General features: G+C 39.5%; 48 protein-coding genes, 2 pseudogenes and 1 riboswitch (1 of these 51 only partly in view). Of the genes and pseudogenes, 37 read left to right on the plus strand and 13 right to left on the minus strand.

What is annotated here, in order from left to right; genetic code table 11:
- Positions 1 to 389: 389 nt before the first annotated feature.
- The 4 genes and pseudogenes from HMPREF2637_RS03495 to HMPREF2637_RS11495 all read left to right on the plus strand — a co-directional run.
- Positions 390 to 977: pseudogene (locus tag HMPREF2637_RS03495) on the plus strand (pyruvate oxidase); the annotation flags it as partial.
- A 96-nt stretch (positions 978 to 1,073) separates the two neighbouring features.
- A complete protein-coding gene (locus HMPREF2637_RS03500) occupies positions 1,074 to 1,934 on the plus strand; it encodes an alpha/beta hydrolase (RefSeq protein ID WP_037599911.1) in 861 nt (286 codons plus the stop codon).
- A gap of 255 nt (positions 1,935 to 2,189) precedes the next feature.
- On the plus strand, positions 2,190 to 2,972 hold the full coding sequence (locus tag HMPREF2637_RS11490; RefSeq protein WP_141760014.1) for a hypothetical protein: 783 nt from the start codon (positions 2,190 to 2,192) through the stop codon (positions 2,970 to 2,972).
- Between the two features lie 93 nt (positions 2,973 to 3,065).
- Complete coding sequence (locus HMPREF2637_RS11495) at positions 3,066 to 3,857, plus strand: hypothetical protein (RefSeq protein ID WP_256315782.1); 792 nt, start codon at positions 3,066 to 3,068, stop codon at positions 3,855 to 3,857.
- 151 nt (positions 3,858 to 4,008) lie between these two features.
- Here the strand turns inward: HMPREF2637_RS11495 and HMPREF2637_RS03515 are convergent, their stop codons facing one another.
- Both HMPREF2637_RS03515 and HMPREF2637_RS03520 read right to left on the minus strand, forming a co-directional pair.
- A complete protein-coding gene (locus HMPREF2637_RS03515; RefSeq protein ID WP_070839086.1) occupies positions 4,009 to 4,644 on the minus strand; it encodes an HAD hydrolase-like protein in 636 nt (211 codons plus the stop codon).
- Between the two features lie 76 nt (positions 4,645 to 4,720).
- Positions 4,721 to 7,435, minus strand: a complete 2,715-nt coding sequence (locus HMPREF2637_RS03520) for a DEAD/DEAH box helicase family protein (protein ID WP_070839088.1) — start codon at positions 7,433 to 7,435, stop codon at positions 4,721 to 4,723.
- Positions 7,436 to 7,649: 214 nt separating this feature from the next.
- Here HMPREF2637_RS03520 and HMPREF2637_RS03525 point away from each other — a divergent pair, with 214 nt between their 5' ends.
- On the plus strand, positions 7,650 to 8,618 hold the full coding sequence (locus HMPREF2637_RS03525; protein WP_070839090.1) for an ABC transporter substrate-binding protein: 969 nt from the start codon (positions 7,650 to 7,652) through the stop codon (positions 8,616 to 8,618).
- A gap of 44 nt (positions 8,619 to 8,662) precedes the next feature.
- On the opposite strand, the gene HMPREF2637_RS03530 is transcribed toward HMPREF2637_RS03525, so the two are convergent.
- The 3 genes from HMPREF2637_RS03530 to HMPREF2637_RS03540 form a co-directional block, all read right to left on the minus strand.
- On the minus strand, positions 8,663 to 10,003 hold the full coding sequence (locus HMPREF2637_RS03530) for an MATE family efflux transporter (RefSeq protein ID WP_070839092.1): 1,341 nt from the start codon (positions 10,001 to 10,003) through the stop codon (positions 8,663 to 8,665).
- 50 nt (positions 10,004 to 10,053) lie between these two features.
- Positions 10,054 to 11,598, minus strand: a complete 1,545-nt coding sequence (locus HMPREF2637_RS03535; protein WP_070839094.1) for a hypothetical protein — start codon at positions 11,596 to 11,598, stop codon at positions 10,054 to 10,056.
- Positions 11,599 to 11,772: 174 nt separating this feature from the next.
- Positions 11,773 to 13,431, minus strand: a complete 1,659-nt coding sequence (locus HMPREF2637_RS03540; RefSeq protein ID WP_070839096.1) for an Rqc2 family fibronectin-binding protein — start codon at positions 13,429 to 13,431, stop codon at positions 11,773 to 11,775.
- An 854-nt stretch (positions 13,432 to 14,285) separates the two neighbouring features.
- Here HMPREF2637_RS03540 and HMPREF2637_RS03545 point away from each other — a divergent pair.
- From HMPREF2637_RS03545 to HMPREF2637_RS03555, 3 genes are all read left to right on the plus strand, one after another.
- Positions 14,286 to 15,209: a hypothetical protein gene (locus tag HMPREF2637_RS03545; protein ID WP_070839098.1), complete on the plus strand. Its 924-nt coding sequence runs from the start codon at positions 14,286 to 14,288 to the stop codon at positions 15,207 to 15,209.
- Positions 15,210 to 15,341: 132 nt separating this feature from the next.
- The gene (locus HMPREF2637_RS03550; protein WP_070839100.1) at positions 15,342 to 16,142 is read left to right on the plus strand and encodes a TraX family protein; all 801 of its coding nucleotides are present in this window, start codon (positions 15,342 to 15,344) and stop codon (positions 16,140 to 16,142) included.
- Between the two features lie 132 nt (positions 16,143 to 16,274).
- Entirely contained in the window at positions 16,275 to 16,823 is a 549-nt protein-coding gene (locus HMPREF2637_RS03555; protein WP_070839102.1) for a DJ-1 family glyoxalase III, read from the plus strand.
- A 127-nt stretch (positions 16,824 to 16,950) separates the two neighbouring features.
- On the opposite strand, the gene HMPREF2637_RS03560 is transcribed toward HMPREF2637_RS03555, so the two are convergent.
- On the minus strand, positions 16,951 to 17,166 hold the full coding sequence (locus HMPREF2637_RS03560; RefSeq protein WP_070839104.1) for a hypothetical protein: 216 nt from the start codon (positions 17,164 to 17,166) through the stop codon (positions 16,951 to 16,953).
- Here HMPREF2637_RS03560 and HMPREF2637_RS03565 point away from each other — a divergent pair.
- The 8 genes from HMPREF2637_RS03565 to nt5e all read left to right on the plus strand — a co-directional run bounded on the left by HMPREF2637_RS03565 (position 17,165) and on the right by nt5e (position 26,108).
- Positions 17,165 to 17,938, plus strand: a complete 774-nt coding sequence (locus HMPREF2637_RS03565) for a dihydroorotate dehydrogenase electron transfer subunit (protein ID WP_070839106.1) — start codon at positions 17,165 to 17,167, stop codon at positions 17,936 to 17,938. The genes HMPREF2637_RS03560 and HMPREF2637_RS03565 overlap by 2 nt on opposite strands.
- 9 nt (positions 17,939 to 17,947) lie before the next feature.
- A complete protein-coding gene (locus tag HMPREF2637_RS03570; protein WP_070839109.1) occupies positions 17,948 to 18,904 on the plus strand; it encodes a dihydroorotate dehydrogenase in 957 nt (318 codons plus the stop codon).
- Between the two features lie 235 nt (positions 18,905 to 19,139).
- A complete protein-coding gene (gene pyrF, locus HMPREF2637_RS03575) occupies positions 19,140 to 19,835 on the plus strand; it encodes an orotidine-5'-phosphate decarboxylase (protein ID WP_070839112.1) in 696 nt (231 codons plus the stop codon).
- 87 nt (positions 19,836 to 19,922) lie between these two features.
- The gene (pyrE, locus tag HMPREF2637_RS03580) at positions 19,923 to 20,552 is read left to right on the plus strand and encodes an orotate phosphoribosyltransferase (protein WP_004182503.1); all 630 of its coding nucleotides are present in this window, start codon (positions 19,923 to 19,925) and stop codon (positions 20,550 to 20,552) included.
- A gap of 83 nt (positions 20,553 to 20,635) precedes the next feature.
- Entirely contained in the window at positions 20,636 to 22,087 is a 1,452-nt protein-coding gene (locus HMPREF2637_RS03585) for an amidase (RefSeq protein ID WP_070839115.1), read from the plus strand.
- Positions 22,088 to 22,191: 104 nt separating this feature from the next.
- Positions 22,192 to 23,040, plus strand: coding sequence for a transporter substrate-binding domain-containing protein (locus tag HMPREF2637_RS03590; protein WP_002884961.1), 849 nt, complete (start codon positions 22,192 to 22,194; stop codon positions 23,038 to 23,040).
- A 58-nt stretch (positions 23,041 to 23,098) separates the two neighbouring features.
- Positions 23,099 to 23,752, plus strand: coding sequence for an amino acid ABC transporter permease (locus HMPREF2637_RS03595; protein ID WP_021144153.1), 654 nt, complete (start codon positions 23,099 to 23,101; stop codon positions 23,750 to 23,752).
- A gap of 109 nt (positions 23,753 to 23,861) precedes the next feature.
- Positions 23,862 to 26,108: a cell surface ecto-5'-nucleotidase Nt5e gene (gene nt5e / locus HMPREF2637_RS03600; RefSeq protein ID WP_059749166.1), complete on the plus strand. Its 2,247-nt coding sequence runs from the start codon at positions 23,862 to 23,864 to the stop codon at positions 26,106 to 26,108.
- A gap of 35 nt (positions 26,109 to 26,143) precedes the next feature.
- Here the strand turns inward: nt5e and HMPREF2637_RS03605 are convergent, their stop codons facing one another.
- The 3 genes from HMPREF2637_RS03605 to HMPREF2637_RS03615 all read right to left on the minus strand — a co-directional run bounded on the left by HMPREF2637_RS03605 (position 26,144) and on the right by HMPREF2637_RS03615 (position 30,065).
- Positions 26,144 to 27,085: an AraC family transcriptional regulator gene (locus HMPREF2637_RS03605; protein WP_080610524.1), complete on the minus strand. Its 942-nt coding sequence runs from the start codon at positions 27,083 to 27,085 to the stop codon at positions 26,144 to 26,146.
- Positions 27,086 to 27,224: 139 nt separating this feature from the next.
- Entirely contained in the window at positions 27,225 to 28,595 is a 1,371-nt protein-coding gene (gene mnmE / locus HMPREF2637_RS03610; RefSeq protein WP_064524418.1) for a tRNA uridine-5-carboxymethylaminomethyl(34) synthesis GTPase MnmE, read from the minus strand.
- A gap of 126 nt (positions 28,596 to 28,721) precedes the next feature.
- Positions 28,722 to 30,065: an alanine/glycine:cation symporter family protein gene (locus HMPREF2637_RS03615; RefSeq protein WP_064524419.1), complete on the minus strand. Its 1,344-nt coding sequence runs from the start codon at positions 30,063 to 30,065 to the stop codon at positions 28,722 to 28,724.
- Positions 30,066 to 30,161: 96 nt separating this feature from the next.
- A riboswitch (glycine riboswitch) is annotated at positions 30,162 to 30,268 on the minus strand.
- A 305-nt stretch (positions 30,269 to 30,573) separates the two neighbouring features.
- Between HMPREF2637_RS03615 and pcrA the strand changes: the two genes are divergently transcribed.
- The 20 genes from pcrA to HMPREF2637_RS03715 all read left to right on the plus strand — a co-directional run bounded on the left by pcrA (position 30,574) and on the right by HMPREF2637_RS03715 (position 50,624).
- Positions 30,574 to 32,883: a DNA helicase PcrA gene (gene pcrA, locus HMPREF2637_RS03620; protein ID WP_064524421.1), complete on the plus strand. Its 2,310-nt coding sequence runs from the start codon at positions 30,574 to 30,576 to the stop codon at positions 32,881 to 32,883.
- A 120-nt stretch (positions 32,884 to 33,003) separates the two neighbouring features.
- Positions 33,004 to 34,284, plus strand: coding sequence for an O-acetylhomoserine aminocarboxypropyltransferase/cysteine synthase family protein (locus HMPREF2637_RS03625; protein WP_203171159.1), 1,281 nt, complete (start codon positions 33,004 to 33,006; stop codon positions 34,282 to 34,284).
- A 60-nt stretch (positions 34,285 to 34,344) separates the two neighbouring features.
- The gene (locus tag HMPREF2637_RS03630) at positions 34,345 to 35,100 is read left to right on the plus strand and encodes an HAD hydrolase family protein (RefSeq protein WP_064524424.1); all 756 of its coding nucleotides are present in this window, start codon (positions 34,345 to 34,347) and stop codon (positions 35,098 to 35,100) included.
- Positions 35,101 to 35,164: 64 nt separating this feature from the next.
- Positions 35,165 to 35,659 (plus strand): thiol peroxidase, encoded by a 495-nt coding sequence (tpx, locus tag HMPREF2637_RS03635; RefSeq protein ID WP_064524427.1) that lies wholly within the window; start codon positions 35,165 to 35,167, stop codon positions 35,657 to 35,659.
- Positions 35,660 to 35,785: 126 nt separating this feature from the next.
- On the plus strand, positions 35,786 to 36,406 hold the full coding sequence (locus HMPREF2637_RS03640; protein ID WP_064524430.1) for a restriction endonuclease subunit S: 621 nt from the start codon (positions 35,786 to 35,788) through the stop codon (positions 36,404 to 36,406).
- Between the two features lie 89 nt (positions 36,407 to 36,495).
- Complete coding sequence (locus tag HMPREF2637_RS03645) at positions 36,496 to 36,729, plus strand: DUF1858 domain-containing protein (RefSeq protein WP_064524432.1); 234 nt, start codon at positions 36,496 to 36,498, stop codon at positions 36,727 to 36,729.
- A 1-nt stretch (position 36,730) separates the two neighbouring features.
- Positions 36,731 to 38,077 carry a DUF438 domain-containing protein gene (locus HMPREF2637_RS03650; protein ID WP_064524434.1) on the plus strand — a complete coding sequence of 449 codons (1,347 nt, stop codon included), beginning with the start codon at positions 36,731 to 36,733 and terminating at the stop codon, positions 38,075 to 38,077.
- Between the two features lie 119 nt (positions 38,078 to 38,196).
- Complete coding sequence (gene truB / locus HMPREF2637_RS03655) at positions 38,197 to 39,078, plus strand: tRNA pseudouridine(55) synthase TruB (protein ID WP_064524436.1); 882 nt, start codon at positions 38,197 to 38,199, stop codon at positions 39,076 to 39,078.
- Positions 39,075 to 39,986, plus strand: coding sequence for a bifunctional riboflavin kinase/FAD synthetase (locus HMPREF2637_RS03660; RefSeq protein ID WP_014634494.1), 912 nt, complete (start codon positions 39,075 to 39,077; stop codon positions 39,984 to 39,986). Before truB ends, HMPREF2637_RS03660 begins: the two co-directional genes overlap by 4 nt.
- A gap of 69 nt (positions 39,987 to 40,055) precedes the next feature.
- The gene (locus HMPREF2637_RS03665) at positions 40,056 to 40,469 is read left to right on the plus strand and encodes a Spx/MgsR family RNA polymerase-binding regulatory protein (protein WP_064520840.1); all 414 of its coding nucleotides are present in this window, start codon (positions 40,056 to 40,058) and stop codon (positions 40,467 to 40,469) included.
- Positions 40,462 to 40,743 carry a UPF0223 family protein gene (locus HMPREF2637_RS03670; protein ID WP_004182521.1) on the plus strand — a complete coding sequence of 94 codons (282 nt, stop codon included), beginning with the start codon at positions 40,462 to 40,464 and terminating at the stop codon, positions 40,741 to 40,743. Before HMPREF2637_RS03665 ends, HMPREF2637_RS03670 begins: the two co-directional genes overlap by 8 nt.
- Positions 40,733 to 41,500: an inositol monophosphatase family protein gene (locus HMPREF2637_RS03675; protein WP_064524438.1), complete on the plus strand. Its 768-nt coding sequence runs from the start codon at positions 40,733 to 40,735 to the stop codon at positions 41,498 to 41,500. The genes HMPREF2637_RS03670 and HMPREF2637_RS03675 overlap by 11 nt, the downstream gene beginning before the upstream one ends.
- 80 nt (positions 41,501 to 41,580) lie before the next feature.
- Positions 41,581 to 42,891, plus strand: a complete 1,311-nt coding sequence (locus HMPREF2637_RS03680; RefSeq protein WP_064524440.1) for an RsmF rRNA methyltransferase first C-terminal domain-containing protein — start codon at positions 41,581 to 41,583, stop codon at positions 42,889 to 42,891.
- Between the two features lie 125 nt (positions 42,892 to 43,016).
- Positions 43,017 to 43,892 (plus strand): phosphate ABC transporter substrate-binding protein PstS family protein, encoded by an 876-nt coding sequence (locus tag HMPREF2637_RS03685; RefSeq protein ID WP_064524442.1) that lies wholly within the window; start codon positions 43,017 to 43,019, stop codon positions 43,890 to 43,892.
- Between the two features lie 2 nt (positions 43,893 to 43,894).
- Positions 43,895 to 44,809 carry a phosphate ABC transporter permease subunit PstC gene (gene pstC, locus HMPREF2637_RS03690; protein ID WP_002890959.1) on the plus strand — a complete coding sequence of 305 codons (915 nt, stop codon included), beginning with the start codon at positions 43,895 to 43,897 and terminating at the stop codon, positions 44,807 to 44,809.
- Positions 44,799 to 45,683, plus strand: coding sequence for a phosphate ABC transporter permease PstA (gene pstA, locus HMPREF2637_RS03695; protein ID WP_013990602.1), 885 nt, complete (start codon positions 44,799 to 44,801; stop codon positions 45,681 to 45,683). The genes pstC and pstA overlap by 11 nt, the downstream gene beginning before the upstream one ends.
- 10 nt (positions 45,684 to 45,693) lie before the next feature.
- Positions 45,694 to 46,497 carry a phosphate ABC transporter ATP-binding protein PstB gene (pstB, locus tag HMPREF2637_RS03700; RefSeq protein ID WP_064524444.1) on the plus strand — a complete coding sequence of 268 codons (804 nt, stop codon included), beginning with the start codon at positions 45,694 to 45,696 and terminating at the stop codon, positions 46,495 to 46,497.
- Between the two features lie 12 nt (positions 46,498 to 46,509).
- Positions 46,510 to 47,268 (plus strand): phosphate ABC transporter ATP-binding protein PstB, encoded by a 759-nt coding sequence (gene pstB, locus HMPREF2637_RS03705; protein WP_002890956.1) that lies wholly within the window; start codon positions 46,510 to 46,512, stop codon positions 47,266 to 47,268.
- A 28-nt stretch (positions 47,269 to 47,296) separates the two neighbouring features.
- Positions 47,297 to 47,950: a phosphate signaling complex protein PhoU gene (gene phoU, locus HMPREF2637_RS03710; protein ID WP_004182526.1), complete on the plus strand. Its 654-nt coding sequence runs from the start codon at positions 47,297 to 47,299 to the stop codon at positions 47,948 to 47,950.
- 133 nt (positions 47,951 to 48,083) lie between these two features.
- Positions 48,084 to 50,624, plus strand: a complete 2,541-nt coding sequence (locus HMPREF2637_RS03715) for a M1 family metallopeptidase (protein ID WP_064524446.1) — start codon at positions 48,084 to 48,086, stop codon at positions 50,622 to 50,624.
- 163 nt (positions 50,625 to 50,787) lie between these two features.
- On the opposite strand, the gene xerS is transcribed toward HMPREF2637_RS03715, so the two are convergent.
- Positions 50,788 to 51,858 carry a tyrosine recombinase XerS gene (gene xerS, locus HMPREF2637_RS03720; RefSeq protein ID WP_064524454.1) on the minus strand — a complete coding sequence of 357 codons (1,071 nt, stop codon included), beginning with the start codon at positions 51,856 to 51,858 and terminating at the stop codon, positions 50,788 to 50,790.
- Between the two features lie 205 nt (positions 51,859 to 52,063).
- A complete protein-coding gene (locus HMPREF2637_RS03725; protein ID WP_064524456.1) occupies positions 52,064 to 53,053 on the minus strand; it encodes a lipoate--protein ligase in 990 nt (329 codons plus the stop codon).
- A 123-nt stretch (positions 53,054 to 53,176) separates the two neighbouring features.
- Between HMPREF2637_RS03725 and HMPREF2637_RS10795 the strand changes: the two genes are divergently transcribed.
- Entirely contained in the window at positions 53,177 to 54,295 is a 1,119-nt protein-coding gene (locus HMPREF2637_RS10795; RefSeq protein ID WP_253183499.1) for a hypothetical protein, read from the plus strand.
- A gap of 118 nt (positions 54,296 to 54,413) precedes the next feature.
- Here HMPREF2637_RS10795 and glgP read toward each other — a convergent pair whose 3' ends face one another.
- Positions 54,414 to 56,675 carry a glycogen/starch/alpha-glucan family phosphorylase gene (gene glgP, locus HMPREF2637_RS11500; RefSeq protein ID WP_064525638.1) on the minus strand — a complete coding sequence of 754 codons (2,262 nt, stop codon included), beginning with the start codon at positions 56,673 to 56,675 and terminating at the stop codon, positions 54,414 to 54,416.
- Positions 56,676 to 56,759: 84 nt separating this feature from the next.
- A pseudogene (gene malQ, locus HMPREF2637_RS11505) lies at positions 56,760 to 57,671 on the minus strand (4-alpha-glucanotransferase) (its annotated part continues 528 nt past the right edge of the window); the annotation flags it as partial.

Here is a 57,671-nt window from a genome sequence, read left to right on the forward strand (position 1 = left end):
GGACAGAAATCGGTAATTCGTTAGAATTCGATTTTGTCGTCTCACCTCCGCACAGTTGAGTAGGGCTGTAAAAGCTAATGAAATTAGCGTAGTAGAGCCTACTCAACCACTGCGTCTTGCTCGACAATCCAAAAACAATTAAGAGGCTAGGACTTTTGTCCCAGCCTCTTTTTGTTCGATTTCCTACAGCTACAAGCCTTAGAGGTGCTTGCAAATTATAATAAAATATCCTATTATAAGATAGTTTGTGAGAATTTCTCAAATTCAGCATCTGTTATGTAATAGGGATTGAGCATCTCTGAGCAAATCCTTATACATGTGAATATCTTTGTGTTAAATTAGTACTTTAATCGTTTTCATGAGAATAGTCAGAATAAATTTATTTTCAAGACGAGCTTAACATGGATGATTTCCAAGAGCTCAACCAAAACCCAATGTACAACGGTATCGCTGTTTACAACAAACGTGTCGATTACACAGAACAATTGCCAAAAGTGATTAACGAAGCTTGCCGTGCTGCTGTTTCTAAAAAAGATCCAGCTGTCGTTGAAATTCCAGTAAATTTCGGTTTCCAAGAAATCGACGAAAACTCATACTACGGATCAGGTTCTTACGAACGTCGCTTCGTCGCTCCTGCTTTGAATAAAGTGGAAATCAACAAAGCTGTTGAAATCTTGAACAATGCGGAACGCCCAGTGATCTATGCTGGTTTCGGTGGAGTTGGTGCTGGTGATATCATCACTGAATTGTCACGCATGATTAAAGCGCCAATCATCACAACTGGTAAAAACTTTGAAGTTTTCGAATGGAACTACGAAGGGTTGACAGGTTCTGCATACCGTGTTGGTTGGAAACCAGCCAACGAAGTGGTCTTTGAAGCAGACACAGTTCTCTTCCTTGGTTCAAACTTCCCATTTGCAGAACTTTACGATAAGTTGGATGTGATTCCATTTAAAGAGATGAATCGTTTCATCAAAGAAAATATGTAAGATGAACTAGCTTAAAATTAGTATTGCTAGTAAAAGAGTTTGGGAACATCTTGCTCTTTTATAAAGCAAATCGGAAAGGTATTTATGAAGAAAAAAGCTCTTATTTTCAGTCTTTTAGCAATGTTTGGTCTTGTTTGTGTAGGTGGTTGGTATTTTATTTCCCAAAACCAAGCGCAGGCCGTAAAAGCAGAAGCAAGAAAAACATTTATTCAATCAAGTCGTCCGACCATTTTTTTCCATGGTTGGGGCTCAAGCAGTCGTGCGGAAAGACATATGGCTAATGCGGCTAAAAAAGCTGGTGTGACACAAACCATTATTGAAGCCAATGTGGCTGAAGATGGAGACGTCTCTCTTAACGGGAACATTCCTAAGGATGCTGTTAATCCAATTGTCCTAGTCAATTTTGACAATAATCGAGGTGCTAGCACTCAGGACCAGGGAGACTATGCCCACGCTGTCGTCAAAGCTCTCCAAGATAACTACGGAATTACTGAGATGAATATGGTTGGTCACTCATACGGCAATATGGCCATCGTCTACTATATGCTCCAACACGGCAGTGATAAGACTCTACCTAAGCTGGTCAAACAAGTGGATATCGCTGGTCACTTTAACGGGATCATCGGCATGAATGAACTGGAAAATAACTCTCTAGATGGCGAAGGAAAGCCAACTAGCATGACCGAGTCATATGAAGAGCTCTTGTCTCTTGGAGACAACTATCCTCAAGGACAAGTTGAAGTCCTCAACATCTATGGCAATACAGGTAAAGAGAGTGATGAGCGCGTGACCAATCTATCCAGTCAATCCCTAGCCTATCTGCTTAAAGGTCATGTCAAATCCTACCAAGAAAAGGAAATCACAGGTCCTAACGGCCAACACAGTAAACTCCATGAAACGGCCTTGGTTGATAAGCCTCTAATTGCTTTCTTGTGGGGGAAATGAGTTGATAAGAATACAAAAGATTCTAGAAGAAGCTGTCTACTAGATTTTTTTAATACAATGATTGGGTTGGCAAAGAAGAGAAGTAAAAGAACGAATCCAATTTCATCTGACATTTCATGTAAAGAATGTTAAAATAAAGATAAGATAATGTAATCGTTTACATTAATTGAGTAATGTTATACATATATTCAGAAAATGGATTTTAACAGTCGCTTGTCTTTCTTTTGTTAGCTTTAGATTATAGGAGGTAGAGCTATGAAAAAGAAAATCAATCATTGTTTACTTTTATTTCTCGTAATATTTACAGCCTTGTTTTTGATGGGGTTCAGAAAGATGAAGTCTAGTGATTATAACAAGGTCAGAGGAGTTATTGTCGAGAACTGTAATAAAGTGGGTTTGCATGGTAAGGTTACTATCACTAAATTATATTGGACAGCCTTAGAAATACCCACTTACCACGTGACTTATACCTATTCTGAGAAAACTTACGATAACCAGAAAGTAGTATTAGAGCAAAATACGGCTATTTATGAAGACAGGTCAAGTGACTCTTATGGCAATGTTCCAGAATATAAGGAATCGTTTTTGAAGCAGAAATCTGTCCAAAAGGTTGAAAAGAAAATTGAAAAACAATTGAAGAAACAAAAACTCGGTCTTCCTATTAGTTCATTTAGTTTTCTATCTAACTTCAGTCATGATGAAAAGGAGAAAAATCTGGATACCTTAGCCTCAGACAATCTCAAAGAAGGTAAGAAGGACTTTGCAGGTTACTATCAAATTCCATACCAAACCTTGATTGATAAAGAGTTGATTGAGATGGTCATTTATATCGATGATGATGCATCAGTTAAATCACAAGATTTGAAAGATGCTGCTAAAAAGTTAGATGCTAGTAACCTTCCAAATGGTGAATATAGTTTCTATCAATCTAATTTTGAAGATGGACCAAATAATTCAGTCGATTACAATTTTAAAGTTAAAGATGGGAAAGTCGTTTTTTATGAAGACGAGAATCTAGTATTAGAAGATGATGATTAAAGATGAAAGGTCGAAAAAATAACTAGCTTGAGGAATGATAAGTCTTAATTATATTTCTATCCCTAGTTATACACCACTATAGGAGGTAGAGCTATGAAAAAGAAAATCTATCGCATTCTATTCTTGATTCCCTTGCTGCTATCAGTTTTGGTTTTGACGGGTTGCAAGGTGATGATGCCTAGTGATTACATAAAAATTAAGCGAATCATCATCGAAGATTGTAACAAAGTGGGTCTTCATGGCAAAGTTACCATCACTGACTTACATTGGACTCCACTAGAAAGTCCAACTTACTACGTATCTTATACCTATTCTGAGAACACCTACGATGGGCAAACAATAAAATTGGAAGAGAATAATAGGGCTATTCCTGAAAATAGGTCATCTGATTCTCATGACAGTATTCAATTTTTACACTATAAAGAAGTATTTGTGGAACAGAAATCTGTTAAAAAAGTTGAGAAGAAAATTGAAAAACAATTGAAGAAACAAAATCTCGGTCTTCCTATTAGGTTTTTTAGTTTTCTATCTTATTTCAGTCATGATGAAAAGGGAAAAATATTGGATACTATTGCCTCCGAAAATCTTAAGGAAGGTAAGAAGGACTTTGCTGGTTATTATCAAATTCCATACCAAACCTTGATTGATCAAGAGTTGGTTTATATGACTATCTTTATTGATGATAATGCATCAGTCAAAGAACAAGATATGAAAGATGCGGCTAAAAAGTTAGATGCTAGTGATCTTCCGAATGGTGAATATAATTTCTTTTATTCCAATACCAAGGATGAGAATCATGATTCAATCAGTTATTCTTTTAAAGTAAAAGATGGGAAAGTCGTCTTTTATGGGGATGAGAATCTAGTAATAGAAGATGAAAATTAAAGATGAGAATAGTAAAATGAATGTTATTTGAGACCACTACCGGTTTTTAATTTATTAAAGATGATTTTAAAAGGCTTTGGCAAGATTTTCTTGATGACAAGCGACAAAAAGAGCATGATTAAAGAATCTTGCTCTTTTCGTTTTCCAAGCTTTATCTCAAAATATCCCAAAGTTCTTGCGGAGTGTCAGCTACAAAATCAGGATTTTCTGCCAAAAGGGTTTCATTTGTCCCAAATCCCCAGGTAACGGCCAAGGTCTTGATACCAACTGTTTTTCCGCCAATCATGTCAAACTTGGTATCGCCAACAATGACAGACTGGTCCTTATTTGCATTATTTTCAGTAATAGCACGCTGCAAGACGTCAGCCTTATGGAAAGCAGCAGGTGTGGCCCCATAGATGCCGTCAAAAAACTCAGTGATGCCAAGGTACTCACACATTTCCAGAGCAGTAGGCTCATTTTTGGAAGTCGTGATATAGATTTTCTTATTTGGATTTTGATTCAGCTTTTCGAGGATTTCTTTTATACCGTCGTAGAGGTGGGCTTCAAACTGTCCTTTAGTGCCATAGTAATCACGATAAAGTTGAACAGCTTGGGCAGCACCTTCCTCGCTAATTTCTTCTCTAAAAGTAACTTCGAGGGGAGGCCCCATGAAGCTTTGAATTTTTTGGTCACTAGGAACAGGAAGGCCAAGTCTTTCAAAAGTTTGAACAAAACCATTGTGAATACCCTCAGAACTATCAACCAGGGTACCATCTAGGTCGAAAAAAATATGTGTGAGTGTCATAGAATTCTCCAATATAGTGTCGTTGGTTTATAATATCATGCATGATAAAAACGGTTAAAGTGGTTAGGGCTATCTATCATTCTAAAGTTGACATGACTTTTTTATGTGTAACTGTTCGTTCTTGCTTATTTCCAAGTGCCTTGATGCGGGCTTCTAGGAGAATAGGACGACCTTGAACACTTCGCGTATAAATAAGATCATATTTTCCTAGGCTTTTTTGTATATGTCGGAGGAAAGACTCTGCATCTGCCTTTCGCTTTTCAAACATAATTGGAACGGCAAAAAATTCGGTTTGGTCCTTCACTTTGTGACAAGCCTTTAAGATATAGCGTTGATTTTCGATAGGAGCGAAAAATTCAGTCATAGTCTGAGCAAAGATTTCTTTTTCCCTCATGCTAGCACCCTTGAGATAGATGGCGTTATAAATCGCTTGTTTACTGTCTTTTACCACTCTAGGAGCAGATTCTTTAGTCTCAATCTGACCTGAATCCAGCAGGGCTTGGTGGATAGCTTTACCAAAAATTTCCAAACGTTTATAGGGGCTCTTATAGATAAAATATCTTCCCCAGAAGACAGCTAGTAGAAGAAGAGCGAGTAGAAGTATTGGTAGACTATGAACAAACGGCTTTCCAACAATAAAGTATCTTGTCACATCAATGATAAAATAAGTGGCAGCAAAGGCTTGAGAAATAAGTAAGACCTTCATCCAATCATTAAGGTATACCAACGGTAGAAATTGTTTGTCGACCTCAACTTGGTTGACCACTTCCATATCTTCGTATAGTGGCAAGGCTTGTTGCCAACGGTCTTTTAGCTCCTGACGTTTTTGAGATAGTGTAATGGCATTTTGATTAAGTTTTTCTAGACCCTTTCGGCTAAAAGTTATTTGATTGAGGTCAAGGCGGTCAATACCAGATTCGATAGTAGGCTCTTGATAATGGAGGCCCAGAAACTGTGTCATACGCCGATCTAACAAATCTAAGTCAGGACTAAGTGCATACAACTGCAGCTCTAATGTCTCATTGAATTTTTCTTCCTCATCTTGAAAATCAAACCATCTCCTAGGTGATAAATTTATAGAAACCAAATGCCAGATATTACTCGTTTTATTAGGATTGTCTGGCCAGACACGGATGGCACGTCCTCGCATCTGATTACTTAGCATGAAGCTTCCAACAAAACTAGCTAAAATAAGGGAGTTAACACAAGGGGCATCCCAACCTTCGCCCAATAAAGACTTGGTTCCAATAATCACCTGAATATGTCCTTCTTGGAAAAGTTGGGTAAGGGCAGTCACTAGATCATGCTGAGAACCAGAAACACTCACCTTAAGATAGTCTTCTTGGCTCAACTGTCCAATAACATCAAAGGATAAACGAGAATTAGGAATGAGTCGCTCTAGATGTTCTTTAGCTGAAGTTGGAATAACCACTAAACTTCCTGTCAATACAGCCACAGGCACCGTCCAGGACTGTTCAATTATTTCTCTACGAATAGATTCAAAGTAAGAGAGCACACCTAGTTGTGTAAATTGTGCACTGTTATCGCCTAGATGAATTTGAAAATCCTTACGTATAAAGTCTGTCAAAACAAGTTGACGGAGATTATCTCCTAGAGACTGGTATTCTGCCTTAAAAATATCTCTAACAGCATTGAGTTTTCCCAATGATTGATTAAGCAGGACATCTTGCTTCTTATTCCGGATAAGTTTAACTTGATTTCTCTCGATAAGACCATTTGCTTTCAAATTACTTTTTAGCTGATTAAAGGCTTCCTCGGTAAATCCATACCAATTTGGGACCTGGAAAATCACGCCATTAAGCAAGGTTTCAAACCACTCAAGCGTAAAAGTTGGCAAGGTTTTTGCAGAGAGAAGTTCTTGAAAACGTTGAGGAAAAGGCAATTCTTTAGACCGTAAGAAAATCAGGGTAGCGGAAAGGTATTTAGGATTAGCCAATAGGTCATCATAGCCAATTTGGCCACTTAGTGCTGGACTAGACTGAATAGTGTTCGAAAAGTTTATATCTTTAGACAATTTAGTTAGAAAGTTAAGTTTCTGCTTATCAAACCGGTCCAATTGTGCACGTTCTTCCTTTGTTGGAAAGGCGAAGTAGACATAGTCCTGGTGAGGACAGAGCGTCCCTTCCTTAACAAGTTCAGGCACTGTAATTTCTTCATCAATCTCACCACACATGCTAATATAACGTTCCCAAAGTGCAGGTTCTCCCTCGTATGGGGGTGTTGCTGTCAAAGAAATCATCTTTATATTTGGAAAAGCTTTTTGAAAACTCTCTAAACTCTTCCACCATTCATTTCTTAAATGATGGCATTCATCCAGACAAAGAGTCCCTAAATCTTGGTCCCCAAAAGTTTTTCGGACATCGAACCCTTGAAAATCTAAATGCTCTTGTTCAGCATTATCATCAGTATCTTCAACGAGACTCTCACCCACACCCTGATTCATGGCGCTATGTAAAGCTTGGTAGGTTGCCACTGTAATGACTTTCGGCTTTTTTAAATCTTGTGAAATGAGTTGTTCTACTAGATTGTCATCACTTAAAAAAGCTCGTTTAATCCGATCTACCCATTGTTGACGGATGGTAACTGTCGGAACTAAAACTAAAGTTGGATTACCAAAACGTTTTATAAATTCAATTCCCAAGGTCGTTTTTCCGGAACCGGGAGCAGCAACTAAGTGAATCTTTCCATCATCCATAAAGCTTTCGGCTTTATCGAGAACACGCTGTTGGTACTGTCTCCATTGTCCCTTAAATGAAAGCTGATTTAACATAATTTCCCTCCAATGTTACTTATCATTATAACATAGATTAATTTTCCAAAATATTGCTCTACCTATGGAACATTCAAAACAATCTATTATTAAAATCAGTAATATTACAGAATCAACTATTCTTTGCTTAAACTAACAAGTAGTGATTGACATTAAAGAAGTTTTAAGATAACTTTAAAGTAACGATTTAATCCGATCTTATCGAGGAGTTGCCATGAAAAAAATAAATCTTCTTTATTTATTAGCTATTCTGGCCATCATATCTGGTCTTTTACTATATTACTTGCCAGACATGACGTCTGGACATAATGCAGAGTCAAATCAAATAAGTCAGACTTTTAAGGAGAAGACGATTGTCCATGATTTTGGTACGACAGAGTTGAAAAAAGTTCCTAAACGTATCGTTATCCTCGACAACCTCTATGGTGAAATCTTGGATCCTCTCCATATCACTCCTGTAGGTGCAACAACTGGCCAAGCTGATAGTCAAGAATTTTCAACCCTCTTTAAGAAACAATACAAGGATGCCAAAGTGGTTTCAGTTGGTTGGCAGGCGAATCCAGATTTGGATAAGATTTCTGAGTTAAAACCGGATTTAATCCTTATGACAGGAGAGCAGGAGGACCTCTACGACGAGCTTTCTGAGATTGCACCGACTGTTGGCTACCAAATCAATACAGATGAAAATTGGGACTATCACGAAACATCATTAAAGGTGGCGGAAATCTTCGATAAACGTGATGAGATGAAGAAGGACCTCGATAGATTGGATGCTAGGGAGGCCGTTTTCGCGGAGAATGTCAAAGCCAAGTTTGGCAACCAAAAACTCATGTATCTGCGCGTGACTGACAATGACATCCGTTATTATGCTTACGGGCATTTTGGTTATCTCTATGATACTTATCATTTCAATCGAGCGGAAACCTTCAATCCAGATGATATGTTCCAAGTTATCGATCCAGATAAACTAAAAGACATTAATCCGGACCTCCTGATTGTTCAAGCAGATTCTCAAGAACTCCTAGATAACAAACTTAAAAATAGCCCTGTCTGGACTAGCCTTAAGGCTGTTCAAAATAACAAGGTCATCTATGCTGATTACTCAACTTACATGCTGGGCTTTGGGATTGTCTCCCAAGAAGCTATTATGAAACAAATCTCTGATGAATGGGGATTAAATTAAACTAAAAACGACCATGACGGTCGTTTTTTTATGTTCAAAAAAGTTTAAGTGACAAACAAGCGTTTAATATGTTTTCTTAAGGCAAAATAGAGCTGAATGGTCATGGGGATCCAAATCAAGGGCTCGCATAGGATAACGCCAAGATAGCCCATAGAAGGAATGACCAAAAGAACAAAAAGAATTTTTCCCAAAAGCTCAATGAAACTAGAGGTTAAAGGTGTCAGTTTCTTACCTAGACCCTGCAGACTATTTCTAAAGATGAAGAGCATTCCTAAAATAGGATAAAAGAGAGAACTGATACGAAGGTAGCGACTAGCATTATCAATAATCACAGCATTATCTGAACCAGAGATAAGACTAGCTAAGAAGGGGCTTGCTACATAGAGGAGGACACAAGCTATGACAGACCAAGTTATAGAAACAAGACAAGATTGCTTTAACCCAGCTACTATGCGCTTAAACTGTTTGGCACCGAAGTTCTGAGAGGTGAAAGTAGTCACCCCGGCAGCAAGTGAGGTCAAAGGTAGAACAGCAAAGGACATAATCCGTCTTGCCGCGACTTGAGCGCTAATGATGAGAGGGCCAAAGCCGTTAATGGCATACTGTAAGGTCACAGTCCCAATAGAAACAATGGAATTCATGAGTCCCATGGCCATGCCTTGTCCAAAAAGGTCCAAATAAAGACTTAAATCAAGAACAAAGTCTGACTTGTTTGGAAGAAGGAAGGTCACTTTTTTCTTAATATAGTAAAGACAGAGAATTGCCGAAAGTCCTTGAGAAATAATCGTTGCCAAGCCTGCTGATTGAACACCAAGATGGAGTTGTGTAATAAAGAAAAGGTCTAAAATGATATTGACCAGAGCTGAAAAAATCAGAAAATAGAGGGCTGTCAGACTATCACCAACTGCTCTGAGGAGACCTGCACACAGATTATAACCCAAAGTTACCCCAACACAAGACACAATCATAGAAATATACTGGTAGGACTGCCCAATGATAGAAGCAGTCGTTCCTAAAAATCTTAGCAAAGGATAGAGGCCGAAATGTCCTAGAATCATAACCAAGGCACTTAAGCCGAGGCCAATAACAACAGTGGCCGCAACAGACTGACGAAGTTTCCTATAGTCTTGGGCACCATAGTAACGAGCGATAACAACCCCCATACCATTTCCAACACCTAAGGCAAATCCGATAACCAAATCAAAAATAGCAGAAGAAGCACCCACAGCAGCCAAAGCATCTGGCCCTAGAAAACGTCCCACAATCATGACATCCGCAGTATTATAGAGTTGCTGGAAAATATTGGATATCAGAATTGGTAGGGCAAAGATTAAAAGAGACCGCAAAATAGGGCCTCGTAAAAGATCAACTGACGAATTTTTCATAGAACTATTATAACAAGATTGTAATTGTGAAACAATGACAAAAAGCCATCCTAGGATGACTTTCGCCTATTTTTAAGATAGCGGCTAAGTATTTGTGTCATATGGTTGTAGCCCGCCGCAATCATTGGAATCTGTAAGTAAATATAAGGTAGGGTGTACTGGCTTTTAGTCTCAGATATGAGGTGGAAGAGGATACCCCCAAAGAGATAGAGAAAGGCATAAAGTCCCAACGTTGCTCCGTCCCCCATTCGTTTATAAGTGAAAGCGTAGTAGAACACACCACCAAGATATAGGACTAGGAGATAGCCTTGCATATAGGTTACGAAAAAGAGATGCAGGGTCCCATCGTGATAGATGGAAGTCGCAAACCTATTCCACAAAGGCTGAAACTTGTCTTTACTTGGGCCATTCCAGATGGACTGGAAGCTTCCCTCTGTCCAAGAACTGATAAACTTGGTACTGAAAAACCAACTGGCTTCATCGGGATGTGCTAGGAGATACTGAACACGCTTATCAAAAAGGTGATTGGCACTTTTTTCAATCTTTTCGATATTGCCCTTTTTCTTGGCGTAAATGTCACGGACATAACCGGTATACCATCCTGGCATGCGTTTAGAATCAGGCTTGTCCTGTAAGCCCATGGCCAGCCAAGCAATCTGAGGTGTTCCAGGAATTTTTTGATGAGTGGTAATCTCGTAGTAACTGGTCGTCGCCTTATGCAAGGTCAAAGGAAAGGCAAAGAAAGCCAAAACTAAAAGTAAATAGCGATACCGTTTTTCTCTAAGCATTAAGAGTATTAGAATACCAGATAGAGCAATAATGAGAATGATGTTGTTGCTCCTTACCCAGTAGGCTAAAGATAGCATGGCCACTGAAATAATCGCATTCCTAGCCTTACCACGTCTTAAGTAACGTAGAAAGAAGAGAATGGCAAAACTAGAAAAGAACAACCCATACATAAGTCCATAGGCAAACATAATGTTAAAGACTAGAGGCAAGAAACCAAAGCTCATGATGACAGCCAAACGACTAACTAAAGGCCTCGTAAACAGTTCATCCGTGATTTTCCAAGTAGCATAGTTCATACCAATGACCATGCCAAGATTCAATACATAGAAAACAGAGATAACTGGTAAAGGAATCAGATAGAGAACCAAGCGTTCAAAACTGAGCAACCCCAACTGATGCGGATAGCGGTAGAAGTAGGCTCCTGGTTTTATTAAGGAGAAGTCGCCAGCATTGAACTGGACCGCCCCTTTAAAGACAGTACCTGCATCGTCTCGACCAGCAAAACTGGTAAGAAAAATCAAAAGTAGGCCAAAACTCACAAAGCAAACGGAAAAAAAGATGAAAATCTGCTTTGTTGTCAGTTCCTTTAAGATCTTGGGCCAGAGAAGGGTCAAAAGCAGAATGGCCCCACCTGAAACATGAACATACCAAGGAACGCTACTAATCTCCGCCCACTCAAAATATCCTGTCATCATGGTCGTGCGAATGAACAAAGCAGTTACAAATAATAGCCCAAAGACTAAGAGCCCAACATAGCGCCCTAACCATTCTAAAACAGAACTCGTATATGACATAAGAGCCTTCATGCTGAAAGTCTCCTTTAATATAGGTAATTACCCTTATAGTTTAGCACAGTCGCCGAAAAAATGTAATGAAAATCAATAGAAAATCCCATTCATCAACGAAAGAAATTGATCTAATGAAGACATAGAAAAACTCTCTCGTTTCTAAAACAAGAGAGTTTGATTTTATAAAGCAGATTACTTCATCCGCATACTATCAATTTTTTCTTCAGTCGGTGTGACACGTAAGGTCTTTTGTCCCGTATAAGTTACAAATCCAGGTTTACTGGCTGTTGGTTTGTTGAGTTTCTTAACATCAATCATATCGACTTGAACCAAGTTTGATAGACGTGCCTTAGAGTAGTAGGCTGCCAATTCAGCCGCATCAGTCTTGACATCGTCAGTTGGGTTAAGATTGTCCTTGATAACCACGTGACTACCTGGGATATCCTTGGCGTGGAACCAGAGCTCACCTTTTTTAGCCATCTTGAAGGTCAACTCCTCATTTTGCAGGTTGTTACGACCAACCATGATAATGGTCTTACCATCAGAAGCTAGATACTGTTCAGGTTTCTTACGTTTGTGGCGCTTGTCAGTTGAACGACGCTTCATAAAGCCAGCCTGAACAAGCTCCTCACGAATATCTTCGATTTCATCCATGTTGGCTTGAGAAAGACTGAACTCCACACTCTCCAAATAGTCAATAGTCTGCTTGGTTTCCTCAATCAAACCAGTCAAGTGCTTAACAGCTTCCTTGAGTTTCTGGTATTTCTTGAAGTAACGCTGAGCATTTTGGTTAGGTGTTAGAGCTATATTTAGTGGAATTGTAATCTTTTCACCAGTGTAGTAGTTGTCTAGCTCGACACTGTCCTTGTCGTTTGGCACCATACTAAGGTAGGTGGTCAAAAGCTCACCTTTTTGACGGAACTCCTCAGCATTTTCAGTCGCAGCAAGCTCTTTTTCCTGTTTAACAAGTTTCTTCTTGTTTTTTTCCAGTTCATTTTGCACTCGGTGGATCAAATCACTAGCTTGTTGAGCCACACGGTCACGCGCCGCCTTGTCCAAGTAGTAGTAATCCAATAGGGCTGACAGGGTTTCAAACTCAGGTTGGTCCTGACTATCTGAGAATCTTACAGCTGAATATGCCTTAGCCGTTAAGTTTGGCTCTACTTCACGATTGAAGAAGGCACGGAAATTCTTGAGTTTATCAGTCTCAAGTAAGGTTGATAATTCATTGGCCGTGTCACGCCCCAAACCTTGGAAAAGTTTTTGAAGGTTTCTAGCTGACAAATCCTCAGTCTGTAGGATCTCAAAGAGTTTTTCGTCTGGAATATCAAAAGGATTCTTAGCGTCCGTCTTAGGAGGAGCGATGTAGGTAGACCCAGGCAGAATAGTACGGTAACTATTTTGTGAGAAACCAACGTGCTTGATAGACTCGATGATTTTGCTCTCGTTTTTGTCAATCAGGATAATGTTGGAATGTTTCCCCATGATTTCCATAACAAGAGTAACCTTAACGCTGTCACCGATTTCGTTTTTGTTAGAGACAGAAATTTCAAGGACACGGTCGTTTTCCAGTTGCTGGATATCCTCGATAACCGCTCCCTGAAGGTATTTCCGCATAATCATGGTATAGGTATTTGGATTCTGTGGATTTGGCAAGTCAGCCTTGGTCGTCTGAATACGCCCAAAGACAGGGTGAGCCGAAAGCAGAAGCTTGTAATTCTGACGATTGTTACGAATGGTCAGGACCAACTCACGTTCAAAAGGCTGATTAACTTTCTGGATACGCCCGTAAAGTACCTGCTCACGTAACTCAGTGGTCATATGATGAAGAAAAAAGCCGTCAAAAGACATGGTGTACTTCCTTTCTTATTATTGATAATACTTGTTTTATTTTAAAAATAAAATTTTCTGTGAGACTTTCCTTAGGTGTTGGCGGACGTCAGCGAACTTTTACAAAGTTCCATGACTAATAAAGATACAAAGGGCATATGCGGATAAAGTCAAAATAGGAAGTTTGACGCAGAATCTTTAGATTCTAGGAGAACTTGTCTTTTTGACACAATCCGCAGCCCGTGTTCAATTGTTTTTGAGCCCCTTCGCTTTTTTATTTTTAGGCTCAGGCTAAAACAGTTCCCCGAACTGTTTTACTCTCAAAAATTCCGAGCGCCTGAAACTAAAAGGTTTCAGGCGCTTTTAACACGGCGGAAAGTCTCGGTTAATTGGTCGCTCTGCTCGCAAAAAAGTTATTTCAAAAAATTTTCAGAGCTTACTAGTTTAGTTAGATATTTTTAAATAATTTGCATACGTTATGAACGTAAAGATTGCCTAACCATTATAGCATAAAGGGAGTAGAAATGCTTGGTGAGGGAAGAGAAAAGTTATGTAGAGAAAAAGAAGTGAGAACCCTGAAATTTTCAGTTAACTATTCGAAAGAATATTGACTCATAATAATTCAATAAGATATAATTGTTTGTCGAGTTATATATTTAAACTGGAGGGATTATGGAAAGAAGAGAACTTTATTTAATTATTACATTACTTGTCATATCGTTGATATGTATATTGAGCCTATCAATAAAAAATGATTTAACAAAAAGGTTAATTAGATATAAAAAACAAAATATTACAGTAGATGAAAAAAATTTATTAAGGAAATTTTAAAAGAATCTATTGATGATTATTTATCTATAGATAATAGTGATTCTATGGAATCAAAAATTTTTAATTATATAATTTTACCTTTATTATTTACTTTTTTTGTTGTACGTATTTCAAATATAGGTGATCCTACACTTAATATTATAAATAACGTATATCATTCTATATTATTATATTTATACAATCCACTTGGAATTAAAATTATTCTGCTTATATTTTCATTATTGATAGTCGTCACTATTTTTCTAAACATGATAATTAAAATAAGAGATGATCTTTTTATATTTTTCCTCAAGGTTTTTTTAATAACTCTTATTTTAATATTATTAACATTGATTCTGATGCTTTTTATTATGTTAACAGAATTAATATATGGAAGTTTCTCAAGCACTGACATTTATATTCCTTTATACTATGGAGCCATTTTATTCTTCATTAAAATAATAAAATTATTCCAAAGAGGATTTGTAAAAGCTAAATCATTTGAAGTTCCTAAGAAAATATTTGTCGCAATTATTGTAATTTTTATAACATTCGGTTTCTTATTTCGAGGAGAGCTTGAGGTTGGAGGTGTTTACTATTTTTATACAACAAATAAGAAGCCAATTAGATTTATTTCTAAAGATGTTGATATTATGATTTTGGAAGATTTAAACAATAATCTTTTTATAAGATTTGGTAGTAAATATAATCAAATAAACGACAAAATCATTAAATTTCCAGATTCAAAATTAAAAATTACTGAAGAAGTAAAAAATAATAGCTTTTATTCTCAAAAAATTTATATTTCTAAAAAGACATCCGAAGGTAATGGTAAAATATTAGTGAATGTTATTTTTGGAAAAGATAATATAATTTTAAAAATAGGTCAACAAAAAATAAACTTTGTTAGAGATTGTTCAATGAGATTTGTGGAAATTCGGAATAACAATATTGAATCAGATATTTCAGGAGCAAGTTACATAAATTAGAAATAGAAATACTGAAAAAATATATGGGTTGTTACTTAGAAATCCTAGTTTTCTTAAATGATCATAAATACCTTTGAATTTATATCTGACTTGTGGTATCATTTAATATGCTGAAAATTAAAGGAGCATTAAATGAACGATATAAAAAAGATATGCAATGCGACTAATTTGAAATACCTAGCTGTTGCACTTACGTTTTTGGACCAAATCTATCAGATGTTCGGGAGTATGGGGGCACCTATATGGTTGACGATGTTGGGACGCCTGGCTTTCCCGATTTTCCTCTTTCTTGCTGCTGATAGTTTTCACTATACACACGATCGTATGGCTTTTCTCAGGCGGTTGCTTTACATGAGTTGGTTTATGACCATTGGCAACGCCATCATTGGTAGTATTTTTCATAATGGTAGTATCGGTTTAACCAATAATGCCTTCTCAACCTTCTTTATTACAGGGATTTTTATATGTTCTTGGGATTTGTTGGCTAAGGGGCTTCGCGATAAATCGAACAAGGAGTTGATTCAAGGGATTGGTGTCTTTCTCTTGCCGATTCTTTCATCTATTCCAGTTGTAATTCTTGCAGGCATATTTGAAACGCCACATGCAAACCCACTCCTTGTGCAGATTGTTGCCTTTATCTTGTCACTAGTTCCAAGTATTATCATGGTTGAGGGTGGCTTTGTGATGGTTATTCTTGGTTTGCTATTCTATATCTTCCGAACCAATCGCATCGCTCAAATCATTGTCTTAGCTGTTATTTCAGTGATTGCCCATCTCTTTGATCCGACAGGTGTGCAGTGGATGATGGTTTTTGCTGCGATTCCTATGTATTTCTATAATGGTGAGCGTGGTAGTGGTAATAAGAATTTCTTCTATATTTTCTACCCAACCCATATTTATCTCTTGTGGATCCTAGCAAGTTTGTTTAGATAAAATGACAAAGACAGTCCTTGTGCTGTCTTTTTTCATGCTGAAAGTCCGTTTTTATAGTTTGTTTCCTGCTTCTAAAACTGCTATAATTTAAGGCGTAATAGAATCATGCGATAAGTAAATTGGAGGTATATCATGACAAAAGTAGCAGTAGTATTTGCGGACGGATTTGAAGAAATCGAAGCCTTGAGCCCAGTGGATGTCTTCCGCCGAGCTGGATTTGACTGTAGCATGCTTGGACTTGAAAGTGGGTCAGTGATTGGCTCACATGGGATTCAAGTTGCGATGGATGGCGTATTTGATGGCAATTTTGCGGATTATGACTTGGTGGTCCTTCCTGGAGGTATGCCTGGATCAACTAATCTACGCGACAACGAAACTTTGATTGCCTCTCTTCAAGAGGCAGCAAAAGCTGGAAAATACGTTGCTGCCATTTGTGCTGCACCAATTGTTCTCGAACGTGCTGGTCTTCTTGAAGGGCGTAAATTCACATGTTTCCCTGGCGTAGAGGAACAAATTGCATCTGGTGAGCATCAAACTGACTTAGTTGTCGTGGATGGTAATATTGTTACAAGTCGTGGTGCTGGAACAGCATTAGCCTTTGCTTATGCCTTGGTTGATCTGTTGGGTGGCGATGGTCAGCAGTTGGCTCATACTATGGTATATGACAGATTGTTTAAATAATCCTATTTTGAGCCTTTTATCAAGAAGTCCTAACGCCTGATGTTAGAAAAAAACAACAACCTATGTTAACTTGCAAAATGATAGACCACTTATCAAACAAATGTCCTAATCATAGATGAGAGAGACCTTAGCTTAATTTTATAAGCTTTGGTTTTTTCTTTTCTCCTTTGACATCTCCCTTGAAAACGGTTATAATAATCACAAAATAACCTTTAAATGAGTCCAGCGAGGCTTGAAAGGTCGGACTGGTGAAAAAACAGGGTTCTCCTGTAATTTTTTGTGCGACCTTGCCATGTGGCGAGGTTTTTTTGATGACAGTTTGCAGTTTAGAAAGGGTTGTCATGATTTTAGTTGAAGATTTAACCATTGTGAGTCAGCGTGAGATTGCCCCTCGTATTTTTGAGATGGTACTAAAGGGAGAGATGGTTACGGATATGCAGGTTGGTCAGTTCGTCCACCTCAAGGTGCCAGACCCAAGTAAGCTCCTTCGTCGTCCGATTTCCATCTCAGAGATTGACTACGACAAGAAAGAGGCAACCATTGTCTATCGTGTGGAACGTGAGGGAACAGCCATTCTGTCTAAGATGGTAGCTGGTCAAACCATTGATACCATGGGGCCTCAGGGAAATGGTTTTGATATTTCCGTTATTGAGGCTGGGCAGAAAGCCCTCCTAGTTGGTGGAGGTATCGGTGTACCACCTTTGGTTGAGACAGCTAAGCAGTTGAAGGCTAAAGGTGTGGAAGTCGTATCGGTAATTGGTTTTGCCAATAAGGATGCCGTCATCTTGGAGGACAAGCTCAGAGCTTGTGGTGATGTTTATGTGACCACTGATGACGGTTCATACGGTATCAAGGGTTACGTTTCGACGGTCATTGATGGCTTTGACTGGACTCCAGATGCCGTTTACAGTTGCGGAGCTCCAGGCATGCTTAAATATGTAGATAGCAAGTTTGAAAATCATCCTCATGCCTATGTTTCTATGGAAGCTCGCATGGCCTGTGGTATGGGTGCTTGCTATGCCTGTGTGGTTCACGTTAAAGGAGAATCAGATGCCAAAAATCTTCGTGTCTGTGAGGAAGGGCCAGTCTTCCCTACCGGAAAAGTCATCGTCTAGGAGGTTACCATGTCAGAGATTAAATCAGAAAATCGATTAGCTATCAGCCTTCCAGGGCTCGATTTGAAGAATCCCATTATTCCAGCTTCTGGTTGCTTTGGTTTTGGTCAAGAGTATGCCAAGTATTATGATTTGGGCAAACTAGGGTCAATCATGATTAAGGCAACGACTGCCAACCCACGTTTTGGGAATCCTACGCCACGTGTGGCAGAGACACCATCAGGCATGCTTAATGCCATTGGACTGCAAAATCCGGGTGTTGATGCTGTCTTGTCTGAAAAACTTCCTTGGTTGCAGGAGCATTATCCTGAACTACCAATCATTGCCAATGTAGCTGGATTTTCTAACGAAGAATATGCGGAAGTCTCTCACAAGATTTCCAAAGCAAGTAACGTCAAGGCAATCGAGCTTAATATCTCATGTCCAAACGTGGACCATGGCAATAACGGCCTTCTCATCGGACAAGTCCCAGAGCTTGCCTATGCGGCAGTAAAAGCCAGTGTTTCTCACTCTGATGTGCCTGTCTATGTCAAACTGACACCAAGCGTGGCTGACATCACAAGTGTCGCCAAAGCAGTCGAAGATGCCGGTGCGACAGGTTTCACCATGATTAACACCTTGGTCGGTACACGCTATGACTTGGCGACTCGCAAACCTATCATTGCCAATGGCCAAGGTGGTATGTCAGGACCAGCTGTCTTCCCAGTAGCCCTTAAACTAATCCGCCAAGTTGCTCTAGCGTCAGACCTTCCAATCATCGGTATGGGTGGCGTCGACAGTGCCGAAGCGGCTATCGAAATGTTCATCGCTGGTGCCTCAGCCATCGGTGTCGGAACAGCCAACTTCGCAGATCCATATGCCTGCCCTAAAATCATTGACCGACTCCCTGAAGTCATGGACAAGTATGGCATCACAACACTTGAAGAATTGCGTAAGGAAGTTCGAACAGACTTGTTGGGGAAATAAAAGATAAATAGCATTTTTAAGGAATTTAACAAAGGTATAATTACTTTCATCCCCCTTTGACATTCCCTTATAAAAGCGCTATAATAAAACAAATTGAACTGAACCTTTAATCGAGTCCAGAGAGGCGAGAAAGGTGTACTGAGATGCTACGGCATCACTAAAGGGTAGTGACTGCCCTGTTTTCGTGCAACCTTCGCTGACTGGCGGAGGTTTTTTGTGTGAAAGGATATAAGAAATGAGAGAAAATCGTCCTGTTATTGCCCTTGATTTCCCGACCTTTGAGGATGTGAAGGCTTTCCTTACTAAGTTTCCTGCTGATGAAAAGCTCTATGTGAAGATTGGTATGGAACTCTACTATGCTGCTGGGCCTGAGATTGTACGCTACGTTAAAGAGCTTGGCCATAGTGTTTTCCTTGACCTTAAGCTTCACGATATTCCAAATACTGTGAAATCAGCCATGCGTGTCTTGTCTAACCTTGGCGTTGATATGACTAATGTGCATGCGGCTGGTGGTGTGGAAATGATGAAGGCTGCGCGTGAAGGCTTGGGAGATGGTCCAATCTTGATTGCTGTAACACAGTTGACCTCTACCTCTGAAGAGCAGATGCGTGATTTCCAAAATATCCAAACCACACTTCAAGAATCTGTGGTTCATTATGCTAAAAAGACTGCTGAAGCAGGTCTTGATGGTGTTGTCTGCTCAGCACATGAAGTAGCAAAAATCAAAGAAGCAACAAATGAAGATTTCGTTTGTTTGACACCTGGTATTCGTCCAGCAGGAGCAGCAGTTGGTGACCAAAAACGTGTTATGACACCTGCCGATGCCCGTCAAATTGGTTCAGATTACATTGTTGTTGGTCGTCCAATTACACAAGCTGACGATCCAGTAGCAGCTTATCACGACATCAAGGCCCAATGGAACGGTCAATAAATTTTCAAAAAGACCTTATTTCATAGGAAAATAGATGGAATTAGGTTATAATAAAGAATAGAAAACGCTTTACGGAGGATAATAATTATGACATTAGCATCACAAATCGCATCTGACTTGCTCGATATCAAGGCTGTTTACCTTAAACCCGAAGAACCATTTACATGGGCATCAGGAATCAAATCACCAATCTACACAGACAACCGTATTACATTGTCTTATCCAGAAACTCGTACACTTATTGAAAATGGTTTTGTGGAAAAGATTAAGGAAGAATTCCCTGAAGTAGAAGTGATTGCAGGTACTGCAACTGCTGGTATTCCTCATGGTGCGATTATCGCTGACAAGATGAACCTTCCATTTGCCTACATCCGTAGCAAACCAAAAGATCACGGTGCTGGTAACCAAATCGAAGGTCGTGTGGTTAAAGGCGAAAAAATGGTTGTTGTTGAAGACTTGATTTCAACTGGTGGTTCAGTACTTGATGCTGTAGCAGCTGCAGAGCGTGAAGGGGCTGATGTTATCGGTGTTGTGGCTATCTTTACTTATGAATTGCCAAAAGCTGAGAAAAACTTTGCGGATGCTGGTGTGAAATTGGTTACTCTTTCAAACTACACTGAGTTGATCAAAGTCGCTAAAGTTCAAGGCTACATCACAGCAGATGGACTTCAACTTTTGAAGAAATTCAAAGAAAATCAAGAGACTTGGCAAGACTAATTATCAAGATTTAAGGCGGAACGTTTTAGGCGTTTCGCTTTTTTTAGTATAATTTAGGAAAAGATAAGCAGGGAGAGTATAAGATGACAATTAATGAGTGGTCAGATGCAACGGCAATGGCTGAAGCCGTGCAAAATAAGACGGTCAGTCCCCGAGAACTAGTGGAGGCTACCATTCGTGAAGCCGAGAGGACGAATCCTAAAATCAATGCTATCGTCAGTCAACGCTACGAAAAAGCATTGAAAGAAGCAGAAACTAGAGACTTTTCAGAAAGGCCTTTTGCTGGAGTTCCAATTTTCCTAAAGGATTTGGGGCAGGAGCAAGCTGGTGAGCCGTCAACTGCAGGTTCTCGACTATTTACAAGTTATCGTGCAACGGAGACGGATAATTATGTTAAGAAACTTGAGAAACTGGGATTTATTATTTTAGGGCGTTCTAGCACTCCTGAGTTTGGCTTCAAAAATATCAGTGATGCTCAGATTCATGGTCCTGTTAACCTGCCCGACGATGTGACACGTAATGCTGGCGGGTCAAGTGGTGGTGCGGCAGCTCTTATAAGTTCTGGCATTTCTCCCTTGGCACCAGCTAGTGACGGTGGAGGTTCTATCCGTATTCCAGCCTCCTTTAACGGACTTATTGGTCTTAAGCCTAGCAGAGGACGGATTCCTGTCGGTCCTAGTTCTTTCCGTGGCTGGCAGGGTGCATCTGTCCAGTTTGCCTTGACTAAGACTGTACGAGATACAAAACGCTTGCTCTATCACATGCAGACGTGTCAGATGGAAAGTCCCTTTATTATACCGAAGCTTAGCAAAGTGTCTTTAGAAGAACCAGTTAAACCTTTGAAGATTGCTTTTTCGACTCTCTCTCCTATTGGTGGTAAGGTGTCTGAATCTGCTATTGCAGCGACAAAAAAAGCTGCTAGAAAATTGGAAAGTCTAGGACATTATGTGCATGAAATCAGCGACCAGCCCTTGAATGGGGTTGAAGCCATGCAGTCTTACTACATCATGAATAGTGTCGAGACGGCTGCCATGTTTGATTCCATAGAGGCTGGTTTAGGACGGAAGATGACCCTTGAAGATATGGAGTTGATGACTTGGGCTATTTTCCAATCTGGGCAAAAGATTCCTGCTAAAATTTACTCTAAAATTCTAGCCCAGTGGGATCAGTATAGCCATCAGATGGCGAATTTTCATGAGACTTACGATATTCTTCTAACACCAACAGTTGCGGATGTGGCACCTAAGCATGGACAGTTTGCCCTTTCTGAAAACTTACAAAATCAACTCAAACATATGGCTGATTTTGACTGGCCAAAGCAGCAGGAACTTATTTGGGAAATGTTTGCGGACAGCTTAGACTGGACACCTTTCACGCAACAAGCTAACCTGACGGGACAACCATCGATTTCTTTACCTGTCTATCGGGACGAGCAGGGTCTCTCACTCGGTGTTCAACTGACAGCTGCCAAGGGAAGAGAGGACCTCCTCTTACACTTGACCCAACAGATGGAAGAATGTTCGGTTTTTAGCTAGACATTCTCATTTGCAGTTCAATATTTTGTGAAACCCTTTCAAATAGTGTAGGCTAAGATTATAAGTTTTTAACTTAACTTCATTTTTTAAGGAGACACACATAGATGAAAAAGAGATTTTTCGCCGTATTTAGCCTAATTTTGGCTGCGGTCTTTTTGGTTGCCTGCTCGTCACAGAGTACAGGTGAGAAGAACTGGGAAAAGATTGAGAAACGTGGGAGCATCAAGGTTGCGACTGCTGGAACTCTTTACCCACAAAGCTACCACGATGATAAGAACAATTTGACTGGTTATGACGTTGAGATTCTCAAAGAAGTTGGAAAACGTCTTAAGTTGAAAATTGACTTCACGGAGATGGGCGTGGATGGCATGCTTACCGCTGTAAATAGTGGTCAAGTAGATATCGCTAACTACTCACTCGAAGATGACAACAAGAACGTTAAAAAATTCTTGCGTTCTGAACCATACAAGTATTCATTTACATCCATGGTAGTCCGTGAATCAGATAATTCAGGAATTTCTTCATGGAAGGACCTCAAAGGCAAGAAAGCAGCCGGTGCTGCAAGTACCAAGTACATGAAGATTGCCAAAAAAATGGGTGCTGAACTTGTCGTATATGACAATGTTACCAATGACGTTTATATGCAAGACTTGGTAAATGGTCGTACAGACGTTATCGTCAATGATTACTATTTGCAAAAGATGGCAGTAGCCGCTATCAAAGACAAGTACCCTGTTAAGATCAACGATGGTATCTACAGTAACCCTTACTCAACAAGCTTTACTTTCTCATTGAAGAATAAAACTCTTCAAGAAAAAGTTAATAAAGCTATCAAAGACATGAAGAAAGATGGTACCCTTACCAAGATTTCAGAGAAGTTCTTTGCTGGTCAAGACGTTACAAAGAAAACGAAAGTTGACTACACTGAGATTGACATCTCTGATGTTGAATAATATGAGCGATCCAATTGGATCGCTTATTTGCTAAAGAATTGTTTAGAAAGATAGACTTATGATTATTGATTTTTCACTGATTCTAAAGAGCATTCCCTATGTTCTATCAGGTTTGCCCTATACTTTGGGGATTTCCCTTTTAAGCTTTATGGTGGGGAATGTATTTGCCATCATCCTTGCCTTTATGCGGATGTCGCAAAAACCTTGGTTGAAGTATCCTGCCCGTGTTTATATTTCCATCATGCGTGGGGTCCCTATGTTGGTCGTGCTCTTCATTCTTTATTTTGGTTTGCCTTACGTTGGTGTTCAGCTGCCCGCCCTTCTTTGTGCCTTTATTGGTTTCTCCTGTGTTAGTGCCGCTTATATGGCAGAGATTTTTCGTTCATCCATAGCTGCCGTAGATAAGGGGCAGTGGGAAGCCGCTCGCTCTCTTGGTCTTCCTAAGAAGTCTATTATCCGTCGAATTATCTTACCTCAGGCCATGCGTATAGCAGTAGCACCTCTTGGTAATGTCATCATTGACATGGTAAAGAGTTCCTCGTTGGCGGCTATGATTACAGTGCCTGACATTTTCCAAAATGCTAAGATTATCGGTGGGCGTGAGTATGACTACATGTCTATGTATATCCTAATCGCCCTTATTTACTGGACTTTGAGCTTTACTTTTGAACTGCTTCAAGGCTATCTTGAAAAACGTTTAGCTACCTATTGATTATTAAAAAATTGTTTTATTATCTAATAAAACATTGAAATTTATTTAATTCTAATCTTATAAATGTGGTATAATAAAAACGATTTAACAATCAGAAAGGTATTTTGGAATGAAGAAGAAAACAGTCGTTGCAACGACCCTATCAACCCTACTTGTCTCAACTGCCATCTTGGCCAATGCTGTCCAAGCAGACGAGGTAGAAACTCATGCAGCTGTAACAGCACCAAGCACTGAAGTAGTAGCTACAGAGGCAACTACCAATGCGACATCTACTGTAGCAACAACTGCATCTAGCGAGTCTGCAGCACCAGTAGCTAGTTCAACATCAGTTGTTACTGCTTCAACAGCTGAAACAAGCGAAACACCTGCTGCTACAGCAAGTGAAACAGCAACTGCAGCCGCAACTCCTACAACAGAAGTCGTGACAAATGCTAGCACAAGTGCCAGCAACGACACTGTAACTGTCCTTCACACCAACGATGTTCACGGTCGTATGGTTGAAGATGATCGTAACGGAGTTATTGGTGATGCCCTTTTGTCTGGTATCGTAAATGATTCTCGTTCAAAAGGAACAACCCTTGTCTTTGACTCCGGGGACTCATTCCAAGGACTTCCAATCTCAAACAGTTCTAAAGGTGAAGACATGGCAAGCGTCATGAATGCTGTTGGTTTTGATGCCATGACAGTGGGTAACCATGAGTTTGACTTTGGTCTTGACCAATTGCGTCGTTTGAGCAAACAAATCAATTTCCCAATCATCACATCTAACGTATATGTAGATGGCGTCCGTCTTTTCCAACCATCTACAATCGTTGACAAAACACCTGGTGTTGATGGAGATGAAGTAGTTGTTATTGGTGTCACTACACCTGAGACAGCTACTAAGACACACCCTCGTAACATTCCTGGTGTCTCTTTCACCGATCCTATTACTGAGGTTAAGGCTGTTGTTGACCAAGTGGAATCAAATGCCCGTGCCGAAGGTAAGGAATACAAGACTTATGTTGTCCTTAGTCACTTGGGTATAGATACAACAACTCCAGTTGAATGGCGTGGATCAACATTGGCAGAAGCTCTTTCAAACTATGCACCTTTGAAAGGAAAACGTGTTCTTGTCCTTGATGGTCACTCACACACTCTTCACACAGCAACATACGGCGATAATGTCACTTACAACCAAACTGGTAGCTACCTTAACAATGTCGGCCGCGTCGTTTATAATTCTGACCGTATCTTGTCACATGGCGTAATCTCACACGACGAAGCTAAGAAGAATTATCAAGTTAACCCAACAGTTAAAGCTATGATTGATGATATCCAAGCTAAATACAAGGCAGATTCTTCGAAAGTCGTTATCGAAAATAGTCCAGTTAAACTTAGCGGTAACCGTATGGACGTTCGTGTTCGCGAAACTAACCTTGGTAATGTTGTCGCTGATTCTCTCTTAGATTATGGACAATCAGCCTTCACACACAAGTCTAACCTTGCCGTAACAAACGGTGGTGGTCTTCGTGAGACAATTGCCAAAGACAAACCAATCACTAAAGGTGATATCATTGCCGTTCTTCCATTTGGTAACTCAGTTGCTCAAATTCAAGTGACAGGTCAAAATATCCATGATATGTTTGTCAAATCTCTTGGTTCTATTCTCCAAGTTGACGAAAGTGGTAAAACTGTTCTAGATGAAAATGGTCAAGCTCTTCTTGAACCATCTGGCGGTTTCCTTCAAGTATCAGGAGCTCGTGTTTATTATGACACAACACTTCCAGCAGAAAAACGTATCTTGTCAATTGACATTTTTAATCCAGAAACTGGTACCTATAAACCACTCAACACTAATGAAACTTACTACCTTGTAACGAATGACTTCTTAGCTGCTGGTGGTGATGGCTACACAATGCTTGGTGGTCCTCGTGAAGAAGGTCCTTCAATGGATACCGTCTTTGCGGATTACTTGACACATGCAGACCTTTCTAAGTATGCCGTTATCAATCCAAATTCACGTACCATTTCAATTTCAAGTGCTGATTTTGCTGCCTTGAACAAAAAAGAAAATGCAGCAGACCCTACACTTAATCCTTTGGAACCTGTTACTCCATCAACTATTGCTAAAGATTTAGAAACTAGCAAACCAGTCGTATCTAAAGTAGTGACGACTCCTAATGGCAAAGTATTCTTCATTTCAACAAGAAGCGAAGCACTTAAAGAAACTGGAAAAGTGACAGAAGCTTCTGCTCAAACTGAAGTTCTTCCTACAACAGGTGACAAGGGCTCACACGCAGGTCTCCTCGGACTTGGCATGTTGCTAACTCTCTTTGGACTTAGTGGAAAACATAAAGGTAAAGAGAAAAACTAAGAAGCTTGCAGATAAGAAAAGAGTTAACCTTTTGATTAACTCTTTTTTGTTTTCTTCTTGTTACTATGTGTTTTTCGATACTGGCTTGGTGTTTGGTCGTAATAGTGTTTAAATTGGCGGTTGAAGTTGGATAGGTTGTTAAAACCAACATTAGTAGCAATTTCCAAAACTGGTTTAACGCTATTACGAAGCTCCTCGCAAGCAGCATTGAGTCTTGCTTGAATGATAAATTCTGTGCAAGAGGTACCTGTATGTTGCTTAAAAATCGTCATAAAGTGGGTCTTACTATATCCCATGAGCTCTGACAACTTTTCAATAGTGAGATTTTCGGCATAATGTTGGTTAATGTAATCAATGATTTCCCGAATCTTCTCATTCTTACGATAATGATCATCAGAAGTTTTTCGCTCTACCAAACGATAGAAGTAGAGGAGGTAGATTAATTCTTCTAGTTTTGACTTGAGAAGAAGTTCATAGTGACGATCCTTCTGACGAATCATCTTAAAAATCTCAAAGAGGAGAGCTCTAATTTCCCTATACCCCTCGTCTGATGGTCTCAGGCATTGTTTAAACTTGAAATTAGAATTCTGTAGGGGCTGTAGGTAACGTAGACTAAGCGGGTCCACCAGCGATTGTCCCAGCATATCCAAATGAAAATGTAGGGTGTCCGTATGATGAGACTGATTATTTACGGGGTGAATCGAATGAAGGCCATTCGGACGAATTAAAAAGATGTCTCCAGCTTGACTGTCAAAATAGTCATAATCAATGTGATAACGAGCTGTCCCCTCATAAACATACTGAATCTCAAGCTCTGGATGCCAATGAAAAAGGATATCAGGGCGTCCATTTTCAACCTTAGTTTCCGTCAATCGAAATGGAAGCAGATTATCGTCAAAATCTATCAAATGTTGAAAATCTGTATCAGTAGCTGCTTGTCTCATGGCAAACCTTTCAAAATCATAGGATAGTACCATGATAGCATTTTCTTTCTTAAAAAGCATGAGTAAATCGTCTGATGGTATTGATAAGTTGTTTACATAATTATATTTCTGTATTAACTACTGGCAAAACAAAAAGATGACAAAGCATCTTTTTACATAAATTTAGTTATGTTTATTTCCCTAGACAGAACTGGCTAAAGAGTTGCGTAATGAGTTCATCTGGGGCAGCATCACCAGTAATTTCTCCTAAAACTTCCCAGGTACGTGTCATATCAACCTGTAAGAGGTCAACTGGCATGCCTAATTCAAGACCTTGATTGACTGCTTCAAGACTTTCGAGGGCTTTTTCAATGAGTGAAATATGACGGGCATTTGAGAGATAAGTAGCATCTTTCTCCACTAGACCAGCATTATCAAAGAAGAGTTGATTGATGCGATCTTCAATTTTGTCGATGTTTTCATTCTTGAGGACTGAAATCGGAATGACATCTTCAGGAAGCTCTTCCATTTGGATTGCTTGTGGAAGGTCTGTCTTATTTAGGAGAATGATACGATTGCTATTTTGGCTGATTTCGAGTAATGTACGGTCTTGCTCAGTTAACGGTTCCGAGCTATTAAGGACAAGAAGAACCAGGTCAGCCTCATCGAGAGCTTTTTTAGAACGCTCTACACCAATTTTTTCAACAACATCATCTGTGTCACGGATACCAGCGGTATCGATTAACTTAAGGGGAACGCCTTTGATATTAACGTATTCTTCAATGACATCACGTGTTGTACCCTCAATGTCTGTAACGATAGCTTTCTCTTCACGTAGGAGATTGTTAAGAAGACTAGATTTTCCGACATTTGGACGACCAATGATTGCCGTTGAAAGACCTTCTCGTAGAATTTTTCCTCGTTTGGCAGTAGCCAAAAGATTTTCTAGAAGTGCTTGGAACTCTTGAGTCTTTTCACGGACAAGATTTGTAGTCACTTCTTCAACATCATCATACTCTGGGTAATCGATATTCACTTCGACTTGAGCCAAAGTGTTAAGGATTTCTTGGCGAGTGTTGTTAATGAGATCCTTAAGCGAACCATCAAGTTGAGAAACGGCAACGGCCATAGCCTTATCAGTTTTAGCACGAATCAAATCCATGACAGCTTCGGCCTGGGTCAAGTCCACACGACCATTCAAGAAGGCACGTTTGGTAAATTCTCCAGGTTCGGCCATACGAGCACCAGAACGGATAAGGAGTTGAAGAATTTCATTGGTTACAGCGACACCACCATGAGTGTTAATCTCCACCACATCCTCACGCGTAAAGGTCTTAGGTGCACGCATAACACTGACCATGACTTCATCAATGGTTTCATCATTTTCGACAATATGGCCGTAATTGATAGTATGTGAAGCGACCGTTTCTAGATTTTTTCCTTTAAAAACCTTATTAGCAATAGCAAGAGCATCGGTTCCAGATAAGCGAACAATACCGATAGCACCTTCACCTAAAGGCGTTGAAATTGCAGTAATCGTATCAAATTCTTTGGTAATTGACATAGTTATTCCTTTGGATTTTTTCTGTATAAGTTTTAAAATGATTTAATTTCATTGTAACGCAAAAGAGCAGTAGTCGCAAGGATTGGTGCTGATAAAGCCAAGAAAAAAGAGCCTGAGCTCTTTTCTTTATTTATGGCGTTCAAAGTATAATTTGGTTTCTTTAATGATGTTTGGTGAAAGGACTAGGAGGGCAATCAAGTTAGGCAATGCCATCAAGCCGTTTACGATATCCGCAATTTTCCAAACAACATCAAGTGTGAGGTAACCACCAAGAGCAACCATAACCACAAAAATGAGGCGGTAGAGTGGAAGGAATTTAGTTGATTTGAAAATGAATTCGAAACAACGTTCACCGTAGTAAGACCAACCCAAGATTGTTGTAAAGGCAAAGAGAACTAAAGAAAGTGTTAAAGCAATTTCACCAAATGTACCAAAAACAGATGAGAAGGCAGCTTGTGTCATTGGGGCACCTTCCAGGCTACCTGACCATTGACCCGTTACAAGGATAGCAAGACCAGTAAGTGTACAGATGATAATCGTATCAATGAAAGTACCTGTCATTGAAATCAAACCTTGTTCAACAGGTTCTTCGGTCTTAGCAGCAGCTGCAGCGATAGGAGCTGATCCAAGACCTGATTCATTTGAGAAGACACCACGCGCAATACCAAGACGCATTGCAACCATGACTGTTGCACCAGCAAAACCACCAACGGCTGCTTTACCAGTAAAGGCAGATTGGAAGACCATTTCAAGGACTGGAAGAAGTTGATTAAAGTTAGTAAAGATAACCACAAGAGCTGCTAGGATATAAAGTCCAGCCATAAATGGTACGACCTTTTCAGAAACTTTAGAGATAGATTGGATACCACCAAAAATGATGGCTGCAGTGATAAGTGCAAGTAAGATACTTACGATTTTTGGTGACCAGTCAAAGCTATTTTGAAGTGAAGCGGTGATTGAGTTAACTTGAGAAAAAGTACCAATCCCCAACCATGCAACAAGCACACCTGCAAAGGCAAAGAAGTAGGCTAAAGGTTTAGCAATTGTTTGCCATTTCCCAGAAAAACCGTGTGTGATGTAATACATTGGACCACCAGAAACATTACCTTGGTCGTCAAGTGTACGGAATTTAATAGCCAAAAGACCTTCGGAATATTTGGTTGCCATACCAAAGAAAGCGGCAATCCACATCCAGAAAAGGGCACCAGGTCCACCAGTCTTGATGGCAGTAGCTACACCGACAATGTTACCTGTACCAACAGTTGCAGCAAGAGCAGTTGCAAGGGCCGCAAAACTAGAAATATCACCTTCCCCTTTATCCTCAGCAAAGATAAGTTTAAAAGCTTTAGGAAGACGAAGAACTTGCAAAATTCCAAGACGAATTGTAAGGTAAACCCCAGTTCCTACAAGAAGGACTAGAAGGGGTGGACCCCAGACAAAATCATCAATGGTAGTAAAAAATTCTAACATAAATTTACAATCTCCTTTAACCGAGACGTCAAAAAAGAGGTTTGGCTTAACCAGACCTCTGAGAATACAAAGCTATTACTACAAGTTAAAAAACTTGCTATGCTTTCTGTCCTTTTACCTGAGAGTTTCGGTTGTTACCCCTTGCCCCTTCGGTGTCTTGTTTACAGCTAAGGCTGCTTCAAGATCTCTCCAGAAGTCCGTCAATCACCAGTCATCCTGATGACATCACTCGGTTCTTATTTTATTGTGATTCTATCTTATCGAAAAAACCGAACAGTGTCAACACTAATTTTCATCAAAACTATAAAAATCCGAATATTATTCTTTAGAATGTCTTCCTCCCAAGCTAGAAAAAGCTAGGAATATCAGTAATCTTAAGCAAAAAACTTTCCAATAGAAACAAACGATTATTTTCTAAAGTTATTTCATATGCATTATGAATAGAGTCTGCATTTTCATCTAAAAAATGATAAAATAGTAGAGCTTATTTTTGAGAATGGAGAATATGATGAACCCATTATTAACTGGTATGAATGACAAACAGGCCGAAGCCGTCCAAACGACTGAAGGGCCTTTATTGATTATGGCTGGTGCTGGATCTGGGAAGACACGTGTGCTTACCCACCGCATTGCCTACCTTATCGACGAAAAAATGATTAATCCTTGGAATATTTTGGCCATTACCTTTACCAATAAGGCAGCTCGTGAGATGCGTGAGCGTGCTATGGCTTTAAACCCAGCAACTTCAGAAACCTTGATTGCGACCTTCCATAGTATGTGCGTGCGAATCCTTCGTCGTGAAGCGGACCATATTGGCTACAATCGAAACTTTACTATCGTGGATCCTGGTGAACAACGTACTTTGATGAAACGAATTCTCAAGAATCTTAATCTTGATCCTAAGAAGTGGAATGAACGTGCTATTTTAGGAACCATTTCCAACGCAAAAAATGACCTCTTGGATGAAGTGGCTTATGAGCACCAAGCTGGTGACATGTATACTCAAATCGTTGCTAAATGTTACAAAGCCTATCAGGAAGAGCTCCGTCGTAGTGAAGCCATGGATTTCGACGATTTGATTATGATGACTCTGCGTCTCTTTGATAAAAATCCCGATGTGCTCGCTTATTATCAGCAGCGTTATCAGTATATTCACGTGGATGAATATCAAGATACCAACCATGCTCAGTATCAGTTGGTAAAACTCTTAGCATCTCGCTTCAAGAATATCTGTGTCGTGGGTGATGCTGACCAATCAATCTACGGTTGGCGTGGGGCTGACATGCAGAACATCCTTGATTTTGAGAAGGACTATCCTGAAGCTAAGGTTGTCCTCTTGGAGGAAAACTACCGTTCAACCAAGAAAATTCTCCAAGCAGCCAACGAAGTTATCAAGAACAACCGTAACCGCCGTCCTAAGAAACTTTGGACTCAAAATGATGACGGTGAACAAATTGTTTATTACCGTGCTAATGACGAGCGTGATGAAGCTGTTTTTGTTGCTTCAACTATTGATAACATTATTCGTGAAGAAGGTAAGAACTTCAAGGATTTCGCTGTACTTTACCGTACTAATGCTCAGTCTCGTACCATTGAAGAAGCTTTACTCAAGTCTAATATTCCTTATACCATGGTTGGAGGAACCAAGTTCTATAGCCGTAAAGAAATTCGTGATGTCATTTCTTACTTGAACTTGATTGCCAACCCTGCGGATAATATTAGCTTTGAACGTGTCGTTAATGAACCTAAACGTGGAGTTGGGCCTGGGACACTAGAAAAGATTCGTACCTTTGCCTATGAGCAAAACATGAGTCTCCTAGATGCTTCAGCTAATATTATGTTATCACCGATTAAGGGGAAAGCAGCTCAGGGCGTTTACGATTTTGCTAACATGATTCTGAACCTACGCGACCAGCTAGATGGACTAAGCATCACTGAAGCTGTAGAGGCTGTTTTGGATAAGTCTGGTTATCTGGATGCTCTTTCGATGCAACAAACACTTGAAAGTCAAGCGCGCATTGAAAATATCGAAGAATTCATGTCTGTTACTAAGAATTTTGACGAAACCAACACCGATGGTACGGAAGACGAGACAGGTATTGACCGTTTAGGCCGTTTCTTAAACGATTTAGCTTTAATTGCTGATACGGACGATGGTGATATGGAAGCAGCAGAGGTAACTTTGATGACTCTCCATGCTGCCAAAGGGCTTGAATTCCCAGTTATCTTCCTAATTGGTATGGAAGAGGGAGTTTTCCCTTTGTCACGTGCCTCAGAAGAGCCAGATGAACTCGAAGAAGAGCGTCGTTTGGCTTACGTAGGTATCACTCGGGCAGAAGAGATTCTTTTCCTTACCAACGCTAATACACGTACGCTTTTTGGTAAGACTAGCTATAATCGTCCTAGCCGTTTCTTACGTGAAATTTCAGATGATTTATTACAATATCAAGGTCTAGCACGTCCAGCCAATTCATCATTTGGTGTTCGTTTTACAAAGGAAGAGCCGATACAATTTGGTCAGGGCATGAGTTTACAACAAGCGCTTCAGACCAGAAAAGCAAATGCACAACCGCAAAGACATACTGGCGCTCAGCCATTTTCAAAAGCTACTGGGGGACTACCTTTTGGCAAGACTTCAGACTCTGGTAACTCAGTTACTGACTGGGAAATTGGAGATATCGCCCACCACAAGAAATGGGGAGATGGTACCGTCCTAGAAGTAACTGGAAGTGGCAAGACACAAGAACTTAAGATAAAATTCCCAGAAGTTGGACTAAAAAAAGTTTTGGCAAGCGTAGCACCTATTGAGAAGAAATAGAAAGGGACCGAAAGGTCCTTTTTATAAGCCCTCCCTATCACATTGATAAAAAATTTCTATTAGACAGCTAGCTTTTCTGGGTGTAGAATGAAGTCAACTTTTGTTTTGGAGGACACCCATATGTCACGAGAATTTTCATTTGAAACCTTACAATTACACGCTGGACAAACACCTGACAAGGAAACAAAATCACGTGCTGTTCCAATTTACCAAACCACTTCATATGTTTTTGACGACGCTCAAGAAGGTGAAGATCTCTTTGCCCTTAGAAAGCCTGGTAATATTTACACACGTATTACCAATCCAACAGTAGCAGTACTTGAAGAACGTATTGCAGCCCTCGAAAGTGGTGTTGGTGCCTTGGCTACAGCATCAGGTATGGCTGCAATCACCTATGCTATCCTTGGTTTGGCACATGCTGGCGATCATGTTGTTGCCGCAACAACCCTTTATGGTGGGACATTCAATCTCTTAAAAGAAACTCTTCCACGCTATGGTATCACAACAACTTTTGTAGATGTTGACAATCCTGAAGAAATTGAAGCTGCTATCAAAAATAATACCAAGCTTGTCTTGATTGAGTCTTTGGGAAATCCGCTTATCAATATTCCTGATTTTGAAAAAATTGCTGAGATTGCTCACAGTCATAAGATTCCATTGGTTGCTGACAATACTTTTGGAACTCCATATCTCATCAATGTTATCTCCCATGGAGTAGATATCGTGGTTCATTCTGCAACTAAATTTATCGGTGGACATGGAACAACTATTGGAGGTCTTATCGTCGATTCTGGTAAATTTGACTGGGAAGCTTCAGGCAAATTCCCACAGTTGGTTGACGAGGATCCATCTTACCACAATATCAGCTATACGCGTGATGTTGGTCCAGCAGCATTTGTAACTGCCCTTCGTACACAACTTTTGCGTGACACAGGGGCTGCCTTGGCACCTTTCAATGCTTTCTTGCTCTTGCAAGGACTTGAAACACTTTCACTTCGTGTCGAACGCCACGTCGAAAATACTAAAAAAATCGTAGACTTTTTAGAAAATCATCCAAAAGTTGAAAAAGTTAACTATCCTGGATTACCATCAAGTCCTTACTATGATTTGGCACAAAAATACTTCCCTAAAGGACCAGGCTCTATTTTCACTTTCCATGTTAAAGGTGGACAAGACGAAGCACGTACCGTAATTGATAATCTTGAAATCTTCTCAGATTTAGCTAACGTTGCTGATGCAAAATCTTTGGTGGTGCACCCTGCAACAACAACTCACCAACAATTGGCAGAAGCTGATTTACTAGCTTGTGGCGTCACTCCAAATCAAATTCGTCTCTCAGTTGGTTTGGAAAACGCAGATGATTTGATTGAAGATTTAAAACTAGCTCTTGATAAAATTTAAGTATTTCGATACTAAATAATTTAACCAGCTCTTTAGCTGGTTTTTTGTTATACTATCCCTATGAAATTTGTTTTTGATTTGGATGGAACCCTATGTTTTGATGGTATGACCATGTCAAAAGACTTACAAAAGGTTCTTTTAACTGCACCAAAATACGGTCATGAAATTATTTTTGCAACAGCACGCTCTTACAGAGACTGTCTTAGTATTTTAGAGGGAGAATTGAGAAAGCTGACAGTAGTTGGCTTAAACGGTGGTGAAGTCTTCCAAGATGAACACTTAGTATCACAATACACAATACCTTCTCCTGCTCTAAGAACGATTGTTAGCTACTGTGATACTTATAATCTCCCTTATTTTATTGATGATACCTTTAATTATGCTATTCAAAATCCTGAGCAAATCCCTTTTCTTTCAAATGTTGATCCATTAAACAAAGCAAGTATTTTGCCTGTTCATGAACTTAATGAGCCTATCAAAGTTGTTATGCCACTTGTAGAGCATGAGGATATACGTGAAGACCTTATCTTTAATCTAAACAAACTGGAAGGTTTAGACCTTAGTTATCATGATATCGAAAGGTGTCTTTACATTAATCCTAAAGGTGTGATCAAGGCTAGTACTGTTTTAAACCACTTTGGTAAAGACTTTGTAGCTTTTGGAAATGATCAAAATGATATTTCTCTTTTCAAAAATGCTATATATGGAGTGCAAATTGGTGATTATCCCTACCTAAAAAACTTTGCGGATGAGGTTATTCCTGCAATTAATGCAGTTATTGCTGAAAAAATTAGACTACTGTTTGAAAAATTCTAAACAAATGCTTAGGCTTATTGCTATATTTACAGTACAATAGTAAAAAAAGTATTGGAGGACTAACATGCCAACATTTATTGGAAAACCAGTTACAGTAGCAGAAGACAAACAACTTCAAGTTGGAGATACCTTGCGTGACTTTAACTTGACCACAACAGATTTGACGAAAAAATCACTTTCAGAATTCGATGGAAAGAAAAAAGTTATCTCTATCGTTCCATCAATCGATACTGGAATCTGTTCAACTCAAACACGTACCTTTAACAAGGAATTGTCAGAATTAGACGATACAGTAGTTATTACTATTTCAGTGGACCTACCATTTGCACAAGCTCGTTGGTGTGGTGCTGAAGGACTTGAAAATGCCATCATGCTTTCTGACTACTATGATAATAGTTTCGGTAAAGATTATGGTGTCCTCATTGAAGAGTGGCACTTGTTAGCGCGTGCAGTTTTAGTGGCAGATGCTGACAATAAGATTACTTATGTCGAATATTTGGACAATATCAATACTGATCCAAACTATGAAGCAGCAGTAGCAGCGGTTAAAAGCTTATAAAATAAGGCTCAGGTCTCTTTTTTATTTTTCCTTTCTTACAGTTTTTACTTGCAAAAGTATTAGCTTCTTGCTATTATTGTATAGCAATACTCAATATGGATAGTAAAATATAAAAAAGGAGATTCAATGTCTGAAAAAGAAAGACCTCAACTGATTATCGATTACGAAGCTAATACAGACAAACTTGTTCGTTTAGGCGATGTTGTCGATCAATTTAAAGGAAAAGCTGTCCCTGCTAAGGCAGAACCTGGCGAATTCGCTGTCATTAATCTATCGGATATGACACCCAACGGCATTGCCTACGATGACCTTAAAACGTTTTCTGAGGAACGCCGTAAACTTTTACGATTTCTCTTAGAAGATGGAGATGTTCTTATTGCTTCTAAGGGAACTGTACAAAAAGTTGCTGTTTTCGAAGATCAGGGCAAGCGAGAAGTTGTCGCCTCATCAAATATCACAGTATTACGACCTAAGGAAAAACTCCGTGGTTTCTACATCAAGTTTTTCCTTGAGACAGAGATTGGTCGTGCCTATTTAGACTATGCTGATAAGGGAAAGGCTGTCCTAAATTTATCGACGGCTGACCTCTTGGATATCAAAATTCCTGAGATACCAATTGTGAAGCAAGATTATCAAATTGCTGCCTACTTGCGTGGGCGTGCTGATTACCACCGTAAGATGGTGAGGGCAGAGCAGGAGTGGGAAAATATCCAGCATAATGTCACAGAAGCTTTATTTGGAAATTAATCAAAAGCCAGCAAACTAAGATTTGTTGGTTTTTTTTTCATTATTCTCGTGTATAATGGAAGTAGTAAATATGTTATTAGGAGGTCATTATGACTACCAACACTATAGATTTATCACAACCTGTTGCAACAATCATTAAAGAGCATCCAGAGGTTAAGGAATTACTGATTGATCTCGGTTTCAAGCCCTTGTCTAATCCAGCTATGCTAAATACTGTCGGTAAGGTGACTAGTCTAAAAGCTGGCTCTAAGTTAGCTAATATTCCCCTAGATAAAATTAAGCAAACCTTGATTTTCAACGGTTATGACGTAATTGGTGACTGATATGGAAGATAGTCGTATTCAAATACTCAAAGAAATTCTACTAGATTTACACCATGGAGCCAGTCCTGAGAGTGTTCAAGAGCGCTTCAATCAACACTTCAAGGGAGTATCTGCCCTCGAAATCTCTATGATGGAGCATGAATTGATGTCATCAGAAGATGGGGTTACCTTTGAAGACGTAATGAGCCTCTGTAATGTTCACGCAAACCTCTTTAAAGGTGCTATTGCAGATGTGGAAGTGGCAGACGCTGATCAAGAGGGCCACCCTGTTTATGTGTTTAAACAAGAGAATTTAGCCCTACGTTCAGCTATTCTCCGTATCCGACGTATCATAGAAAATATTAGTAAGCCTGAAAATGAAGATTTTAAATCTGACCTGTTCAATGGACTTAAGCATCAGATGACTCTACTTGGTCAATTCCATAATCATTATACGCGTAAAGAAAAGCTTTTCTTTCCAATAATGGAGCGTTACGGCCATGACTCCCCTCCAAAAGTGATGTGGGGAGTAGACGATGACATCCGAAAACTTTTTAGAACGGCAGAAGCTAAACTAAAAGAACTTCCAGATGCTAATTTAGAAGAATTTTCAAAGTCTTTCGAAGCATTCTCAGAAGAGTTTGAAGCCATGATTTTCAAAGAAGAGGCTATCTTACTTATGATTCTGCTTGAAACCTTCACGCAAGACGATTGGCTTTCGATTGCCGAAGAAAGCGATGCCTATGGCTATGCAATAATAAAACCTACAGCCGTTTGGAAACCTAAGCGTGAACGTTTTGAGGAGGTAAATGCTGATACATCGCAAGAACAATCTGAACTAAGTAGTGACGAACATCTGGACAATACCCGAATTATTGACACTCCCGAAGGGCAGTTCACCATCAGCTTCACTCCAAAACCAAAAACTGAAACTATCGTAGATAGAGAAACGACTCAGCCTTTTGGCAATGGTTATCTTTCTGTGGAGCAGGCCAATCTCATTCTCAACCATCTTTCTTTGGAAATCACTTTCGTCAATAAAGACGATATTTTCCAGTACTATAATGATAATGTTCCCGCCAATGAGATGGTTTTTAAACGAACACCTAGCCAAATTGGACGAAACGTTGAACTTTGTCATCCGCCAAAAGTACTTGATAAGGTCAAGAAAATCTTTGAATTACTGAAGAGTGGGGAGCGTGACCAAGTTCCAATGTGGTTCAAATCTGAACGTTTAGGGAAATTCGTTTATGTTACCTATGCAGCTGTTAGAGATGACAAGAGAGACTTTCAGGGTGTCCTAGAATATGTGCAGGATATTCAGCCTTTCTTTGAATTGGAAAGCGACCTTAATAGAGATATCGATTAAAAAGCTAGCAGGCCTGCGATTGCTTATGACTATAATACTTAAGGGGGTTGAGACTTTGCTCTCTGCCTCTTTATGTTTCTACCTAGCTCTTTAGGATTGCTTTTGATATAATTAAAAGTATGATTTCAGGAATTATTAATCTAAAAAAAGAGTCTGGGATGACCAGTCATGATGCTGTTTTTAAACTACGCAAAATATTACATGAGAAAAAAATTGGGCACGGCGGAACTCTTGATCCAGATGTTACTGGTGTTCTACCTATAGCGGTTGGAAAAGCTACTCGTGTTATTGAATACATGACAGAAGCAGGTAAGGTCTACGAGGGAGAAATTACCATTGGATTTTCTACAACTACCGAGGATGCTAGTGGAGATGTCGTTCAAACAACTCCTGTTACAGAGTTAGATGAAGAAACCGTCGATATGGCAATGGCTAGTTTTGAGGGAGAAATCACACAAATTCCTCCTATGTATTCAGCGGTTAAGGTCAACGGAAAGAAACTTTATGAGTACGCACGCGCTGGAGAAGAAGTAGAGCGTCCACAACGTCAAGTGACAATTACTGAATTTGTCCGTACCTCACCCATCGCGCTAGAAAACAACACCGCAAAATTCACCTTCCGTGTTGCTTGTAGCAAGGGGACTTATGTCCGTACTTTATCTGTCGATTTGGGTGCTAAACTCGGATACGCGAGTCATATGTCCGCTCTTCGTCGAACAGCCTCAGCTGGTCTAACCTTAGATGAGGCACTAACACTCTCACAAATTTCAGAAATGGTAGAAGCGGGGGATAGTTCCTTCCTCCTTCCCATCGAATTTGGTGTTCAGGACCTACCAGCTGTTCAAGTCACTGAGGATGATGCTAAAGAAATTTCATTTGGTCGCTTTATTACTATCGATAGCCAAGAACCCTTAGTTGCGGCCTTTTTAGGAGACAAGGTTCTAGCCATCATGGAAAAGCGAAATCAAGTTTATAAACCTAGAAAAGTATTAAGTCAATGAAAATAACTTCTATTAATGATTATAAAGATATCCATCAGGAAAAGGAAACGGTTCTTGTCTTAGGGTATTTCGATGCTCTTCACCGTGGTCATAAGGTCCTTTTTGATAAGGCGCGCCAGATTGCTGATGAAAAACAGCTTGAAGTAGCTGTCCTTACCTTTAATGAGAGTCCTCAATTGACTTTTCAAAGGTATACGGATGATCTCCTCCTTCATATCACAGCACCTCAGAGACGTTGTGATCTTTTTGAAGCCTATGGTACTGATCAGCTTTATTTAACAGATTTCAATAGTGATTTTGCTCGAACAAGTTCAGACGATTTCATTGCTCGTTATATTAAACGTCTAAAAGCCCAAGAGGTTGTTGTGGGCTTTGATTACAAATTTGGACATCATCGAACAGATGCGGACTATCTTGCCCGTAATTTTTCTGGTAATGTTCATGTCATTGAGGAGCAACAAAGCGATGGTGAAAAGATTTCGTCAACACGTGTGCGTCAATTAATACGAGAAGGCAAGGTTAAAGAAGCCAATAAACTCCTTGGCCATGAATTCTCTACACGTGGCATCGTGGTGCATGGTGATGCCCGTGGACGTACCATTGGTTTTCCAACAGCAAATTTAGCACCTATTGATAGGACTTTTCTACCAGCTGATGGTGTCTATGTCGCCGATGTTGTAATTGATGGCAAACGCTATCGTTCCATGACTAGCCTAGGAAAAAACGTTACCTTTGGGGGAACAGAACTCCGTCTTGAAGCCAATATCTTTGATTTTGAAGGCGATATTTATGGAAAGACAATTGAAGTTTTTTGGCTGGATTATATCCGTGATATGATTAAGTTCAATAATATCGATGAACTATGTGCTCAACTGGAGGCTGATAAAAAAATCGCGGAAAAATTTTAAGAAAGCGTAGCCAAAACTAATCAAATAATGTATAATGATTAGGAATGTTAAAGTGAAAGGGGTGTTTGCATGGTAACTTTATTTTTATCACCTAGCTGCACCAGCTGTAGGAAAGCACGAGCCTGGTTGACCAATCATGAAGTTGCTTTTGACGAACACAATATTATCACGAGCCCATTAACTCACGATGAGTTAATGAAGATTTTGTCTTACACGGAAAATGGTACTGAAGATATCATTTCAACCCGTTCAAAAGTCTTTCAGAAGCTGAATATCGATGTGGATGATTTGACCATCAAGGAACTCATTCATTTGATTTCTGAATACCCAAATCTTCTTCGTCGACCTATCATTATGGACAACAAACGCATGCAAATCGGTTTCAACGAAGATGAGATTCGTGCCTTTTTGCCTCGTGATTATAGAAAACAAGAATTGCGCCAAGCGACCATTCGAGCTGAAATTGAGGGTAACAATGACTAAAGGAAACTATTCCTACCCACTCGATCCATCATGGAGCACTGAGGAAATTACCACAGTGCTTCATTTTTTGAGTCAGGTAGAAAAAGCATACGAGAGCAAGGTTGACCGTGACCAACTCTTGCAAGCCTATAAGGCATTTAAAACCGTTGTTCCAGGCAAAGCGCCTGAAAAGCAACTAGACAAGGCCTTTGAAGAAGCTAGCGGTTTTTCAACCTATCAAGCTGTCAAAGCTGCTAAAGCAAAAGATAAAGGATTTGTATCACTTGGAAAATAAACTGATTTTCGCCAAAGAAATCATCAAAGAAGCCGGTGCTTTTATTAAAGAAAGTTTAAGTAAAACTATCACGGTCGAAGAGAAGACGGCTTTTGATGATTTAGTCACTAATATTGACAAACAAACACAAGATTTACTGGTAGCACGCATCAAATCAGCTTTCCCATCAGACAATATTTTCGCTGAAGAAAATGGCTTGGTTCATAATATCAAAGATGGAAATGTCTGGGTCTTGGATCCTATTGATGGAACGGTCAATTTTATTGTCCAACAAGATAATTTTTGTGTTATGATTGCCTACTATGAAGAGGGACAAGGAAAATTTGGCTTCATTTATAACGTCATGGCTGATCAACTTTTCTATGGTGGTGGCCAGTTTGATGTGTATTGTAATGACAAGTTGCTTCCAGCATATAAAAACCGACCTTTAGATCGTTGTCTAGTCGCTAGCAATGGAGCTATGTATGCTAAAAATTTTCACGGCTTAAAAGACCTTATTGATAAGACCTTGGGCGTTCGTGTCTACGGTGGTGCTGGTTTAAGCATGTCAAAAGTTCTATCTGGTCAAATTTTAGCTTACTTTTCAGTTATTTACCCATGGGACTATGCCGCAGCAAGTATTATGGGAGAAAAATTAGGTTATCACCTTGAGACCATTACTGGAGAACCACTGGATTATTCTAGTCGTCAAGCTGTGATGCTGGTCCCTAAAGACAGACTTGAAGAAATCAAGCATATTATGGGCTCAGAAAATTAATTTGAAACATAAAACCATACTGGACAAATCAGAACAGCGAGTTCTCTTGGTTAGTCCAGTTTTTTGATAGAAAGGAAACTATGCAATTTCCATCAGACTTTATAGAAAAATATAATAACCTCCTTAGAGATGAAGCTGAGGACTTCTTTGCATCTTTTGATCAAGAAGCCGTATCCGCCTACCGTACCAATCCTTTGAAAAAGCAACAGAAGGACTTTCCTGATGCTATCCCTGAAACACCTTGGGGCCATTACGGTAAAATTTCTGGAAAATCTGCCGATCATGCAACTGGTTTGGTTTATTCTCAGGAACCAGCTGCTCAAATGGTTGCTCAAGTGGCAGCCCCATCCAAGGGAAGTCGTGTCTTAGACTTGGCAGCTGCTCCAGGCGGAAAGTCTACTCATCTTCTTAGTTACTTAGATAATACAGGACTGCTGGTCAGCAATGAAATCAATCCAAAGCGTAGCAAAATTCTGGTTGAAAACATTGAGCGTTTTGGAGCGAGAAATGTTATTGTGACAAACACGTCAGCTGATAAACTAGCCAAAGTTTTCAAAAATTATTTTGATACGATTGTCTTTGATGGACCATGTTCTGGAGAAGGAATGTTTCGTAAAGATCCTGATGCAATCCAATATTGGCATAAGGAGTATCCTAGTGAACTGGCACAATTACAGAAGGACATCTTATCAGACGGTTTGAAAATGCTCGCTCCTGGTGGACAATTGATCTACTCAACCTGCACATGGTCTCCTGAGGAAAATGAAGGTGTTGTTGCTTGGATTTTAGAAAATAATCCTGATCTTGAATTGGTGGCAATCCCTAAATTGAATGGCATGAGTGATGGAATTGATTTTCCGGAAACAGCTCGAATGTATCCACACCATTTCAAGGGTGAAGGCCAGTTTGTGGCAAAATTCCAGGATAAGCGTGTGTCTGAGCAAACACGTATCAAAGAGGGAAAATCTAACCTAAACAAGGAGCAGAAGCAACTTTGGGAAGAGTTTGCAAAAAAACACCTTAAAACTAGACTGGATGGTTTACTGCAAGTTTTTGGGGACAATCTCTACCTGCTTCCAAAAGGGCTCCCAGACCTTTCTAAAGTTAAAATCGCTCGTAACGGTTTGCATCTTGGTGTCTTCAAGAAAAAACGTTTCGAACCAAGTTTTGCTCTTGGAATTGCTTTAACATCTGATGAAGTTGTTTCAAGTATAGAGCTAAGTCAAGACCAGTTTGCCCAATACGTTTCTGGTAATGTGGTTACTCTAGATCAAACACATCCTAACGGTTGGTATCAGCTTTTAGTGGACGGCAATGGTTTTGGGTTTGCTAAAGTTGTTGGAAATACGGTTAAAAACTTCTATCCTAAAGGATTAAGATTTCACATTTAAGAACCTGTAACCAAACTTTAATATGACTTAATTATCCTATACTTGTTATAATTAGATAGGTATCTTTTAACAGCATATCTATGAGACACATTCTTACTTATGTTACAAAATGTCGGAGGACAAAAATGAAAAAAACAAAAGTCCTTGCAGTGATTCTGTCACTGGCAATGGCCATGCTGGTTTTAACTGGCTGTGCCTCTTGGATTGACCGTGGCCAGTCCATTACAGCAGTTGGTTCTACGGCCCTTCAACCCTTAGTGGAGGCGGCAGCAGATGGGTTCGCTGAAAAGAACCCTGACAATATCGTTAACGTTCAGGGGGGCGGTTCTGGTACTGGACTTTCTCAAGTACAATCCGGTGCCGTTCAAATTGGTAACAGTGACCTTTTTGCCGAGGAAAAATCGGGAATTGATGCTAGTAAGCTTGTCGACTTTCAAGTTGCCGTTGCTGGGATTGCAGTTATTACAAATAAAGAAGTCTCTGTAGATAACTTGACAACAGAACAACTGCGTAAGATTTTCACTGGTGAAATCACAAACTGGAAACAGCTTGGTGGTAAAGACCTAGAGATTACTATTATTAACCGTGCAGCTAGCTCAGGATCACGCGCAACTTTCGATGCAGTGATTATGGATGGTAAATCACCAATCCGTACCCAAGAGCAAGATTCTAACGGTATGGTTAAGTCAATCGTTGCTCAGACACCAGGTGCTATTTCATACCTATCATTTGCTTACCTTGATGATTCTGTTAAAACATTGAAGTTAAATGGATTTGAACCCAAAGCTGAAAATGTTGCAACTAACGATTGGCCGATTTGGTCCTACGAACATATGTATACCAAGGGAAAACCGGATAGCTATACCAAACAATTCTTAGATTATATGATGAGTGACGAAGTCCAAGAAAACGTAGTCGCAAAAATGGGTTACATTTCCATCCATAGCATGAAAGTTACCAAGGATGCTGACGGCAAGGTTACAAAGAAGAGTGAGGAGTAAGCATGAAAAATGAAGAATTGGTGAAACAATTAACATCACCCTCTAAAAATTCACGCCTCGAAAAGTTTGGTAAAACAATCACTTTCCTTTGCCTGGCCTTGATTGTTTTCATCGTGGCGATGATTTTACTTTTCGTTGCTCAAAAAGGGCTGGCGACTTTCTTTGTCAATAAAGTTAGCTTGGTCGAGTTTCTCTTTAGTGGTGATTGGTCACCATCTGAAGGCAAATTCGGGGCACTACCAATGATTTTGGGATCATTCGTAGTGACTTTGCTTTCAGCCTTGGTTGCAACCCCATTTGCCATTGGAGCAGCCATCTTTATGACTGAGATTTCTCCTAAAGGGGCTAAATTCCTACAACCCGCTATTGAACTTTTGGTCGGGATTCCATCCGTTGTTTATGGATTTATTGGTCTCCAAGTCGTGGTTCCATTTGTTCGCTTAATTTTTGGTGGAACAGGTTTTGGTATTCTTTCAGGTACCTTTGTCTTGTTCGTCATGATTCTACCAACCGTAACCTTTATGACAACAGATACGCTTCGTGCAGTGCCTCGTCACTATCGTGAAGCTAGTCTAGCAATGGGGGCTACACGCTGGCAAACTATTTGGCGTGTGACACTTAATGCGGCTAAACCAGGTATTTTCACGGCCGTTATCTTTGGTATGGCCCGTGCCTTTGGTGAGGCTCTTGCCATCCAAATGGTTGTCGGAAATTCCGCAGTGATTCCAACTTCTTTAACAACACCAGCAGCAACATTGACATCTGTCTTGACTATGGGAATCGGGAATACAGTCATGGGTACTGTTTCAAACAATGTCCTTTGGTCTCTCGCCTTGGTGCTCTTATTGATGAGTCTTGGTTTCAATATGTTGGTGAAATTCATTACCCGTGAGAGAAAGAGAAATTATGAACGCTAAAAAAATTGATAAAATTGCCATCAGCACGCTTTATGTGATTGCTGGCATTATTGTAACAATCCTGGCAGCCTTGATTCTCTATATCTTGGTTCGCGGGATACCACACATCAGCTGGTCTTTCTTGACTAGTCGATCATCTTCCTACAAAGCTGGTGGAGGAATTGGGGTTCAACTCTACAACTCATTCTTCCTATTAGTTATTACTTTGATTATTTCTGTGCCTCTTTCAATGGGAGCTGGCATCTTCTTATCAGAATATGCTAAAAAAGGACGACTTACCAACTTTGTCCGTACCTGTATTGAAATCCTATCTTCACTACCTTCAGTGGTGGTCGGACTCTTTGGTTATTTGATTTTCGTTGTCCAATTTCAGTATGGATTTTCAATCCTATCAGGTGCCTTGGCCTTAACTGTCTTTAACTTGCCACAAATGACTCGTACGGTTGAAGATAGCTTAAGAACCGTTCACCATACCCAACGTGAAGCTGGCCTAGCTCTAGGTTTGTCTCGATGGGAAACTATCTGTCACGTTGTTGTTCCAGAAGCCTTACCTGGTATTGTTACTGGTATCGTTCTTGCTTCTGGTCGTATTTTCGGAGAAGCAGCAGCGCTTATCTATACAGCAGGTCAATCTGCACCAGCACTTAACTGGAGCGACTGGAATCCGCTTAGCATCTCTAGTCCAATTTCGATTTTCCGCCAAGCAGAGACACTTGCTGTTCACATCTGGAAGGTCAACTCAGAAGGTACGACACCTGACGCCACTGCAGTATCTGCTGGTTCAGCAGCAGTACTCTTGATTTTCATTCTGATTTTCAACTTTGGTGCACGTCGTTTGGGAGCTTACCTCCATAAGAAATTAACATCCGCTTAAAGGAGTTATCATGACAAAATACAATTGGGACGAGCGTCATATTATCACCTTCCCAGAGAAGGAGCTCGCTCTTGAAACAAAGGACTTGCATGTCTACTATGGTCAAAATGAAGCTATCAAAGGCATTGACATGCAATTCGAGAAAAATAAAATCACAGCTCTTATTGGGCCTTCAGGATGCGGTAAATCAACTTTTCTTCGTAGTCTAAACCGTATGAATGATACGATTGATATTGCTAAGGTTACTGGACAAATCCTTTATCAAGGAGTCGATGTTAACGCAAGTAATATCAATGTTTATGAAATGCGTAAACATATTGGAATGGTTTTCCAACGTCCAAATCCATTCGCCAAGTCTATTTACAGAAATATCACCTTTGCTCACGAACGTAAAGGTGTAAGAGATAAGCAAACCTTGGACGAGATTGTTGAAACATCACTTAAGCAAGCTGGACTTTGGGATCAAGTTAAAGATGACCTTCATAAATCTGCCTTTACCCTCTCAGGTGGTCAGCAGCAACGTCTTTGTATTGCAAGAGCTATTGCCGTGAAACCGCAGATTCTCCTCATGGACGAACCTGCAGCTTCATTGGACCCTGTAGCTACTATGCAGCTCGAAGAGACCATGTTTGAACTTAAGGAAGATTACTCTATTATCATCGTGACGCACAATATGCAACAAGCAGCGCGTGCTAGTGATTATACAGCATTCTTCTACCTTGGTGATCTTATCGAATATGATGAAACCAAGAAAATCTTCCAAGATGCTTCCCTACAGTCAACCAATGACTATGTATCAGGACGCTTTGGATAGAAAGGAGCACTTATGACTGAACCAATCATTTCAATCAATGATTTATCGGTGTATTTCAATAAGAAAAAAGCCCTCAATAATGTGACAATGGATTTCTATCCAAATGAAATCACGGCCCTTATCGGTCCTTCAGGATCCGGGAAATCAACCCTGCTCCGTTCTATCAACCGAATGGGAGATTTAAATCCCGAATGGACACTTACTGGTGCTGTTTCATACAACGGTCACAATGTCTACAGTCCTCGAACAGATACCGTTGAACTCCGTAAAGAAATCGGAATGGTCTTCCAACAACCCAATCCTTTTCCAATGTCTATCTATGAAAACGTGGTTTATGGCCTTCGTATCAATGGTATCAAAGATAAGGCTGTTCTTGATCAAGCAGTAGAAGAATCACTAAAGGGTGCTTCAATCTGGGAAGAGGTTAAAGACCGTCTCCATGACTCAGCACTTGGACTTTCAGGAGGGCAACAACAACGTGTCTGTATTGCACGAGTGCTAGCCACATCTCCAAAGGTTATCCTTCTTGACGAACCAACGTCGGCCCTCGACCCTATATCCGCTGGTAAGATTGAGGAAACCCTCTATAACCTTAAAGAACAATACACCTTGTTGCTAGTCACTCGTTCTATGCAGCAGGCAAGTCGTATCTCACAACGAACAGCCTTTTTCCTTGATGGAGAGCTCATCGAGTATTCATCAACGAAAGACATGTTCCTAAATCCACAACATAAAGAAACTGAAGATTATATTACCGGTAAATTCGGTTAAGAAAGGACAGATTACTAAAAAAATTATGATGTTACGAACTCCCTTCGAAGAAGAATTAGAAAAACTCCACAACCAATTTTACGCTATGGGTACAGAGGTTGCAGCTCAGCTTAAGAAAGCTGTACGTGCCTTTATCAGCCATGACCGTGATTTGGCTAAGGAAGTCATTGAAAATGACGAAATCGTCAATAACTACGAAACCAAACTTGAGAAAAAATCACTTGAAATTATTGCTCTACAGCAACCTGTATCAAGTGATTTGCGTACAGTTATCACCGCACTTAAAGCATCTAGCGACGTTGAGCGTATGGGTGACCATGCCGTTGCTATCGCTAAAGCAACCATCCGCATTAAAGGTGAAGAGCGTCTAACTGAAATTGAAGCTGAAATCAAGAAAATGGGGAAAGCAGTCCGCCACATGGTCGAAGATGCTCTAGATGTTTACTTGAACAGTGACGAACGACGCGCTTATGAAATCGCAGCTTCAGATGAAATCATTGATAACTATTTCCGTGATATTCAAGCCATGACAGTAGAAGGTGTTCGTAAGAATCCTGATGCCGCCTTCGCTGCCAAAGAATATTTCCAAGTACTTATGTATTTGGAACGTATCGGTGACTATGCCCGCAATCTCTGCGAGTGGGTTGTCTATCTCAAATCTGGTAAAATCATTGAACTATAGGCAAAGCTTCCAATCTATGTTATAATGGGTCTGTATTGAATAATTCAGACCCTTTTCTTTTGTAAAAGAGTCTAATATCGAAACATTTGTCAGTCTGTTTCGATACGAAAAGTTAGATTAGGAGTATATACGTATGACAGCATCTGTTGCTCGTTTTATCGAAAGTTTCATCCCTGAAAATTACAATCTTTTCTTGGACATTAATCGTTCTGAAAAGACCTTTACAGGGAATGTTGCCATTACAGGTGAAGCCCTTGATAACCATATCTCCCTTCACCAAAAAGACCTTACCATTAGTTCCGTTCTCTTGGATAATGAATCGTTAAACTTCCAAATGGATGATGCTAACGAAGCCTTTCATATTGAACTTCCAGAGACCGGTGTTTTGACGCTTGTCATTGAATTCTCTGGTCGTATTACAGATAATATGACAGGGATTTACCCATCATATTACACCTACAATGGTGAGAAAAAGGAAATTATTTCAACGCAGTTTGAATCTCATTTTGCGCGTGAAGCCTTCCCATCTGTTGATGAACCAGAAGCTAAAGCTACTTTTGATTTCTCATTGAAATTTGATGCTGAAGAAGGCGATATCGCTTTGTCAAATATGCCTGAAATCAATAGCCATTTGCGTGAAGAGACTGGGGTTTGGACTTTTGAGACAACCCCTCGTATGTCTACATACCTCCTTGCCTTTGGTTTTGGAGCTCTTCAAGGTAAGACAGCGAAAACACAAAACGGTACTGAAGTTGGTGTCTTCGCTACAGTTGCACAAGCTGAAAACAGCGTTGACTTTGCCCTTGATATTGCCGTTCGTGTCATTGATTTCTACGAAGACTACTTCCAAGTCAAGTATCCTATCCCATTGTCATACCATCTCGCACTTCCTGACTTCTCAGCAGGTGCCATGGAAAACTGGGGACTTGTTACCTATCGTGAAGTTTACCTTCTTGTAGATGAAAATAGCTCAGCTGCAAGTCGTCAACAAGTAGCCCTTGTGGTTGCCCACGAATTGGCTCACCAATGGTTCGGTAACCTTGTTACAATGAAATGGTGGGATGATCTCTGGCTTAACGAAAGCTTTGCCAATATGATGGAGTATGTTTCAGTAGATGCCATTGAGCCTAGCTGGAATATCTTTGAAGATTTCCAAACAACTGGTGTGCCTCATGCCCTCCAACGTGATGCTACAGACGGTGTTCAGTCTGTCCACATGGAAGTCAATCACCCAGATGAGATTAATACCCTCTTTGATAGTGCTATCGTTTATGCTAAAGGTAGCCGTCTTATGCATATGCTTCGCCGTTGGTTAGGTGACGAAGCCTTTGCTAAAGGACTTAAAGCTTACTTCGAAAAACATCAGTACAACAACACTATTGGACGAGATCTCTGGAATGCCCTTTCTGATGCTTCTGGTAAAGATGTCTCTAGTTTCATGGATACTTGGTTGGAGCAACCAGGTTACCCTGTTGTTAGTGCAGAAGTAGTTGACGACACTCTTATTCTTAGTCAAAAACAATTCTTCATTGGTGAACATGAAGATAAAGGTCGTCTTTGGGAGATTCCATTGAACACAAACTGGAAGGGTCTCCCAGATACACTCTCAGAAGAGCGTATTGAGATTCCAAATTATAACCAGCTTGCTGCTGAAAATAAAGGAGCTCTTCGCCTTAATACAGCAAATACAGCACATTACATCACAGATTATCAAGGTGAACTCTTGGACCAACTCTTAGAGGAATTTGCTAACCTTGATACTGTAAGTAAACTTCAGATTTTGCAAGAACGCCGTCTTCTTGCTGAAAGTGGCCGTATCTCGTATGCAAGCCTAGTCGCTCTTCTTGATCTTGTCGAAAAAGAAGAAAGCTTCTTGATTGCTCAAGCTAAGTCTCAAATCCTCGCTGGTTTGAAACGCTTTATAGATGAGGATACAGAAGCAGAAGTGCATTACAAGGCTTTAGTACGTCGTCAATTCCAAAACGACTTTGAGCGTCTTGGTTTCGATGCCAAAGATGGAGAATCAGATGAAGACGAAATGGTTCGTCAAACAGCTCTTAGCTACTTGATTCAAGCAGACTATCAACCAGCAGTCCTTGCGGCCGCAAGTGTTTTCCAAGCTCATAAAGAGAACATTGAAAGCATCCCTGCAAGTGTCCGTGGTCTCGTTCTCATTAACCAAATGAAACAAGAAGACAGTCTAACTCTTGTTGAAGACTATGTCAATGCATATGTAACAACAAATGATAGTAATTTCCGCCGTCAATTGACTCAAGCAGTTTCATACCTTAAAAACCAAGAAGGTCTCGACTACGTGCTAGGTCAGCTTAAAGACAAACATGTCGTTAAACCTCAAGACTTGTACCTATGGTATATGAATTTCCTCAGCAAATCATTTGCACAAGAAACCGTTTGGAACTGGGCGAAAGATAACTGGGATTGGATTAAGGCAGCCCTAGGTGGCGATATGAGCTTTGATAGCTTTGTTAATATCCCAGCTGGAATCTTTAAAACGCAAGAACGTCTTGATCAATATATTGCTTTCTTCGAGCCACAAACAAGTGATAAAGCCTTAGAACGTAATATCTTGATGGGAATTAAGACAATTGCTGCACGAGTAAACTTGATTGAAAAAGAAAAAGCAGCCGTTGAATCTGCCCTTAAAGATTATTGATAAGTAAAACAAGCTTTCCATGAAGGAGAGTTTGTTTTTTGTGTGTGATATTTTACATAAATTTAGTTATGTTCATAAATGGTCATAAAATAATTTTAGCATAATTAAATTTATGTAAAATAAAAAATAATCACTCCAAATAGGAATGGTTAGACTAGGGTAATTATAAATTATCTAGAGCATTTTTTTGCTCATCATTGACGATATGAGTATAAAGATCAGTAACCTGAGTGGAAGCATGGCCAAGTTGGTGACTCACTAAAACTTGAGACTTGGTAGCATCATAAAGGCGTGTTGCCAGAGTATGTCGAAGCTTGTGGGGAGTCACACGAATTTTGAAATCCTGAGAATATTTGGCAACCATCTTTTCGATACTTGAAGCATCAATACGGTTTGGAACCCCTCGATATTCCGTTAAAAAGAGGGCAACATCTTGCTTTTCAGCCTTATAGCGTTTATCACGTATACTGAGATAAGTTTCAAGATAGGGCTTTGCAAAACTTGCTACATTAACTGAGTCCCGTTTGCCACCTTTTCGAGTGACGTCGATGACCATCATTTTTAGATTGATATCTTTAAGGTCCAGATTAACAGCTTCAGAGAGTCGAACACCTGAAGCCAGTAGCAAGGCAATGATAGCCAAATCACGTTCTTTATTCTTATAAAACGAAGATTTGGCGCGATTTGAGAGCTTGACTTCGTATTCATTTTCTACATAATCAAGGAATTCCATGGTTTCATCGCCAAGAAAGAGTTTTTGTTTGATATTCTCAGCACGTGCAGCTAGAGTTTCTTTCTTTTTCTTAGTAGAAACTTTTTTCATGACGTTACGATAGAAATAAGGCTCACCGTCAGGACCCTCGACCTCCTCGGTTAAATACTTATAGAGACTAGATAGAGCTGAAAGTGTACGATTAATGGTTGTTTGAGAGACACCCTGTTTCTTGGAATAGGTATTCAAAGATGGACGTTCACGTAGATAAAGCACAAATGACTCCATATCTTTTTTAGTTAAATTTTCCAGGGTTTTGATGTCAATTGAGGCAATATCATGAGCATCTGAAATACCTGAGTCAATCAACCAGTCAAAAAAGCGTTTATATTCCTTAAGGTATTCGTATAAGGTCGTAAAAGAATATGGAACCGATAGTTTAGACTGATAATACTCCAAGACAAACCAGGGCATTAGAGATTTGTATTCTTCAATTTTTTCGAGTAAGAGTTCACGTTTCATTTGTTTTTTCTCCAAAATTACTTAATAGAAGTATATCACACCCTTATCTTTCTTTCAAGAAAATTACAGTTTTTCGGAAAGATGTTATAAGGTGTTTTTTACTTAGAGGTTTTTATAGATTTACCGGCCAGCCTATATAGAGACTCACTTAGTCAATCATAAAAGAAAAAACAACCTGGAGTTTTCCAGATTGTTCAACCAATGATTAAGCTACGATAGCTTTTGCAACGTCCTCGGTTGTCATACGTGAGAAATAATGTGTTGTGTCAATAGTTTTAAGTTTTGCCAAGACATCTTCGTACTCGTACGGTACACCAACCAACAAGTCTTCAATATCTGATACATCTCCGATACCAAAGAAATCTCCGTAAATCTTAACAGATTTAATGATTGAATTTTCAACGTTGGCATAAGTCGAGATCTTACCAGCTGGGTAACGAACATTACGTTCTACTGTGTATTCTGGTGACTGTCCGTAAGTCCAATCCCATGTATTGAATTGTTTCTCATAAGAATCTTGAATCTTAGCCAATTCGCTTTCAGAAAGGACGTATTCTGTCATTTCTGGGTAGAATTCTTTCATTTTTTCCAAGATTTTATCTGAGAATTCATTTACACTGATTTTTTCTGGCAATTCGTCGACGATGTTGGTCACACGAGCACGTACAGATTTAACGCCTTTTGATTCGATTTTGTCTTTGCTGACTTTGAGGGCTTGGCCAAGAACCGACATATCAACGTCAAAAAGCAAGCAACCATGGTGCATCATACGACCTTTATAGTAAGCTTGAGCATTTCCACAGAACTTTTTACCATCGATTTCAAGGTCATTACGACCAGTAAATTCAGCCTTAACTCCCAAATCAGCAAGTGTGGCGATTACAGGTTGAGAGAAAGTCTTAAAGTCAAAAGCACCTTCATCTGCCTTATTAGAGATGATGGTATAGTTCAGGTTATTCAAATCGTGATAAACAGCGCCACCACCAGACAAACGGCGAACAACCTTGATACCATGAGCATCTGTATATTCTTTGTTAATCTCTTGAATGGTATTTTGGTGTTTACCAACAATGATAGCTGGACGGTTAATCCAAAGAATGAACAATTCATCTTCATTCACCAATTCACGAAAAGCATAGGCTTCCAAAGCAATATTATAGGCAGGATCATTTGATGTATTTACGATATATTTCATGAGGTCTCCTCTTGTAATGTGATACTTATATTATAAAGGAAATCGGAGACAAAGTACACGAAGACGCCTTAAGTATAAGGATTTTCATGATATAATAGTATAAAATATATGGGGAGTTTTGACATGATACAAAATCCTAGTAAATTGAGTCTCTTTTTCTCAAGGCTAACTAATAAAATAAATAAAAAGTTCAAAATAGCCTTAGCTCTGCTTCTTTTTGTAACCCTTGGAATTTTTCTCTATAATGCCTACCAAAGAGCTTATAAGCCTTACCTCTATGATAAGGAGAATTACTATTACAAGGCTTATCATTACAGTGTCAAGAAGATAATACCTCAAAGAAAAGTTGTCAAAGATATTGAGATTGAGGTTCTACACTTCGGAAAAGACGATTTTCCAGATGATTTGTCTACCTATAAGGTCGCCCATTATATTGATAAAGGAATTGATCCCCGAAGACTTTTCTTACATATTACTTTTACAGATAATACCAATATGACTTTACCTTTTGGACAGGTGACCTCTACTGAAAACCATTATGAAGAATATCAAAACTATTTCGATCATAAAGTTTTTGAAGTCGGTCCAGGCTTTGATAAAGAATGGTTTTCTAATGCGGAGAATTACAGACAAATGATTCAGCGTTTCCCAGGATTACATGATAAAACAATGGATACCGACTTCGAATTATATCTAAGGGATTTTCTCTTTTTGATAGTTCCTGGCGATACCCTATATCAAACTGGAGCTGTCAAAGAAGGCGTCAGTAAATACCACTTTAAGTTGAAAAATCCTAAATCAGGAATAATGCAAAGTTATTTTATCTATGGAAATGAAGGCAAAATTCCATTATGGGATTGGCAAACTCCCTTTGTTACTTTTGATAAAGATTTTGCTAACAAAGAAAGAATCCAGGAATTTTTCGATGACTACGAAATTAGAGAGTATGGAAATTATTGGAATGGCATCTACCATATACAATTCCCTCACTTAAATTCATTTAGAGGTGACAGATACAACTTTTATAAAATGGCTTTTTACTCAGATGAATTTAAAAATTTTCCACTAAGCCTTGATTTAACAGGTAAGAGCGAGAATTTTAAAATTACCATAACAGATTCATACCTACAAGAAGAATCCAGAACTGCAAAAGATCAAATCCATTATCTAAAATACTCAACATCTAAAACTTATGATGCATCAAATAAAGAAGCATATATTAATGATATATTGAATCATTAATATAACTGACAGAATTAAATTTATGTAAACACAGCTAACTATCTAAATTAGCTGTGTTTTTTTCATGCAAAAAAACAAGACCATTTCTGATCTTGTTTCCTTCTATGCAACTAGATTTTTATTTTGTGTGCCAGATGTCTTTGTCATACTGTTCGATTGTACGGTCAGATGAGAAGAATCCTGCTTCAGCGATGTTGTAAACAACTTTTTTGTTCCATGCATCTTGATCTTCGTAAGCTGCGTATACTTCTTCTTTCTTGTCGATGTATTCAGCCAAGTCAATCAAAGTCATGAACCAGTCTTTAGAGATAAGTTCTTTTTGGAGACGTTCCAAGCGTTCTTTATCTCCAACTTTAACGAGGTCTTCACTTACGATAAAGTCAACAGCTGCTTTGATGTTAGCATCTTTTTCGTAGTAATCACGTGATACATAACCTTCTTTTTCGTAAAGGTCGATGATTGTATCAGAGTCTTTACCGAACGTGAAGATGTTTTCTGGTCCTACCAATTCAGCAATCTCAACGTTGGCACCGTCCATTGTACCAAGAGTGAGGGCACCGTTAAGCATGAATTTCATGTTACCTGTACCTGAAGCTTCTTTAGAAGCCAATGAGATTTGTTCTGAGATATCTGTTGCTGGAATAAGGTGTTCAGCAACTGTTACGTTGTAGTTTTCAACCAAGTGAACATTGAGGTATTTGCTTACTTCTGGATCATTGTTGATGAGCTCAGAAAGTGACAAGATCAAGTGGATGATGTCTTGAGCAATAACGTAGGCAGGAGCTGCTTTACCACCAAAGATGATAGTGATTTTACGTTTTGGAAGGTTTCCTTTTTTGATTTCCAAGTATTTGTGGATGACATACAAAGCGTTCATTTGTTGACGTTTGTATTCGTGGAAACGTTTGATTTGAGTATCGATAATTGAGTTTTCATCAAGATCGATACCTTTGTTGGCTTTAAGATAACGTTTAAGAGACAATTTGTTATCATATTTGATTTCAGCCAAACGTTTGTGAACTGCTGGATCATCTGCAAAGGCAGCCAATTTTTCCAATTGAGTTGCGTCAGTAAGGTAACCATCGCCAATCAATTCTTTGATATAATCAGCAAGTTCTTGGTTTGAGAATTCCAACCAACGACGGAATGTAATACCGTTTGTTTTGTTGTTGAAGCGTTCTGGGTAAAGGTCGTAGAATGGTTTCAACTCAGAAGATTTAAGGATTTCTGTGTGAAGCGCTGCTACACCGTTAACGCTTGTAGAGAAGTGGATATCCATGTGTGCCATGTGAACACGCTTGTCTTTGTCAATGATTTGAACACGTGGATCTTCGAATTTTTCACGAATGATAGCATCCAATTTTTTGATGATAACAACAAGGTGTGGAACAACTTCTTCAAGGTAGTCAAGAGGCCATTTTTCAAGGGCTTCAGCCAAGATAGTGTGGTTTGTGTAACCAACCATTTTGCTTACGATTGCCACTGCTTCATCAAATTCAAATCCATGTTTTTCTGTCAAAAGACGGATCAATTCTGGAATTACCATTGATGGGTGAGTATCGTTGATTTGTACGTAAGCGTAATCTGGAAGGTCGTGAAGGTTAGATCCACGTTCGATAGCTTCGTCAATCAAAAGTTGAGCAGCATTTGATACCATGAAGTATTGTTGGTAGATACGCAAGAGCTCACCTTTACGAGTTGAGTCATCTGGGTAAAGGAAAAGTGTCAAGTTCTTTTGGATTTCGTCTTGATCAAAAGTGATTCCTTTATCAATCAAACCGTAGTCCACACCATTGATATCAAAGAGGTTAAGGTAGTTCTTAGTTTCTTTCTTATAACCCAAGATATCCAAACGGTCCAAACGTGATTTCAATGTGAAGTTTTTGAATGGAACATCATAAGAGATATCAGTTGGTACCAACCAAGATTGATCTTCAATCCAGTAGTTTGGTTCTGCATCTTGTTTGTTTTCTTTGAAGACTTGTTTGAAGAGACCACAGTGGTAGTTAAGACCAACACCTTCACCGTTGATGCCAAGTGTTGACATAGAATCGATGAAACATGAAGCCAAACGTCCCAAACCACCGTTACCAAGAGATGGTTCTGGTTCGACATCTTCAATTTCGCTGATTGATTTACCAGCAGCATCCAATTCAGCTTTAACATCTTTGTAGATGCCCAAGTTGATCAAGTTGTTAGACAAAAGTTTACCGATCAAGAATTCAGCTGAAATATAGTAAACTTTACGTTTGCTATCGTTTTTAGGTTTTGGAGCAGCTGCTTCTTTTACGAATTCCAACAAAAGGTAGTAGATTTCTTCGTTTGAAAGGTCCTTAAGATTTTTATTTTTTGCTTCAACGTAATTTGTAAATGTAGACATTTTATTTATTTCCTCGATTATATCTTTTTTATTTACTCGATTATATCTTTCTGTAATATCAGTTAAAAATTCTTTCTTATCAACAGTGATTTCACCTGGAAGCATACGCCATTTCCAGTTTTCTCCAACTGTGTTAGGGAAGTTTGTACGGCTATTTTCAGGTTTATCAAGAATATCTTGCATAGTCGCAATGGCTGTGTTACTTACTGTTGCAAAGAGTGTGCGAAGAAGGGCACGTGTGATTGGTTCACCTTGACGACGGTTGATGTAAGCATCAGTGTAATCACGTTGCTCTTGTGTCAAGTTATCATACCAACCGTTAATAACTTCATTATCATGTGTACCAGTGTAAGCCACTGAGTGTTGTGTGTATACGTGTGGAATATCAATGCTGTTACCAGTGGTATCATAGAAACCAAATTGAACAATCTTCATTCCTGGGTAACCACAGTCTGCAAGAAGTTTACGTGTCTTATCATCAATATTACCAAGGTCTTCGGCAATAATCTTAAGATCACCCAACTCTTCTTTAACCACTTTGAAGAGGTCATAACCAGGTCCTGGAACCCATTCCCCATTTTCAGCAGTTTCATCGCCACCAGGGATTTCCCAGAAGTCAGAGAAACCTTTGAAGTGGTCGATACGCAAGTAATCATAAAGTTTGAATGATTCTTGAATACGGAACACCCACCAAGCATAGTTTTCTGCTTTGTGTTTATCCCAAGCGTAAATTGGGTTCCCCCAAAGTTGTCCAGTTGCTGAGAAGTTATCTGGTGGAACTCCGGCAATGTAACGTGGTTTACATTCAGCATCTAGTTTGAAGAGATGTGGTTGAGTCCAGACTTCAACACTATCAGCTGAAATGTAGATTGGCATGTCACCGATGATTTGAATACCACTTTTGTTAGCATAAGCTTTTAGTTCTGCCCATTGGCTAAAGAAGAGGTATTGTACCACTTGGTGATATGTGATAACATCAGCAAGTTCTTTGCGAAG

It is taken from the genome of Streptococcus sp. HMSC065H07, assembly GCF_001837325.1.
GTDB classification, from domain to species: domain Bacteria; phylum Bacillota; class Bacilli; order Lactobacillales; family Streptococcaceae; genus Streptococcus; species Streptococcus salivarius_H.

What these genes read in the sequence shown, in the direction of transcription:
- HMPREF2637_RS03500 (WP_037599911.1), top strand. Translation starts at nt 1,074, where the DNA reads ATGAAGAAAAAAGCTCTTATTTTCAGTCTTTTAGCAATGTTTGGTCTT.
- HMPREF2637_RS11490 (WP_141760014.1), top strand. Translation starts at nt 2,190, where the DNA reads ATGAAAAAGAAAATCAATCATTGTTTACTTTTATTTCTCGTAATATTT.
- HMPREF2637_RS11495 (WP_256315782.1), top strand. Translation starts at nt 3,066, where the DNA reads ATGAAAAAGAAAATCTATCGCATTCTATTCTTGATTCCCTTGCTGCTA.
- HMPREF2637_RS03515 (WP_070839086.1), bottom strand. Translation starts at nt 4,644, where the DNA reads ATGACACTCACACATATTTTTTTCGACCTAGATGGTACCCTGGTTGAT.
- HMPREF2637_RS03520 (WP_070839088.1), bottom strand. Translation starts at nt 7,435, where the DNA reads ATGTTAAATCAGCTTTCATTTAAGGGACAATGGAGACAGTACCAACAG.
- HMPREF2637_RS03525 (WP_070839090.1), top strand. Translation starts at nt 7,650, where the DNA reads ATGAAAAAAATAAATCTTCTTTATTTATTAGCTATTCTGGCCATCATA.
- HMPREF2637_RS03530 (WP_070839092.1), bottom strand. Translation starts at nt 10,003, where the DNA reads ATGAAAAATTCGTCAGTTGATCTTTTACGAGGCCCTATTTTGCGGTCT.
- HMPREF2637_RS03535 (WP_070839094.1), bottom strand. Translation starts at nt 11,598, where the DNA reads ATGAAGGCTCTTATGTCATATACGAGTTCTGTTTTAGAATGGTTAGGG.
- HMPREF2637_RS03540 (WP_070839096.1), bottom strand. Translation starts at nt 13,431, where the DNA reads ATGTCTTTTGACGGCTTTTTTCTTCATCATATGACCACTGAGTTACGT.
- HMPREF2637_RS03545 (WP_070839098.1), top strand. Translation starts at nt 14,286, where the DNA reads ATGGAATCAAAAATTTTTAATTATATAATTTTACCTTTATTATTTACT.
- HMPREF2637_RS03550 (WP_070839100.1), top strand. Translation starts at nt 15,342, where the DNA reads ATGAACGATATAAAAAAGATATGCAATGCGACTAATTTGAAATACCTA.
- HMPREF2637_RS03555 (WP_070839102.1), top strand. Translation starts at nt 16,275, where the DNA reads ATGACAAAAGTAGCAGTAGTATTTGCGGACGGATTTGAAGAAATCGAA.
- HMPREF2637_RS03565 (WP_070839106.1), top strand. Translation starts at nt 17,165, where the DNA reads ATGATTTTAGTTGAAGATTTAACCATTGTGAGTCAGCGTGAGATTGCC.
- HMPREF2637_RS03560 (WP_070839104.1), bottom strand. Translation starts at nt 17,166, where the DNA reads ATGACAACCCTTTCTAAACTGCAAACTGTCATCAAAAAAACCTCGCCA.
- HMPREF2637_RS03570 (WP_070839109.1), top strand. Translation starts at nt 17,948, where the DNA reads ATGTCAGAGATTAAATCAGAAAATCGATTAGCTATCAGCCTTCCAGGG.
- pyrF (WP_070839112.1), top strand. Translation starts at nt 19,140, where the DNA reads ATGAGAGAAAATCGTCCTGTTATTGCCCTTGATTTCCCGACCTTTGAG.
- pyrE (WP_004182503.1), top strand. Translation starts at nt 19,923, where the DNA reads ATGACATTAGCATCACAAATCGCATCTGACTTGCTCGATATCAAGGCT.
- HMPREF2637_RS03585 (WP_070839115.1), top strand. Translation starts at nt 20,636, where the DNA reads ATGACAATTAATGAGTGGTCAGATGCAACGGCAATGGCTGAAGCCGTG.
- HMPREF2637_RS03590 (WP_002884961.1), top strand. Translation starts at nt 22,192, where the DNA reads ATGAAAAAGAGATTTTTCGCCGTATTTAGCCTAATTTTGGCTGCGGTC.
- HMPREF2637_RS03595 (WP_021144153.1), top strand. Translation starts at nt 23,099, where the DNA reads ATGATTATTGATTTTTCACTGATTCTAAAGAGCATTCCCTATGTTCTA.
- nt5e (WP_059749166.1), top strand. Translation starts at nt 23,862, where the DNA reads ATGAAGAAGAAAACAGTCGTTGCAACGACCCTATCAACCCTACTTGTC.
- HMPREF2637_RS03605 (WP_080610524.1), bottom strand. Translation starts at nt 27,085, where the DNA reads ATGGTACTATCCTATGATTTTGAAAGGTTTGCCATGAGACAAGCAGCT.
- mnmE (WP_064524418.1), bottom strand. Translation starts at nt 28,595, where the DNA reads ATGTCAATTACCAAAGAATTTGATACGATTACTGCAATTTCAACGCCT.
- HMPREF2637_RS03615 (WP_064524419.1), bottom strand. Translation starts at nt 30,065, where the DNA reads ATGTTAGAATTTTTTACTACCATTGATGATTTTGTCTGGGGTCCACCC.
- pcrA (WP_064524421.1), top strand. Translation starts at nt 30,574, where the DNA reads ATGAACCCATTATTAACTGGTATGAATGACAAACAGGCCGAAGCCGTC.
- HMPREF2637_RS03625 (WP_203171159.1), top strand. Translation starts at nt 33,004, where the DNA reads ATGTCACGAGAATTTTCATTTGAAACCTTACAATTACACGCTGGACAA.
- HMPREF2637_RS03630 (WP_064524424.1), top strand. Translation starts at nt 34,345, where the DNA reads ATGAAATTTGTTTTTGATTTGGATGGAACCCTATGTTTTGATGGTATG.
- tpx (WP_064524427.1), top strand. Translation starts at nt 35,165, where the DNA reads ATGCCAACATTTATTGGAAAACCAGTTACAGTAGCAGAAGACAAACAA.
- HMPREF2637_RS03640 (WP_064524430.1), top strand. Translation starts at nt 35,786, where the DNA reads ATGTCTGAAAAAGAAAGACCTCAACTGATTATCGATTACGAAGCTAAT.
- HMPREF2637_RS03645 (WP_064524432.1), top strand. Translation starts at nt 36,496, where the DNA reads ATGACTACCAACACTATAGATTTATCACAACCTGTTGCAACAATCATT.
- HMPREF2637_RS03650 (WP_064524434.1), top strand. Translation starts at nt 36,731, where the DNA reads ATGGAAGATAGTCGTATTCAAATACTCAAAGAAATTCTACTAGATTTA.
- truB (WP_064524436.1), top strand. Translation starts at nt 38,197, where the DNA reads ATGATTTCAGGAATTATTAATCTAAAAAAAGAGTCTGGGATGACCAGT.
- HMPREF2637_RS03660 (WP_014634494.1), top strand. Translation starts at nt 39,075, where the DNA reads ATGAAAATAACTTCTATTAATGATTATAAAGATATCCATCAGGAAAAG.
- HMPREF2637_RS03665 (WP_064520840.1), top strand. Translation starts at nt 40,056, where the DNA reads ATGGTAACTTTATTTTTATCACCTAGCTGCACCAGCTGTAGGAAAGCA.
- HMPREF2637_RS03670 (WP_004182521.1), top strand. Translation starts at nt 40,462, where the DNA reads ATGACTAAAGGAAACTATTCCTACCCACTCGATCCATCATGGAGCACT.
- HMPREF2637_RS03680 (WP_064524440.1), top strand. Translation starts at nt 41,581, where the DNA reads ATGCAATTTCCATCAGACTTTATAGAAAAATATAATAACCTCCTTAGA.
- HMPREF2637_RS03685 (WP_064524442.1), top strand. Translation starts at nt 43,017, where the DNA reads ATGAAAAAAACAAAAGTCCTTGCAGTGATTCTGTCACTGGCAATGGCC.
- pstC (WP_002890959.1), top strand. Translation starts at nt 43,895, where the DNA reads ATGAAAAATGAAGAATTGGTGAAACAATTAACATCACCCTCTAAAAAT.
- pstA (WP_013990602.1), top strand. Translation starts at nt 44,799, where the DNA reads ATGAACGCTAAAAAAATTGATAAAATTGCCATCAGCACGCTTTATGTG.
- pstB (WP_064524444.1), top strand. Translation starts at nt 45,694, where the DNA reads ATGACAAAATACAATTGGGACGAGCGTCATATTATCACCTTCCCAGAG.
- pstB (WP_002890956.1), top strand. Translation starts at nt 46,510, where the DNA reads ATGACTGAACCAATCATTTCAATCAATGATTTATCGGTGTATTTCAAT.
- phoU (WP_004182526.1), top strand. Translation starts at nt 47,297, where the DNA reads ATGTTACGAACTCCCTTCGAAGAAGAATTAGAAAAACTCCACAACCAA.
- HMPREF2637_RS03715 (WP_064524446.1), top strand. Translation starts at nt 48,084, where the DNA reads ATGACAGCATCTGTTGCTCGTTTTATCGAAAGTTTCATCCCTGAAAAT.
- xerS (WP_064524454.1), bottom strand. Translation starts at nt 51,858, where the DNA reads ATGAAACGTGAACTCTTACTCGAAAAAATTGAAGAATACAAATCTCTA.
- HMPREF2637_RS03725 (WP_064524456.1), bottom strand. Translation starts at nt 53,053, where the DNA reads ATGAAATATATCGTAAATACATCAAATGATCCTGCCTATAATATTGCT.
- HMPREF2637_RS10795 (WP_253183499.1), top strand. Translation starts at nt 53,177, where the DNA reads ATGATACAAAATCCTAGTAAATTGAGTCTCTTTTTCTCAAGGCTAACT.
- glgP (WP_064525638.1), bottom strand. Translation starts at nt 56,675, where the DNA reads ATGTCTACATTTACAAATTACGTTGAAGCAAAAAATAAAAATCTTAAG.